This window comes from Rhodocaloribacter litoris (assembly GCF_011682235.2).
GTDB classification, from domain to species: Bacteria; Bacteroidota; Rhodothermia; order Rhodothermales; family ISCAR-4553; genus Rhodocaloribacter; species Rhodocaloribacter litoris.
In genome coordinates, this window is sequence record NZ_CP076718.1 from 3,814,435 (window position 1) to 3,872,105 (window position 57,671).

A 57,671-nucleotide genomic window follows, 5' to 3' on the forward strand; every position below is an offset into this window, starting at 1 on the left:
GGTACCATTCGTCCATGAGCGCGTCCCGGAAAGGGTAGGCCTTGAAGTTGACGACGATCCCGCGCCGGGCACCCGCCCGGAAGCTGTCGATCGAAGGCGGCACGGCGAAGATGGCCTCTTCGGGGGTCTGGGTACGGGCCCATCGTTCCACCTGGGCCAGGGCCTCTTCCTGGTGGGCCAGCGGGTGCAGCCGCGCCAGCACGAACTCTTTCTGGGTGATCAAACCTACGAACAGGAAGGTCCACCCGGCAAGGGCGAGCAGGGGCGGCCAGGGCGTGGCAAGCAGGCCGCTGATTCGTTTCCACAGTCCCGTCGGCAGGAGCAACGAGCCAGCGGCGCCGAGAATGATCAGGAAAAGCACCTTGGCCAGCACGGTGGTCTTGAAGAGCTGGAGCTTGGTGACGAGGAGCACCGGCCAGGCCTCGGTGAAGAGCAGGCCCAGGCTGCACGCGACGGCGATCAGGGCCAGCACCAGGCCGACGAACGGAAGGTGGCGGAGCATCTTGCGTACCGGGGGAAAGGCCAGGGCCAGCAGGCCGCCGGCGGCCAGCAGGCCGAACCGCTCGGCGGCATGGGCGGAGAACGAGGACGGCAGGTAGTGGTGCGGGGCGCGGAAAGCCGCCAGGATGTAGAAGCGGGAGGGTGTTCCCGGCTCCGGCGAAGCGGTTGCGGTGAGCTGGTCGTAGAGAAGCGGCAACAGGGCCGGCGCGGCGAAGAGGACGTAGAAGCCGGCGAAGCGGCGCAGGCGATGAAGGGCCTCGGCACGCTCGGAAGCCTTCAGGCAGCGCAGCAGCAGGACCGTTCCCAGGAGCAGGGCCAGGTGGAGCCCGACGAGGGCCTGCATCCAGGTCGCCAGGCCGAGGAGGGCCGCCCCCCGGCGTGTGCGCCGGGTCAGCAGGGCCACTGTGCCCCAGAGGCCCAGTCCCCAGGCCGGCATGCTCGGCACCAGCATCCGGTGGACGAGGTCGTTCCCGCCGAGCGTCCACTGGGGCGTCAGCACCAGCGCCAGAAAGACCGTCGCCGTCGCCGCCAGCCGGTCGCCGGTCAGCACGTTCGCCAGGGCATAGACCGCCGCGGCGATCATGAACCACGTCACCGCGTACACCAGCAGCACCGCCAGCCAGACGGGCATCAGGCTCGCCAGCCCCTCCAGCAGGCCGACGAAGTACGTGCGCACGTTGAACCCCGCCGTCTGGGTCTGTACGAACCAGTCGTGGGACAGCAGCCCCGGATGCAGCCGGCTGAGCAGGTATGGCAGAAACTCGTCCTGATCGCTTCGCCCGAAGTCATATCCGAAGCGAACGAAATACAGCAACGCGGCACCCAGGACGGCGAAGGCAGGCTCAGCGTAGGCGTTGCGGGTGTCGGATCGCATGGCGTCACCGGCCGGGGGAGACAGCGGGGGCTTCGGCGCTCTGGCCGATCCCGCTAGTTTTCGTACCATGGATTCCGATCTTAAATCTTTGTTAATGAATCGAGAAGGCGGAGCAGGAGCGGGCGCGTCTTCTCGATGCGGAAATAGGGCGTCAGGTGCGGGCCGAACCGGCGCTTGAACTCGGCAATCGACGGGGTGTTGGCCCCGACGAAGTCGAACGTGACCATCCCTTCCCGGTGCAGGCGGGGCCAGAGTAGCCCCAGCAGCACGGTCATGGCCGGCCCCGGGCGGCTGCCGGCGAGCCAGTAGTGGGCGGTGCGACCGTCGTGGAGCAGGGCCACGGCCGCCTCGGGGATCCCCTCTTTGCGGGAACGCAGGCTGAAAAGGCGCACCAGGCCGGCCTCGTGCAGGCGGGTGACGAGCCCGGCCAGCGCCGCCGGCGGGACGGGAAGCGGGCGTCCCTGGCGGGCCAGGCTCTTCTGTACCAGGTGCACCACGACCCCGGCCTCTTCCGCCGTTTCGAGCCGGTAGGCTTCCCGGTGGTTGCGGAAAGTGCGGCGAGCGCCGGCGGACCATCCGTCCAGGAGCGTGGGCTCGTCGGCAAGCCGGATGCAGTACGTGTACAGCGGTGTGACGGACCAGCCGCGCCACCGGCAGACGCGGACGTCGGTCGTGGTCGGGTGCAGGTGCAGGGCCACCCCGTCGAAGTGCCGTTCCAGCGTGGCCAGCGCCGTCTCGAAGGCGGACGTGCGGGCGTGCAGGGCGGCCTCCGGTGGCATGTGACGAAAGACGAGGGGGGTAAAAGCCGTAAACGGCGGCACCACGGCCGTACGGTACGGGCCGCGCCGCCGCCGGAAAAGCAATACCCCGGCCTCATCCGTGCCGTTCACCTCGACGAAGAGCGCGGCGGCCTCGAGGTTCATCGTCTCGGCCAGGGCCCGGGCATAGGGCCATGCCGCGAAGGCGCACCGCTGCGGCGAGCAGGTCCAGAGCGTGTGCCACCGTGCTGCCGTGCCGGCGTCCTCCAGTGAAAGCAGGTGCGGTTCCTGACGCATAGGGCCGTAGCACGCTTCCCCGTTCGGGCACAGGATCCCGGCCGTGAGGCGAGCGCCGGGGGCCTGCCCTGCGCCGGAACGACGCCCGCCTCATGGCCGGGGGCCGGGACGAACCTAGAGAATGTACTGACTCAGGTCCCGGTTTTCGACCACCGCCTGCAGCTTTTCCCGCACGAGGTCCCGGTCGACGACGACCTTCCCGTCGGTGTGGCGATCCGGCACGTCGAAGAGGATGTCTTCAAGCAGGGTCGTCAGGATCGTGTGCAGCCGTCGCGCCCCGATGTTTTCGACCTGCTCGTTGACTTCGGCGGCGATGCGGGCGATTTCGCGCACGGCCTCGTCCGTGAATGCGATGTCCACTCCTTCGGAGGCCAGGAGGGCCTGGTATTGTTTCAGCAGGGCGTTCTTCGGCTGGGTGAGGATTTTGTAGAAGTCTTCCTCGTTCAGGCTTTTGAGTTCGACGCGGATGGGGAAGCGGCCCTGCAGCTCCGGGATCAGGTCACTGGGCCGGGCCACGTGGAAGGCGCCGCTGGCGATGAAGAGGATGTGGTCCGTCTTCACCATGCCGTATTTGGTCATCACGCTCGATCCTTCGACGATGGGCAGCAGGTCCCGCTGGACGCCTTCCCGGGAGACGTCCGGCCCGCCGCCGCGTGTGGCGGACCGTGCGGCCACCTTGTCGATCTCGTCGATGAAGACGATACCCGACTGCTCGACCCGCTCGATGGCCTCTTTCGTCACCTTGTCCATGTCGATGAGTTTCTGGGCCTCTTCCTGGGCCAGCACCTTGCGGGCCTCTTCGATCTTCATGCGCCGCTTTTTGCGGCGTTTGCCTCCCAGGTTGCCGAAGAGCTCCTGCAGGTTGACGCCCATCTCTTCCAGGCCCATCGGGCCGAAGACCTGCAGCATCGGGGTCTGGTCCGAGGCGATTTCGACCTCGACCTCCCGGTCGTCGAGTTCGCCGCGCCGGAGCATTTCGCGGAATTTGCGGCGGGTTCGCTCGCGCATTTCGTCCTCGTCGGGAGTGCCGGTGTCGTTTTCGGAGGCGCCGGGGGGGCGCATCAGGAAGCCGGGGCCGGAGACGTACTCGGGGGCGGTTTTCTTGGCCGGGGGGATGAGCAGGTCCAGGATGCGCTCTTCGGCCAGTTCGCGGGCGCGGTCCTGAACGGCCTGCGTGTGCTCCTCCCGTACCATGTTGACGGCGATGTCGGTCAGGTCCCGGATCATGCTGTCGACGTCGCGCCCCACATAGCCGACCTCGGTGAACTTGGTGGCTTCGACCTTGATGAACGGGGCGCCGGCCAGGCGGGCCAGCCGCCGCGCGATCTCCGTCTTGCCGACGCCGGTGGGGCCGATCATGATGATATTGTTCGGCACGATCTCTTCGCGCATTTCTTCGGGCGCGTTGAGCCGTCGCCAGCGGTTGCGCAGGGCAATGGCCACGCTCTTTTTGGCCTCCTGCTGGCCGATGATGTACTTGTCCAGCTCGGCGACGATCTGGCGGGGTGTCAGTTCGTGATGCATAACCATGGCGTGGTACTCGAAGGGTGGGGCCCGGAGGGGTTGCGCGGGCCGGGAAGCGCCTCGGGGAGGGCGGCGAGACGGCCGGGAAGAGGGCAGGGAGGCCCGGCGATCCCGTCAGAAAGCAAAAAGGAGGCGGCCTGTCGCCGCCTCCTTGCTAATGCGCGGAACGCGCGGAGGTTCTGCGAACATTGGGGAAAGTTCGCGTTCCGGCCGGTTACTCCCGGTCGGCTTTTTCGGCTTCCGGCTCTTCGTAGTCGTCGTACGGCGGGTCCGGATAGTCGTCCTCGTAGTCTTCGTAGTCGTCTTCGTAGTCGTCCTCGTAGTCGTCGTACGGCTCCTGGTATTCATCCTCCGGGTATTCGTCGGCCAGGCGTTCCTGCCGTTCGTAGAACTCCTGCTGGACCTGGCGGACGTCCGGGTGTTCGGTGTCGACGAGGAGGACGGTGTAGTCGTACGGGAACCCCCGTCGTTTTTCGAGCCAGACGGCGCCGGCGTCTTCGAGGTCGTTGATGATGGATTTCGGGTCGTGCTCGTCGTCTCCGAGCAGTTCGGAGAGCTTACGCAGCAGCGGCGTCAGGTAGACCTCTTCATACTGCCCGAAGTATTCTTCGATGATTTCGAGCGTTCGCCGGGCGGCGGGGTCGGTGACGGGCAGGTATTCGATGTTTTCGCGGGGTTCGCGGGTGAGGGGGCCGTTGCGTGTTTTCTGGCCGGCCAGGTCGCCCAGGATCTGCTGGCGTGTGGGTTCGCTGAGCAGGTTGCACAGGTCCACGAACGCTTCTTCCCCCAGGTAGGAGAGGGCCTCGGAGGAAGGGACCTCCAGCATGACCAGTAGCACCGTGCGCCCGTAATGGTTCAGGTGTTGCAACAGCGGCAGGTAGGTCCGGTCGCCGGTGACGACGGCGAAGGTGGTGATGTCTTCGCGCTGGTGGAGCACCTCCAGGGCCTCGGTACAGAGATGCAACTCGGCCGCGTTCGGCTGGATGGCGCTGGCCGTGAAGCGCGGCTCGACGTCCTGCAGCACGAGGGTGCGCTGGATGAAAGAGCCGTTGCCGCTGAGGGCGCTGAAGTCGGCAAAGGCTGCCGTCAGGTTGGTCGGGGTGCGCAGCTCTTCGAGGAGGTAGCGACGGAGTTCGTCGATCGCCTCTGCGATGACCGCATCCGGGTGGGTTCGCCCGTCGAGCCGCTCGACCAGGTTGGCGTACAGGTTCTCGTAGTCGACAAAGATGGCGGCCCTGCGATTCTGGTGACGGGACTGAACATTGGCGTATTTGGCGTAACGCATCGGACTGTTGGAGCAGATGGTGAATGAATATAGGTTGTAGGGACGGGGCGGCAACCACGCGTCCGGGGCCTGTTGTGTTGCTCCGAAACCGTATCTCCTTGGAGTCGGCCCTCCTCAAAATGTTACGTGTTCCGGGGCGGGGCCAGGCTGCCGGCCGGTGGCCGGGATGCGGAGGGTGGGGGGTGGGTTCTCCGCACGCCCGTCACGTCGGGGATACTTTGGCGTCGAGTTCGAGGACGGTCGTGTGATGGTTGGTATAGATGCAGATGTCGGCGGCGATGTGGAGGGCTTCTTCCACGATGTCGCGGGCGCTGAGGGTGCCGGCGTGCTTCATCATGGCCCGGGCGGCCGCCAGGGCATAGGGGCCGCCGGAGCCGATGGCCAGGATGCTGTCGTCCGGCTCGATGACGTCACCGTTGCCGCTGATGAGCAGCAGGCGTTCCGGCGAGGCCACCGCCAGCAACGCTTCCAGGCGGCGCAGGAACCGGTCCGTTCGCCAGTCTTTGGCCAGTTCCACCGCCGAGCGGGTCACGTTTCCGCCGTATTGTTGCAGCTTTTCTTCAAAACGTTCAAAGAGGGTGAACGCGTCGGCCGTGGCCCCGGCGAAGCCGGCCAGGATCTTCCCGTCATGGAGGGCCCGCACCTTCTGGGCCCGGTGTTTCATCACCGTCTCACCCAGGGTGGCCTGTCCGTCCGAACCAAGGGCCACCTTGCCGTTCCAGCGAACGCCGACGACGGTCGTGCCATGCAGGTGGGTCGGGGAAAAAGGAGGGAATGCGCGTGCCGTCAAGGAAGCCTGGTTTATCGAACGATGACCCTGTTTCACGTGGGCAAGGCAATGGGTGTTGCAAAAATACCTGTCATTACAAATAAAACCCGCGCTCTTCGACGGAGGTTCGCTTTTTTTCGATGAAAAAAAACACGCGGGTTCCCGCCGGAGTGGCGTCACGTTACCCCCGTACGGCGAGAAAAATCATGCTGATGCGCCGGCGGATTACGTTGACGAAGTACGCTACTAAAAAAGGGCCGGGGGGATATGGGAAAAATTCCCGTTTTGGCAATTTCCCGTGTGCCGGTCCGGGGCGGGTACCGGCGTCAGCGTCCCACGACCTGCGGCCGGGGGAGGCTCCGTTCGGGATCGGGCCGGTGCAGCACCACGAAGGCATAGGCGGCGTCGTCGAGCTCGGCATAGGGGCGCACGTAGATGAGCAATTCGTTGCGGCCCGGGCGCACGGCCACCGAGTCGACCACGCCGATCGGATAACCGGCCGGGAAGATACCGCTGTAGCCGCTGGTGACCACCCGCTGCCCCTTCCGGACCGGTTCGGTCTTGACCACAAACTCCATCAACAATTGTTCTGGATGTTTGCCCTCCCATCGGATGATGCCGTCGACCTGGATGGGCTGGATACGGGCCGGAACGCGGAAGTCGGTGTCCAGATATGTCATGACCTCCGCGTAGTGGGGGGCGACCAGGTGCACCCGCCCCAGGATGCCCCGTGTGTCGATGACGGCCATGTCTTCGGCGACGCCGTCTTCGGCGCCGGCGTCGATGCGGAGGCGACGGCGCTGGCTGTCCTTCGAGACGATGCGCACGGCACGGACCGGGAACGCGAGCGTGTCCCGGAGGCCGAGCAGCCGGCGCAGCCGGTCGTTTTCGAGGATGGCCTCCCGCGAACGGGCGACCTCGCTGGAGAGGCGGATGTTCTCGGCCCGCAGCCGGTCGTTTTCCTCCAGGGCCCGGATGAAGCCGCCGGCCCAGGCGAAGAGGCGCTCCACGCGGGCCGTGATTTGCAGGGCCTGGGCCCGCAGCCCCCGCACCACCGGCTCGTTCAGCGCCAGCATCGTCAGCACGGCGGTACCGAGCAGGACGAACAGGATCACCCAGTCGCGCAGTCGTTCCCAGAGGTTGGCGTACATCGGCACGGGAGGCCCGGCCCGGGACGGCAAGCGGCCGCCGCGGGCCCTGCCGGGCGGCCCGCCGCAACCCGGCCCGACCGGTCAGGTGAGCACCTTCTCGTATTTTTCCGGGTCTTCGAGCACGGCCCCGGTACCCCGGACGACCGCGGTCAGCGGGTCCTCGGCCACGTAGACGGGCAGATCGACCCGGCCCTTGATGAGCGTGTCGAGCCCCTTGAGCAGCGCGCCGCCCCCGGTAAGCATGATGCCGCGTTCGAGGATGTCGGCACCGAGCTCCGGCGGGGTGCGCTCCAGGCACCGGATCACCGCCGCGGCAATCTGGCTGATGCCCTCGCGAAGCGCTTCGCGCACGTCTTCTGAAGAAATCTTCCGCACCTTCGGGATGCCGCTGACGAGGTCCCGTCCCTTGACGGACACCTCCAGTTCGGGATCGAGCTCGACGGCACTGCCCACCTCGCATTTGATCCGTTCGGCCGTGCGCTGCCCGATGAGCAGGTTGTGGTTGCGCTTGAAATATTGCACGATGGCGTTGTCGAGCTCGTTGCCCCCGATCCGGATCGACTCGTCGATGACGATGCCGGAGAGGGCGATGACGGCGATCTCGGTGGTGCCGCCGCCGATGTCGACGATCATGTTGCCCACCGGCTCGTGCACGTTCAGCCCGATCCCGATCGCCGCCGCCATCGGCTCGTCGATCAGGTAGACCTGCCGGGCGCCGGCATGTTCGGCCGAGTCCCGGACGGCCCGTTTCTCGACCTCGGTGATCCCGCTCGGCACGCAGACGACCATCCGCCGGATCGCCGTGATCCAGCTCGTCTGCACTTTCCGGATCAGGTGCCGGATGAGCTGTTCGGCCACCTCGAAGTCGGCGATGACCCCGTCCTTCAGGGGGCGGATCGTCTCGATCTCGCGGTGGGTGCGCTCGTGCATCTGCTGGGCCTCGTGCCCCACGGCGATCACCTTGCGCGTGCTCCGGTGCACGGCCACGATGCTCGGTTCGTTCAGGACGATGCCCCGCCCCTTGATGTAGATCAGCGTGTTCGCGGTGCCCAGGTCGATGGCAACGTCGGTTGCAAAATTGAGGAAGCCCATGAACGTCTCAGGAATACTGCGAAGCCCGGTGCGGGAACCGGGACGGGATGAGGATGGCAGGCCGGTTCGGCCGGTATTGCGCAGGACCCGGCAGCGCCCGGGCACGTGCCGCCCGGCCGGGGCAAGTATCGACCGAAAAAAGGCCGGCCATACCCCGCCTTACCGTCTTTCTGTGCGAAAAAGATCCCGCCGGACGGAATATACTACATTCCCGGGCGGATGCTAGTGCCGGAAATGGCGTTTTCCCGTAAAGACCATGGCGACGTCGTGGGCATTGGCCGCCGCGATGACCTCCTCGTCGCGGATGGAGCCCCCGGGCTGGATGACGGCCCGGACCCCCTGCCGGACCGCTTCGAGCAGGCCGTCGGCAAAGGGGAAGAAGGCGTCGGAGGCAACCACCGCGCCGGTGAAGTCGAGGCCGGACTTGCGGCCTTTCAGGACGGCGATCTCGGAGGCGTCGATCCGGCTCATCTGCCCGGCACCGATGCCGAGGGTGGCCCGGTCCCGGGCGTACACGATGGCGTTGCTCTTGACGTGCTTCACCACGCGCCAGGCGAAGTCTAGGTCGCGCCATTCGGTTTCGGTCGGTGCCCGCTCGGTGACGACGCGGCAGCGGCCCCGCAGGGCCTCCGGGGCTTCGAGCACCGGATCCCGCTCCTGCACCAGCAGGCCGCCGAGCACGGACCGCACGTCGAGGCCCGCATCGTGGCGTGCCGGCGCCCGCCGGCGGATGAGCCGGCGGTTCTTTTTCTGCCTGAGAAAGTCGAGCACGTCCGTTTCGAAGTCCGGCGCGATGATGATCTCGGTGAAGACGGCGTCGATGGCTTCGGCGGTGGCGCGGTCGAGCGGCCGGTTGACGACGACGATGCCGCCGAAGGGCGATTGCCGGTCGGTGGCGAAGGCCCGGACGTAGGCCTGTGCCAGCGTTTCGGCCGTGGCCACCCCGCACGGGTTGGTGTGCTTGAGGATGGCACACGTCGGGGGGGCGCCGGCGAACTCGTCGATGAGGAGGAGGGCCGCGTTCAGGTCCAGCAGGTTGTTGAAGGAGAGGTCTTTGCCGTGCAGTTGTTCGAAGAACGGGGTCGGGTCGCCGTAGAGGGCAGCCGCCTGGTGAGGGTTTTCGCCGTAGCGGAGCACCTGGGCACGCGGCAGGGTGAGGGAGAGCGTTGCGGGAAGGGGGGCGGGGTCCGCCGCCGTGCGGGCAAAGTAGGCGGCCACGGCGCGGTCGTAGGCCGCCGTGTGGGCGAAGGCCCGGTGGGCCAGGCGTCGCCGCGTCGCCAGCGAGAGCCGGCCGCCGTGGGCCTCCAGCTCGCCGGCGACGGCGGCATAGTCCTCCGGCGAGGTGACCACGCCCACGAAGAAGAAGTTCTTCGCCGCCGCCCGCACCATCGCCGGGCCCCCGATGTCGATGTGCTCGACGGCCACGGCGTCGGACACGTCGTCGCCGGCGGTGGCGGCCTCGAACGGGTACAGGTTGACCACGACGAGGTCGATGGGCTGGATGCCGTGCCCGGCAAGCTCGGCCTGGTCGTCCGGGTCGTTGCGGCGGGCCAGCAGGCCGCCGTGCACGGCCGGATGGAGCGACTTCACCCGGCCGTCCAGGATTTCGGGGTAGCCGGTCAACTCGGACACGTCGCGCACCGGCAACCCGGCCTCGCGGAGCACCCGGGCCGTGCCGCCGGTCGAGAGGAGCTCGATCCCGTGCCCGTGCAACCGCCGGGCGAAGTCGACGAGCCCGGTCTTGTCGTAGACGGACAGCAGGGCACGGCGGATGGGCTGGAGGTCGTCGGGCGGGGGCAGGTCCTTGATGCGGATCATCGATGCGGCAGGTGGTGAGAGAAAAAGGGGCAAGGCGTTCGAAAACGGCGCCCCAACATAAGCGCACCGCTCCGGGAGGTCCACCCAAATTTGTGAGAAATCAGGCGGCCGGTGCACGCCCGGGTGGGGCGGTCGGCTGCCGGGGACTGCCGGCGGGCCCGCGGTGCGCGATGTCAGTCCGCCAGCACGAAATCGATCTCGCGGGTTTCGAGGTTGGCTGCCGCCACGCGGACCCGCACCGCATCGCCCAGGCGGAAGGTGGTGCCGGTCGAGAGGCCGACCAGGGTGTAGGTGCGCTCGTCGTATTCGTAGTAGTCGTCGTCCAGGTCGCGCACGTGCACCATGCCCTCGACCAGCAGGTCGGTCAGTTCGACGAAGATGCCGAAGCCGGTCACGCCGCTGACGACCCCGTCGAACGTCTCGCCCACATGGTCGGAGATGTACTCGACCTGCTTGAGCTTGACCGATTCGCGTTCGGCCTCGACGGCGGCGCGTTCGCGCTCGGAAGCGTGTTCGCACCGGGCCTGCAGTTCCGCCACGTCCGGTTTTTTCTCCCCGGCCGCATAGGCTTTCAGGAGCCGGTGCACCATCAGGTCCGGGTAGCGCCGGATCGGGCTCGTGAAGTGGGTGTAGTAGGGGAAGCCCAGGCCGAAATGCCCGATGTTTTCCGTGCTGTATTTGGCCTTGGCCATGGCCCGGAGGGCCGCTTCTTCGATCACGGGTTCCTGGGGCGTGTCTTTGACGTCCTGGAGCAGCGCGTTGAGCTGTTTCGGGTTCACCCGCCCGTCTTTCACGTCGAGCCGCAGCCCGAAGGCCCGGATGTAGGCGGCCAGCTGGCTGATCTTCTCGGCGTCCGGCTGGTCGTGGACGCGGTAGACGAAGGGGGGTGCCTGTTTGCGTTTGCCGATGTGTTCGGCCACGGTGCGGTTGGCCAGGAGCATGAACTCTTCGATGAGGCGGTTGGCGGCCATGCGTTCTTTTCGGACGATGCGTACCGGATGCCCGGCCTCGTCGAGGATCACCCGCACCTCGGGCAGGTCGAAGTCGATGGAGCCGGCGGCCAGGCGCTTTCGGGTGAGGGTTTGCGCGAGGCGGTTGGCCAGGCGCACGTCGCCGGCCAGCGGATGGTTGCGGTTACGGCCTTCGATGATGGCCTGGGCCTCCTCGTAGGTGAACCGTTGCCGGGAATGGATGAGGCTCTCGCGGATGCGGTAGCGAACCACCTTGCCGCGCGGCGTGACCTCCATGATGCAGGAGAAGGTGAGCTTGTCCTCCTCGGGACGGAGCGAGCAGACGCCGTTGGAGAGCTTCTCCGGCAGCATGGGGACGACGCGGTCCACCAGGTAGACGCTCGTGCTGCGCCGGAAGGCTTCCTCGTCGAGGGCCGAGCCGGGGCGCACGTAGTGGCTCACGTCGGCGATGTGGACGCCCACCTCGTAGTTGCCGTTTTCGAGCTTTTCGATGTGGATGGCGTCGTCGAAGTCCTTGGCGTCTTCCGGGTCGATGGTGAAGATGCGCTTCTTGCGCAGGTCCAGCCGCCGCGCGACTTCGGCGCGGGGGATGCGGTCGGAGAGGGCAGCGGCCTCGTCGAGCACGGCCTTCGGGAAGTCGGTGCGCACGTCCATGCTGAGGGCCAGGGCCAGCACGCGCACGTTCGGGTCGTCGGCCCGGCCGATGATCTGGAGGACGCGGCCCTCGGGGCGGGCGTGCGGGTCATCGAACAGGTCGATGGAGACGAGGACCTTGTCGCCGTCGCGGGCGCCGTGGAAGGCTTCGCGCGGCACGTAGATGTCGTGCACGAGGCGGATGTCGTCGGGCCGGACGAGGGCGAAGTGGCCCTGCCGGAAAAAGGTGCCGACGGTCTGGGTGCGCCGGCGTTCGAGCACCTCGAGCACCTCCGCCTCGCGCTTGAGGTCTCCCCGCCGCCGGGCGGCCAGGCCGATGCGCACCCGGTCGCCGTCCAGCGCCGTGCCCATGCGGTGGGCGGGGATGAAGTAGTCTTCCGCATGACCTTCCACGGTGACGAAGCCGAAGCCCCGGGGATGCACGCTCAGCGTGCCTTCCAGCTGCTTCGGCCGGGGACGGAACGTGTACCGGTTGCCCTTCTCGCGGCCGACGAGGTGCTGTGTGGCCAGGTCGGAGAGGGTTTCCCGGAACAGGTTGTACGTGTCGTTGTCCGTGTAGCCGAGGTGACGGGCGATCTCTTTCGGCCGGTAGGCCTTGTCGCCGTTGTTCCGCAGCAGGCGCAGGATCGCCCGGCGCATCTCCTGGCGGGTGGGAGGCGCCTTGACGGTTTGCACGGCTTGCCGGGAGGCCTTCCGGGTCTTCTTACCGGATCGGGTGTTTTTCTTGTTCTTTCTGTTTTGTGCCACGTTGGAAAAGGGTTGGTGGAAAGGATTCTCGTTGCTGTCGAGGCCTTGCTTCGGCCTGCCCCGCATCACCTGTTAGACACGACGCCGGTACGCCCTGCGTTTCCGGGAAGGTACGCGGAGCGGGGTCATTCGCCGGTGGCGACCCGGTCGCCGGGCGGGGGCGCTTCGTCTTTTTCGGGCAGGAGCCAGCTGAAAAGTTTTCGAAACAGGCTGCGCCACGTCGAGAACTCGGTCTGGTACGAGAGGCCGGCGCCGGTGGTGTTCGTCAGGGCCGCGTTTTCGGCCAGCACGTCCCCCTCGCGCCGGTAGAAGATCTCGACGGAGACGTTCGGGTTCAGGCGGACTTCGACGACGAATTCCCCCTGCAGGCTTTCGTTGCGGAGCTCGTCGGTGCCGGAACCCTGGTAGACCCCTTCGCCCCGGATGATCAGGCGTTCGTCGAGCAGGCGGAGGGCCACGCCGTAGGTGACGTCGAGGTCCTGGGCGTTCTCGCCCTGAAGGCCGAAGCTGAAGTCGACGTTCGGGAGGGCCTGGTTCAGGAAACGGTTGAGCTGGTTGGAGACGAGTTGGGAGACGCTGTTGAAGGCGAGCTGGCTGCCGGCGGCGTTGTCGAGGCTGGTGGTGGTGAGGCGGAACGAGTTCGTCAGCAGCACGCTGGTGGCGTATTCGGTGGCGCGTTCGGGCTGGTTCAGCAGGGCCTCCAGCCCCTCGTAGGCGCCCAGGCGGCTCTGGGCGCTCCGGTCGATGGCCAGGCTCAGCTGGACCTGCGGGGCGGTGACCCGCCCGGAGATCTGGAGGCGGACGATGAGGGGAATCAGCGAGGTGTCGCTGGCATCGCCCAGGACGGGCAGGCCGGCCCGTGAGGCCCGCGTGCGGTAGGAGGCCGGGATGTCCATCAGGGCGTTGATCGGATCGCCGTCCCAGGTGAGGGTGCCGCCGTTTTCGATGAGAAAGCGCCGCACGAAGACCTCCCCGGCGGTGAAGAGGTAGTCGCCGCCGTCGACGCGGAACGTGCCGAAGGTGAAGAATTCGCCTTCGCGCCGTTGCAACTGGATGCGCCCGCTGCCGACGGCATTGATGACGTCGCCCAGGAGCGGGTCGATGACCAGGTGCACCGTCGAACCGGGGGGAGCGTAGAGGTCGATGTCGAGGTCGATGCCTTCGAGGAAGGGGCGTTCGCCTTCCGGCCGTCCCGCCAGGATGTTGGCCCGGCGGGTGCGGGCGCGCAGGTCGGGGAGCCGGCCGGTCGAGTCGGCAAAGAGGATGAAGCCCTCGTCGCTTGCGTCGGCGGTTTCGTTGACCGGGATGAACAGCTCGCTGTCGGGCGTCGTGACGGCGTTGGTCGAACGCAGGTGGGCATTGTAGAGGGGGCCGGTGAGGGTGGCGGTGCCGCTGGCCCGGATGTGCCCGTAGAAGGGGAGTTCGTCGGAGGCGGCCACGTCGATCACCTCGACGCGGTCCAGGTGGCCGGTCAGGTCGAAGGAGAAGAAAGCGTAGTCGTTGAAGTGCACGTCGCCGGTGAGGTCCAGGCTCCCGCCGGTCTTGTCGGTGAAGGTGGCCTGCCGGATGCGGATGGCGTCGGCATCCACGGCGACCTCGGCGCCGCCGCGCAGGTGCAGGTTCAGCGCGGGTACGTCGAAGGCGGCATCCCGGACGGCGAGGCCGGCCTGAAAGACGGGGCGGGCAAAGGTGCCACGGATGGCGCCCTGCCCGGTGGCGTAGCCCTCGACGTTGGCGAGCGCTCCGATGATCAGTTCGAAGAAGAACAGGTCGGCGCGTGTTACGTCGAGGGTGAGGTCGAGGGCGCCGGGGTCCTCGACGGTGCCGGCGGCGTCGCGGCGGGGTAGGCGCAGCAGGCCGTCGAGGTGGAGGCGGTTCCGGGTGACGACGGCCGGGAGCGTGGTGCCGTGGACGAAGGTGGTGTCGGGCGAGCGGGTGGGGTGCAGGGTCAGGGCGAGCGCCACGTCCGGGCGACCCGGTACGTAGCGGCTGCTCACGGTCAGGTCGCCCAGGATGTGCCGGTTCAGCGCAAACGCCTCGACGTTCAGCGTGCCGGTCAGCTCGGGGCGTTGCAGGCCGCCGGTGAGGGCAAGGCGCCCGTCGAGCCGGCCACCGAAGCGGGGCTTGAAGGCCAGCACGTCGGTGAGCCGGCGCAGGGCGACGGCCTCGGCCTCGACGAAGACCGTGTCCTCGGGGGAGGCGGAGAGGGTACCCCGCACCCGCAGGCGCTGTGTCTCGGTGCGTACCTGCTGCGCGGTGGTCCGGCTTTCGATGAGGAGCCCGGGCACGACTACCGCGTCGGCGTAGAGGTCGACCGCCGCCGGTTCGGGGTTGACGAAGACGTAGTCGCTGGTGGCGAGGTGAAGCGTGTCCAGGGTGAGGCGGTTGCGGTCGTCGAGCAGGTCGAGGGAAGCGGCCAGGTGCAGGGCGCTGCCGTCCGGCCGGGTGGCGGTGGCCAGTTCGAGCGTGGCCCGTTGCCTGTCGAAGCGCAGGCGGAGGGTGGGGGCGGGGAAACCCTGCACGCCGCCGGTGCCCGTGGCAAAAGCGACGGAGTCCGCCCGGGCGTCGAACCGGGTGGTAAAGACGGGGCGGTGGGGGGCCGGGCCGCGGGGATCCGGGGCGGCGAGGGTGTCCGGGACGAGGACGGCGGCAGCGTGCAGGCCGGCCCGGAGCGTGTCGAGGCGCACCGCCGGGTCGGACCGGGTTCCGTCCGGTTCCTGCGCCGTGCCGAAGTGGAGCGAGTCGGCGCGGAACGTGCCATCGAGGCGGAAGTGGTCGGCGTCGGCGATCAGCGTGAGGTCGGCGTCGAGGTCGGTGGCCAGGGGCGGCAGGGTCGGGAGGAAGGCCGCGAGGATGCCGGAGCGATGCAGGCGGAGTGTGACGCTGACGGCCAGCGAATCCAGCCCGGCGGCGGTGAGGGCGGCCCGTGCCTGTGCCCGTCTGGTTTCGTCTACGGGAGCGGGCGGTTCGGGCGCTGTGTTTGAGCGATAGGGTTTGTCGAGGTGGTGGCGCAGGGTTCCGGCCAGCGTTTCACCCCAGAGGCGGCCCAGCCCGGCGGTGACGTCGAGCGGCACGTCCCCTTCGAGGCGGAGCGTGGCGAGGTCGCCGGAGAGGGTGAGGCGGGGGCCGGCTTCATGGCGTGCCGCCAGGTGCAGCCGGTTCCGGTGGGGGGGGAGGGTTCGTTCGACGGCGCCGAGGCGGATGGTGGAGGTGTCGAAGGCGAGGGTGAGGGTGCCCCGGAGGTCCGGGTCGGCGCGTCCGGTTCCGTCGAGGGCCAGGCGGGCGTTCAGGCGTGTCGCGAGCGAGTCATGCCCGAGCAGGCGTCCCAGGTCGAACGCACGGGCGACGGCGTCGAGCCGGTAGGTGGGGAGGCCGGGGCGGGCGTCGAGGGTGAAGCCGGCGGTCAGGCGGCCGCGACGGGCATCCGCCGTACCCTGTTCCACGAGGACCCGTCCGGTGAAGTGCCGCCGGTCCGCGGTGACGTCCAGGTAGAGCGAATCCACGCGGAGCCCGGCGAGGTCGGTCTGCTGGAGGCTCATGGTAAGGTGCCCGGCCAGGCTGTCGAGGGTGTTGCCCGTTCCCTCGGCGATGATGTGCCCGTAGAGGGCGGTACGGAGCGCCGGGCGTCTCAGGAGCCGGCCCAGGTTCAGGGCTTCGGCGTACAGGTTGGCCGCGAAGCCGGGGGGGCGGCCGGGGTCTTGCCGCAGGCCGAGGGTGCCCACCACCTTGCCGGTGCGGCTCTGGAGGTCTACGGTGGCGTTGACCCGGACCGGCGTCCGGTGGTCCGTCTTCCGGAGTGGCACCACCCCCACGGTATAGAGCTCGGCCACCAGGCTGTCGAGCCGGATCTGTCGCCAGAGGGACATGCCGGGCAGCACGGCCTGCAGGTCGCGGGTACGCAGCACGTTCCGCCGGAAAGCCAGTTCGAAGTCGAGCGAATCCGGCAGGCCGAAGAGGGTGCCCCCGCCGGCGATGCGGGTCCGTCCGCGTTCGAGGGTGAACCGCTCGACGACGAGTGCCGGCACCGGCCCTTGCAGCCGGGCTTCCATGCGGACCGCGTCGGCCAGGGGCAGGGACGGAAAGAGGCGACGGAGGGCATCGAAGTCGAGGCGGCCGGGTGCCAGGTTCAGGTCCAGCGAGGCCTGCCGGAACGCCCCGCCGAGGAGGGCGGCCGGATCGTGCACGGCCCCGTCCAGGGACAGCTCGGTGCCCCCCGCCTTCAGCTCGAACTGGGGGATCGCCAGCACGCTGTCCTGCCAGACGAACTGGCCGTCCATCGCGTCGATCGCGAAGCGCGGGGTGTCCAGCCGGGCGTGCAGGTGAAGCAGGTCGATCTGCCGGAGGCCAGGTCGCCAGTCGATGGTGGCCTGCAGCGCCAGCGTGTCGATGACGGCGCGGGTGTAGTCGAAGACGTCGCCCCGGCGGACGGCGGGCGGGGGCGGGCCGTCGCGCGTGGTGAAGACCCGCCCGTCGACCACGCGCAGGTCGGCCGAAGAGAAGTCCCAGGGAGGGGCGGCCGTCGTGTCGGGTCGGCGCGGGCGCAGGGCGGCGGCCACGTTCCACGTGCCGTCTTCGGCGCGGTGCAGCCGGGCCACCGGCCGGAAGAGTTCGAGCATGCCCAGGCCCACCGCGCGACGAAACAACTGGCGCAGGCGCGGGCGTGCCACCACCGAGTCGACCGCGAGCACGAGCCGGCCCTCGGGGTCGTAGAGCCGCACGTCGCGGGCCCACAGGGTGTTGACCAGGTTGCCGGTGAGCTTGCCGATGTAGAGCCGCCCCTCGAACGTGGCGGCAAAGCGCATCTCGATGGCCCGGCGTACCGCATCCCGCCCGACTTCGGTTCGGGTCAGAGCGAAGAAGAGGACGATGAGGCCCAGCACCGCATACAGCGCGAGGGCGAGCACCTTGCGCGGGATATGTATCAGCAGGCGGAAGGGCAAGGCGTATGGGCGTGTGGTGGCGAAGGCGGGGCCTTCCGGGAAGCAGGCGGGTTGCCCGGAGCGGCGGGACGCGGGGCCGCATCACGCCGTGGTTCTCCCGGCACCGCGGGCGGGGGGCTTCAGGGACGCGTCCCTCCCCCGGTCGTAGACCGCTCACCCGGAGGGCGGTGGAGGCCGGTAACTGAAATCCGGATGACCCGCTGCCGGATTTCTTGCGAGAAGCGATCAGGAGACGGCACCGGTGGGTGAACGTTCCCTTGAACGAGGAAAACGGACCGGGGTGCCGCAAAGGCGGGGGATAAAACGGGATTTCTCCGGATCTTCCTGCCCCGGCCCGGCCTCAGGACGGCATGGTGCGGGCAAAGGTCCAGGCGGCCTCCACGGCCGCCGGGGGAACGGTGCCGGTCACGTAGGCCGCCCCGATGCGGCGGAGCACGACGAAGTGCACCGTGCCGGCCTCGACCTTTTTGTCCACCCGCATCGCAGCCAGGAGTTTCTCGATCGGATAGGTTGCCAGCCCCTCCGGCACCGGGATGCGGCGGACGAGTGCGTCCGCTACGTCCAGGGGAAAGTCGGGATGGAGGGTATGGGACAGGTGGAGGGCGGCCCGCATGCCCAGGGCCACGGCCTCGCCGTGGGTGAAGTGCCCGTAGCCGGTCACCTTTTCGATGGCGTGGCCGAACGTGTGGCCGAAGTTGAGCAGGGCGCGCCGGCCGTGCTCCCGCTCGTCCTCGCTGACGATGGCCGCCTTGATGGCCGCTGCACGGTGCACGGTCCGGGCGACCACGTCGGGCCGGCGTTCAAGCAGGGGGTGCCAGTGATCCTGGAGGAAGGTGAAGAAGGCGGCGTCGGCGATGAGGGCGTGCTTGACGACTTCGGCCAGGCCGCTCGTCCACTCGCGTTCGGGGAGGGTGTCGAGCGTCCGGAGGTCGGCACAGACGAACACCGGCTGGTGAAAGGCCCCGATGAGGTTTTTGCCGAGTGGGTGGTTGATGCCGGTCTTACCGCCCAGGGCGCTGTCCACCTGGGCGATGAGGGTGGTCGGGAGCTGGACGAAGGGGAGGCCCCGGAGCAGGGTGGCGGCCACATACCCGGCCAGGTCGCCCACGACGCCGCCGCCCAGGGCCAGCACGGGGGTCTTGCGGTCGATGCCGTGGGCGAGCGCCAGGTCGTAGAGCCGGTGCAGGTGTTCGGCGGACTTGGTCGTCTCGCCGGGGGGGAGCACCGCCGTCAGCGGGCTCCAGCCGGCCGCGACCAGGGCTGCTTCGAGCGGGGCGCGGTAGTGGGCCGCCACGTGCTCGTCCGTGACCACGAGGCAGCGCCCCGGTCGCAGCCCGGCCGCCGCCATCCGTTCCGGCACCTCCTCGAGCGGTTGGAAGACGACGTCGTATCCTCGCTGCGGGCCCAGGTCGATACGGATCGGCGAGAGGTCGGGGTGCGTCATGGGAACGAGAGACCGGCTGGGGAGGGTCGTGCCGGCGGCACAGGGGTAAGATACGGCCTCCGGTGCCGCATCGCCGGAGGCCGGCGCAAAGGATCGACGAAAAAGCTCAGGGTTCCACGATGAGATAGGCCCGGTATTCCTCCTGCGTGATCGGCGGCCGGTTGTGCTCCGGATAGGGATCGAGCTGGACGAGTTGAAAGCGCAGCGCACGGTGCTGCACGACGGTGTTCTGCAGGTACGGTACCGGCACAAGCCCGGGAATGGACAGGATGAACTGCACCGGCCGTTCCTCCTCGTCGAGGGTGCGCAACAGGATGCTGGCCGAGCCGGCCGTCGGGCAGTTCACGTTCCGGGGGCAGCGGCTGTCTTCCGTGACGAGAAGGAAACGGAGTCGCAGGCCGGTGCCTTCGATGCCGGTTTCTTCGCCCTGGGCGAGCACGAACGTTTCTCCGATACGGACCACGTCGAGGAGAGGGTCCTCTTGCAATGCGGTGAACTGGCGCCCGCATCCCCCCAGGACAAGCGGCAAGAGAAACCAGAGCACGGCCGGGCGACAGGACATGGTACCTCCAAAAGGATTCCTTTCCGGCCCAAATAAGGGGGCGCGAGAAGACCACGCAAGGCAAAAAATGCGTGCCCGGCCGGATCAGTTCCCCGGCGAGCTTCGGAGGTAGTCGTCGGTTTTGTCAAGCCAGTCCTGGCGGGGCGGGCTGAAAATGTCCACGTCCAGCGTGTCTTCGAGCGCCTCGGCTTTGTGGGGCACGTTCGACGGGATGTGCAGTACCTCCCCCGCGTGCACGATCACCTCCTCGCGTTCGTCTTCCCCGATCCAGAAGCGCAGCGCCCCCTCCAGGACGTAGGTGATCTGCTCGTTCACGTGCCGGTGTTTCGGGACGATGCAGCCTTTCTTGAGGTAGACGTGGGCCAGCATGACGCGTTCACCGGTGATCAGGCGCCGGTCGAGCAGGTCGTTGACCCGTTCCCGTTCCAGGTCGTCCCAGCGATAGAAGGATACAAGGCTCATGGGGGAGAGGGCTGAATGAAGGGGCGAGGGGAAAACAAGGTACACCGGGAGGCGGATGCATGCAACGCACTCGTGCTCAGCAAAATCCCAAAGGGGACCGGGAACTGATAGGAAACTCGTCCACACACCGCGGGTCTTCGTCGCTCTTCAGGCATGCGGGGTTCAGGCGTGACGGCAGTCGCTGGCTGCTGGAGATCATCTCATCGTGATTTTTCAGGGCGGGATGATCACACACCTCTTCTGCTTCCCGGGTACCGGTTGACAAGGGTAGGTATTCACAGAAAGTGGCTTTTGAGACCCATAGAGCCCTTTCGATCTGTCATCCCCAACTTGATTGGGGATCTGGAAAACGGAGCCTACGGACGGGCGTCCCGCCTTCGCGGAAACCGGAGGCTTCCGCAGGAACTGACGATGTCTTTTTCCTGAACGTGGTCTACAGCGGAGGTCGTGGTTATGGAGGGCATGGCTGCCTTTGCGAACGGCCCACATGTAGCCGCGGATCTGGACGCGTTGCGCGTCCCGTTAGCCCGGGCTGCCCACGTGTAGCCGCGGATCTGGACGCGTTGCGCGTCCCGTCGGCCCGGGCTCTCCAGTGGGCTGGGGGGCGCACCCATAAAGGGTGCGGCTACATTGCGCTGCACAACGACGCCTTCAGCAGCATGGACCAACGCTATATGAATACCTACCCCTGTCAAGGGTACCGGGGAAGACAACCGGCGAGAAAGAAGCGATCAGGTGGAGAAAGTTGTACCTGAAGACGTAGAAAACCGTCCGACGTGCTGGATGTGGGTGGAGGTCCCCGCCGGGGCGACATCACTCAGATCCACCCCCGTATACCATCCACCGAACCCTCGGGCTGGCAGGAATGACCGAACGAGAGCACGAGCCGGTATGGCTCCATGTACTCGATGGCCTGCGAAACTTCGTCGCTCGGCGCGTTCCGGCCGGGGAGGTTGACGACGTGCTCCAGGACATCCTCCTCCGCCTCCACCGTGCCGCTGCCTCGCTTCGCGACGACCGGCGGGTCGAGGCGTGGATCTACGGTATCGCCCGTCATGCCATCGCTGACTTCTATCGAAAGCGCGAACCGGTCTCCGGGAAGGCAACGGGTGTGGTTGAGGAGGCAGATCCGGACGCGCAGCCGCCGGAGAACCTTGCGGCCTACGACGGCGATCATGTCGTTCACGAGGAAGTGCTCTCATGGCTCCGTCCCATGGCGGAGGAGTTGCCCGAGGCATACGGCCGTGCACTTATCATGGCCGACTTCGAAGGGCGCACCCTGCAGGAGGTCGCCGATGCTCTCGGCCTTTCGCTGAGCGGAGCGAAGTCGCGGGTCCGGCGTGCCCGTGCCCTGCTTGGGAAGGCGCTTCGGTCGTGTTGCGCGATCGAGTTCGGTCCCGATGCCCGCGTGACGGCGTTCCGGCGTCTCAGGCGCGATCCGCGCTGAGGTCAACTCCCTTCAAATGAGCGCAGCGAACGCAGGCTCGCTTCGGACAACCCTCGTTTGAAAGATGCGTGTGAAGATTTTGTGAGGGTTGCGTCCTTTTTTCCGCCCCTGCGACTACAGGGGCGAGCAGTGCACGGTGCCTGTTCGACGACAACACCAACTAGCCGCAGGTTCAGCCTGGCAGACTCATGAAACGGATGCACGTCATGCTGCGCGTCAAGAACATCGACGAGGCTGTTGCCTTCTACTCCGCCCTGTTCGGAACCGAACCAACGAAGCGAAAACCGGACTATGCGAAGTGGATGCTTGATGATCCCCGGGTGAACTTCTCCGTGGCTGAGAAAGAAGACGCCTTCGGAATCGAACACCTCGGCATTCAGGCCGAAACGCCGGAAGAGCTGGAGGAACTCCGGGAGCGGGTCGGCCGGGCCGGGGGCACGGTCAACAATGAGGGGGAGACGACGTGCTGCTATGCGAACTCGGACAAGACGTGGGTGGTGGACCAGCAGGGCGTCGCGTGGGAGGTGTTCTACACGCGTGGTGAGGCGAAGACGTACTTCGCCGTGAAGGCTCCTGCCGTGGAGGGTACACAAGAGGCGGTGTGCTGTTAGGGCGGTAGCTCCCGTCGCTGCAGGTCGGTACGGGGCGCCGGCGTTCCGGCTCGTCCGAACGCCGGTGCTCCCGTAGCCCCGTCCGGCGGGCGACTTTCCGTCATTTCGTTCGACCTGCTTGGAGGGGCGGAGATTGCGGATGTTGCCTGCCGAAACGTCAGGCTTGTTCGTCATGCTACCAGCCTCGGAGCGTCAACAATTGAACGGAGAGCTAGCGATGCCGGGACAGGAACACTTGCCACCTTCACTCCTGCGACTGACTCGGCGTTGGTATTGAAGACCCGGAAGACCTGTGGGCTGACCTCGACTCGGCAATGCGCGCTGCTGTACGTTGATTCCGTGGACAGTTAAAGACTGTTTCGGAATGAGGCGAGACGTCTGATCATCGACGCTCCTTACCGGGAGGTCGAGTCTCCGTTCTGGCTGCGCTGGTGCTTCGGCGTGGTGCTGCTCGAAGTGCTGGCATAGGCTGTCGATACCGGTCGATGGGTCATGAGGGCAGGCAGAGCACTGCTCGTCACAAAGTCTCTTCGGGCATGAGCCATCAAGGGCTTCGGTGCCGGTGTCCGGGGTCAGCGTGCGTCCACTTGGAGCGCCAGCTCCCAGTACTCGCCCACGAGATCCTGGCCAAAGCTGTGGTGGGATTCTTCTTTAAGCAATCGGTAGCCTTCTCGTTCGTAGATGTGCCGCGCCGCCGTGAGCACGTTGTTGGTCCACAGCACAATCTTGCTGTAGCCGGCCTGTCGTGCGAATCGTGTGCATTCCTGTACCAGACGCCTGCCGATGCCCAGCCCGCGCGCTTTGGGCTCCACCAGCAGTAGCCGCAACTGGGCCGTCGTATCGGTCTTTTTCACGAGAAAGACCGAGCCTACGTTTTCGCCGTTCATCTCGGCGATCCAGCAGCGTTCGCGCACCGGATCGAAGTTTTGAACGAATCGGGCGACGATCTCGGCGACCAGTGCTTCGAATTCTTCATTCCACCCGTATTCCTCGCGATAGAGCACGCCGTGGCGATGGACCACCCAACCCAGATCGCCGGAATAAGGAGGGCGCAAAATGTAGGACGCCCGATGCTCAGGAGGAGCACCGAGCAGGGTCTCGACGGTCTTCATGGCCTGCACCAGGCGTCGTTGCTCTTCGTCCGACAGCTTGCTCAACAACCGCTCGATGTCGCTCCGGGAAGCTGCATTCAGCCCGGCGAAGGCCTTTTGCCCTTTCTCGGTCAGGGAAACCAGGTATTGCCGGGCGTCGTGCTCGGAGGGTCGTTTTTCGACGAAGCCCTGTCGCTTCAGCCTGCGCAAGATCCGGCTCATGTAGCCCGGGTCCATGCCCAGTTCCTGGCAAAGACGGCTTGCTGTCGTCTCTTCGTGCTGGGCCAGTTCGTAGACCACACGAGCTTCAGGCAGAGAAAAAGGACTCTGCAGAAAACTATCCTGTAGCAGTCCGAGCTGTCGGGTATAGAAACGATTGAATCGCCGGACCGTGTTGACACGCGCTGCAAGTGCCTCTGTATTCATGGGGGCCTCCGTGGATTGGACGATCTATTTGTTGACATTGTAAACAGAATAATTGACTTCGTCAATAAAAATTCGAACACTTCCCGGTCCGGCCAGGCTCAGCCATTTCTCCGGGGTGTTCTGCTCCGGAAGGAACCGGGTGAGGTCCGATCTGGTCTGTCTCCCTGTATCCGAAGGAGCGCCTCATGCAGAAAACCATCGTTCACGGTCTTCATCATGTGACGGCCATCGCCGGCGACGCCCGGGAGAACCTGGCCTTCTACACCGGGGTGCTGGGGATGCGGCTGGTCAAGAAGAGCGTCAACCAGGACGCACCGGACACCTACCACCTCTTCTATGCCGACGGCGCGGGGACCCCCGGAACGGACCTGACGTTCTTCCCGTGGCCGGACCTGCCGCGCGCCCGTCCGGGGACCGGCCAGATCGTCGAAGTGATGCTGGCCGTGCCGCCCGGCAGCCTGGCCTACTGGCAGGCACGCCTCAGAGCAAGCGGGAGGGCATTCTCCGAGCCGGAGACCCGCTTCGGCGAGACGGCCCTGCCCTTCGAGGACCCGCACGGCCTGCGCCTGGCCCTCGTCGAGACGGGCGACCCGCGCGACTTCACGCCCTGGGCTCAGGGGCCGGTGCCGCCGGAGCGACAGGTGCGGGGGTTGCATGCCGTGCGGATGTGGGAACGGGACCTGGCGCCGACCGAAGCGCTGTTGACGGGACTGATGGGTTTCGAGAAGCGCGGCACCGAGGCGGGGTGGCATCGCTATGGCGTCGAGGGCGGCGGGTCCGGGGCACTCGTCGACGTGAGGGTCGTGCCGGAGGGACCCCGGGGGCGCGGCGGGGCCGGGGGCGTCCACCACGCCGCCTGGCGGGTCCGGGACGACGAGGAAGAACAGGCACTCCGGCGCCGGATCGAGGCGGCCGGGCTGCAACCCACCCCGCCGATCGACCGGTTCTGGTTTCGGTCGGTCTATTTCCGCGAGCCCGGCGGGGTGCTCTTCGAACTGGCCACGGACGGGCCGGGCTTCGCCGTGGATGAGGCCCCGGAGCATCTGGGCACGTCGCTGGTCCTGCCACCCTGGCTGGAGGCACGCCGCCGCGAGATCGAGGCCACCCTGCCGTCCCTGCCGGCTCCGTAACGAAGGCTGCCATCGCTCGACGCACGTGCGACGCATCCGCTACCATCCCCAACGATCATGCCGCTCAACGAAAAGCAACAGGCCCTCTGCGACGAAAGCCACTGGGACTTCTCGGACCTTCGCGCGCTCTTCCTGAACTGTACACTCAAGCCGTCGCCGCAGCGGTCGCACACCGAACTCTTGCTCGACGTGTCGCGGGCCATCATGGAGGCCAACGGCGTCGCGACGGAGATGCTGCGACCCGTCGACTACGACATCGCCTTCGGGGTCTATCCCGACATGACCGGGCACGGATGGGAACAGGACGACTGGCCGTCTCTCTTCAGAAAGGTAATGGCGGCGGACATCCTTGTGATCGGATCACCGATCTGGCTGGGCGAGCGCTCGTCCGTGTGCTCGATGGTGATCGAACGGCTCTATGGGATGTCCGGCCGGCTCAATGAGAAGGGGCAATACCTGTACTACGGCAAGGTGGGCGGCTGCATCATCACGGGCAACGAGGACGGTATCAAGCACTGCTCGATGAGCATCCTCTATGCCCTGCAACACCTCGGCTATACGATTCCCCCGCAGGCCGATGCCGGATGGATCGGCGAGGCCGGACCCGGTCCCAGCTACGGCGACGAACTCCCGGACGGCTCCCGGGCCGGCTTCGACAATGATTTCACCCGGCGCAACACCACGTTCATGACGTGGAACCTGATGCATCTGGCCCGGATGCTCAAAGACGCCGGTGGCATTCCCGCCCATGGCAACCAGCGCTCGGTGTGGGATGCCGGCTGCCGGTTCGATCACCCCAACCCCGAGCACCGGTGAAGGGTCGGCGCTTCCGGTTTTTGGAAGGGGCTCGTTAAGTTCTCTTGAAATGCGGGGTGCCTTGTCGTAGTTTTCGGGTGGGAGTGCTCTGCAACCCTGCATCGTAAGACCCCACCACGCTTCCTGCCCCTTAGCTGCCGGAGGACCTCTGTGTGCGCGCCACGTCAGCTTGCTCGCCGTTCTTTTCGACCTTCAGGGTCGTTCTCGGTCCGCCTGCCGTTCGAGGGGGCCAGGCTATATCCGGGTGATGGTGTGTGGTTCGAGCGATGTGCCTGCACGGAGCACACTGCTTAGGCCGATTCGCTTTTACCACCTGGACAAGCTTTGGAGGTGTCAGATGAAAGGACGGATACTACCTTTGTGTGCCCTGCTGTGGTTGTACCTGCCGGTGGCCGGATGGGCACAGGGGACGCTGGAAGGGACCGTGCGGGAAGGCGGCACCGGAGAGGTACTTCCCGGGGCACAGGTCCTGCTCGTGAACCTGAATATGGGCGCCGTCACAAACCTCGACGGCGCGTTTCTCATCGAGAACGTTCCGGCCGGGACGCATGCCCTGGAGGTGCGCTTCGTGGGCTACCGTACCCACCGCGCCCAGGTGACCGTCCTGGACGGGCAGGCCACGACGCTCGACATCACGCTCGATGAGGCGGCGATCAACCTGGACGAGGTCGTCGTGACGGGGGCCGGCGGCCCGGTCGAGAAACGCAAGCTGGGCAACTCGATTGCCACGATCGACGCCGCGGCGCTGCAGGCCGCACCCATCCAGACCTTCTCGGATATCTTGCAGGGGCGTGAGCCCGGTCTCGTCGGCCTGCCCTCGGGCGGGCAGACGGGGGAGGGCGCCCGCATCCGCATCCGGGGGTCGGCCAGCCTCTCGCAGAGCAACGAACCCATCATCTACATCGACGGCGTGCGGGCCAACAACGGCGGCGGCCTCACGTTCAACGAGGGCGGTTCGCCCTCCCGCCTGGACGACATCAACCCCGAGGCCATCGAGCGCGTCGAGGTCCTGAAAGGCGCCGCCGCCGCCACGCTCTACGGCTCGGAGGCCTCCAACGGCGTCATCCAGATCTTCACCAAGCGCGGCAACGTGGGACCGCCGCGCTTCAACTTCACCATCCAGCAGGTCGCCAGCGCCTATCCGAAGGTCTATGACCCGAACACCGGCTTCGCCCGGACCCAGGCCCAGGCGGACACCATGGCCAAGTGGCTGGACATCCCCGGCCTGCGTCCCTACCAGCTCGTCGAACGCGAGTTCATGGAAGAGCTCTACGAGACCGGCTACGGGCAAACCTACGCGGCCTCGGTCAGCGGCGGATCGCCGGGCATCACCTACTTCGCCAGCGTGCGCTGGTTCGGGGAGGACGGGCCGTTCGGCGGCAAGGACGGGCGGCGCTATCCGCCGGGCGCCTTCACGCGCGTCGAGGACGTCGTCAAGCGGGCCCAGGCCTCCGCCAGCCTGAACATCTTCCCCACAGATCGTCTCCAGTTCCGGATCACCTCGAACTACACGGACTTCTTCATGGAGACGATGGACTCGAACAACAACATCTACGGCGTGCCCTCGCTGGCCCAGTTCAGCAAGCCGGAGCTGGTCCGCTACAACAACCAGACCGGCACGGTGGCCTTCGCCACGGTCAACGAGGCCATGCAGCAGGAACTGCAGCAGCACGTCAAACGGTTCGTCGGGACGCTGGGCGCCAACTACCGGCCCCTCGACTTCCTGACGCTCGACGGCACCTTCGGCGTCGACTTCACCACGCAGAAGGACACCGACGTGCGCCCCTTCGGGTGGAACATCGACGGCTTCTCGGGCAGCGAGCCCGACGGCAGCCGCGACAACCGGACCACCAACACGCTGCAACTGACCTTCGACGTCAAGGGGACGATGCAGCACCAGCTCACCGAGAAGATCGAGTCCACGTTCCTGTTCGGGTCGCAGGGCTTCATCACCAACCAGGACATCCTCCAGGGCAGCGGGGTCAACTTCCCCGGTCCCGGCTTTAACGTGGCCGGGGCGGCCGCCGTCGAGGACGTCTTCGAGTTCTTCTCCGAGATCGTCAACGTGGGCGTCTTCTTCCAGGAGCAGATCGGCCTGAACAACTACATCTACCTCACGGCCGGCGGGCGCCTCGATGCCAACTCGGCCTTCGGCTCCGACTTCAGCACGATCTTCTATCCGAAGCTCTCGGCCTCGTTCATCCCGTCGGACGCCGCATTCTGGCGCCCGATCGGGCCGATCTCGTCCCTCCGGTTCCGGACGGCCATCGGGCAGTCGGGCCTGCAGCCCGGTGCCTTCGACGCCCTGACGACCTACGGCGCGATCTCCTCGCAGAACGGCGCCGGCATCGTGCCGAGCAACCTGGGCAACCCCGAGCTGAAGCCGGAGATCGCCACCGAGTGGGAGCTCGGCATGGAGGCGGGCCTGTTCAACGATCGCCTCGGCCTGGAAACCACCTACTGGGACCGCACCGTCAAGGATGCCCTCATCGACCGGCAGTTTCCCGTCTCGGGCGGCTTCCGGGCACGCCAGCTCGACAACATCGGCGAGTTGAAGGCCAAGGGCCTGGAGCTGGAGGTCAACGCCCTGGTCTACAATACCCCCCAGACGTCGGTCAACGTGTTCGCCAACGCGGCCTACCTGTGGGAGCAGGTCACCGACATGGGCGGGGCGCCCCCGATCAAAGTGGGTGGGAGCTACCCCCGCTACCGGAACTACATCGTCGAGGGCTACGCGCCCGGCACCAACTTCGGCGCGAAACTGCTGGAGGTACCGGCCGGCTCTCTCCCCGTCGACTTCAACGGCGATGGCAGCCCGGACACCGAGGCCCAGGTGCTCGACTACCTGGCCGGCCTGACCCCGAGCAGTGCCCGCCTGCCCAACACGACGACCGTCGTCCTCCTGGCTGACGACCCCAACCCGGATGACGCCCTCACGGGGAACCTGACCCACTTCCTGGGCAAGCCGACGCCGGACTGGTCCGGCTCCTTCGGGGCCTCGGTCAAGTTCCTGGGCAACTTCACCTTCTACACCCTCTTCGAGTACAAGACGGGCAACTACTACGTCAACAACCTGACCGGGGCCTTCCGAAACGCCAACCCGGTCATCGGCCGCAACACGCCGAAGTCCGCCAAAGTGGAACTGGACTATATCACCGGCGGGGTGGACGCCAACGGCAACCCGCAGAACGATCCGAACGTGCGGCTCGAGGCGCTCAAGGTGTGGCTCAACGAGCTGCTGGCTCTCTCGCCCTTCAGCGGGCTCAACACCATCAAGCCGGCCGACTTTGTTCGCTGGCGCGAGGCGAGCCTGACGTACAACTTCCCGCGTTCGATTACGGACCGGCTGCGGGTGCGGAACCTCTCGCTCTCGATCGCCGCCCGTAACCTGGCCCTGTGGACGAAGTACGACGGCGTCGATCCCGAGTTGAACGCCGTCGGGCGGGGTGCCGGCAGCCAGCTCGACCAGAACTTCCTGGACGGTGTCGAGGCCTTCGGCTTTGCCATCCCGCGCACCTTCGTCTTCACCCTCCGCATGGGCCTGTAGTGAGGCGTTGCACGTTAACCCCTGGACGTGATGGTACGTGACCTTACGGATCCGAATGTCATCCCTGCGAACGGACCGGGGGCGTGTACCATGAACCGAACGAAAAACACGGTTTTGTCATGAATAGATGGATCAAAGGCGCGGCACCGGTGCTGAGCACGCTGCTGCTGGCCGCTTTCCTGTGGACCGGGTGCGACATCCTCGATGTCGAGAACCCGAACAACCTGATCGAGGACGACCTCAACAACCCGGCGGCGGCGGGTCCGATGGCCAACGGGGCCGAGGCGGCCGTGGCCCGGGCCCTCTCTTTCGTCTACGCACCCTACTCGGTGGCCACCGACGAGATGACGTGGGTCGGCTCCCGCGACGCCTGGGGCCAGCTCGACAACGGCGTCATCGACTTCCCCGGCAACGAGTTCTCGGACCAGGCCTATCCCTATGTGGGAGAGGCCCGCTGGATGACGGACGAGTTCGCGAAGCGGCTCGAAGCCTTCCGCGAGCAGGGCGCCGGAAATTCACCGGCCCAGATGCGGGTCTACCTCTACAAGGCAATCATCTATACGACGATTGCCGACATGTTCGATGACTTCACCATCTCGGACCGGACGGAGCCGGGGCCGCCCGTCGGGCCGCAGAACATGGGCACGCTCTACGACGAGGCCCTCAGTGCCGTCAACAAGGCGCTGGCGCTGGGGCCGACGGGTGAACTCGAAGCGGCCCTGCTGGGCATGAAGGCCCGCATCGTGCATGGCAAGGCCGTCTGGCAGAAGGTCAACCCGGTCGACACCGCCAACCCGCTCGTCAGTGCCGGGGCCGCTGAGGCGGCTGCCGCCCTGGCCAAGATGGACCCCGACTTCCGCTACCAGATGGTCTTCGACGGGGGCTTCCAGCTTGCGAACTACATGGCCAGCGAGGTCAACAACCGCCTCGAGTTCACCTTCACCGACACGTGGGTGCGGCGTAACGCGGCCGGCAACAAGGTGGAGGAGGTCACCTATCCGGACATGATCGACGGCGTGGTGCATCCTTACCTCCAGGAAGTCATCGAAACGTACGTGGCCGAGCGGGAATACTCGGACATCACGGTCGTCTCGGCCCGTGAAATGCACCTGATCCTGGCCGAAGCCGCCCTGGCCGGGGGCGACATGAACGGCTTCACCACCCACATCAACAACCTGCGGGCGCTCGACGGCCTCTCGCCCTACAGCGGTCAGGTCGATGCCCGCCAGTTGCTGATCGAGTCGCGGGCGGTGAACCTGTTCCTGCAGGGCCGTCGCCTGGCCGACCTCTACCGCTTCGGCCTGCGCTCGCCCGAGTGGGTCGATACGGCGCCGGCCGTCACCCGGCCCGGCACGTTCCTCCCGATCACCAGGATCGAGATCGAAGCCAACCCGCTCGTGCAGTAGACCCGGTCTGCGCAGCGTACAGACCCCGCGTGAATCACCTGCCTGCGGCGTGATACGGCCTCCGGCGTTTTTCCCGTCCGGGAACGCCCAGCGCCGGAGGCCAGCACGTCGCAGGGCCGGACAAGGCGGATGGGCATGCAACGGCATACCGGGACCCGGGCGCTGGCCGGCTTCGTGCTGGCCGGCCTGCTGGCAGGGTGCGGCCTCTTCGGCACGGACCCGCCTACCGAGGCACGCCTGCGCCTCGACGGAACGACGGGCACCGGCACCGTGCTCGTCGTCTCCACCAACTTTCTCTCGCAACGCCAGGCCCTCTTCGACGCCGACGGCCTCTACCGGGGCGACACCCTGCTCGTCCAGCTTTTCGAGGCCGACACGTTCAACGTCGTCCTCCCGTTTGAGCAAACCTACGACATCCGCACGTTCAGCCAGTTTTTCGCCCATATTCGCCGGCTCGATCCGCAGGGCGACAGCCTGCGGGCCCGCCTCTGGATCGACGGCCGGCTCCGGAGCGATCAGCAACCCGGAACCCATCAGGATTCCGTCCTCATCGTCTACAACTTCCGGAGCCGGATCATCGAGCCGGATGACGACAACTTTTAACCAGATGGAGCGTCAGGCATGCGTCGGTTGTGGATCGTGCTGCTGATGGTGGCCGTGCTGGCCGGTGCCGGCTGTGACTTCTTCGGGTCGGACCGGGAAGGCGGTTCGGGTGATCCCGAGGGCGGGGACGGCGGCAGCGACCAGACGCTCGTGGAACAACGTCCCGGAGCGGGAACCTGAGCCTGCACCCCGGATCGCGCGATCGCTTCGGACATACAAACCGCAAGCGGTACCGGCCGGTAAAGCGGCAGGAAGGTCATGAACGGATGGCGCATCGTATGGATCGGAGCCTGGCTGCTCGGAGCCGGGGTGCTCGCGGCACAGGCCCAGCCGCAGCTCCGCGCCTACGGTACGCTCACGGGGCAGGTCTATGACGCCGAGACGGGCGAGCCCCTCTCCGGCGCCAGCGTGTTTCTCGCCGGCACGCTGGCCGGTGCGGCTACCGACGCCCGGGGCGGCTTCATCCTCGAGAACGTTCCGGCGGGGACCTACGAGCTGGTCGCCTCGTTCGTGGGCTACGCGGCCGAAGCGCAGCCGGTACGGCTGGCCGGCGCCGACACGCTCGCCTTCACCTTTCGCCTGGAGCCCCGCCCCGTCGAGGCCGGTGCCGTGGAGGTCGTCGCCCTCTCCGACCGCACGCGCCGGCGCTGGTTCGAGCGGTTCCGCCGGTTCTTCCTGGGCGTCTCGGAGAACGCGTCGAAGTGCGAGATCCTCAACCCCGAGGTGCTGGCGTACGAGGTCGCCGAGGATGAGCGGGAACGCTTCATCGTGCGGGCACAGGCCCCGCTGCTGATCGAAAACCGGGCCCTCGGCTACCGGCTCCATTTCGTCCTGGACGAGTTCGAACTGCGCGAGCGGCAGCGCTTCGTGAAGTACCGCGGGCGGGTGGGCTTCACCGAGCTGACGCCGGCCGACGAGGAGGAGCGGAAAGCCTGGGCGCGCCGCCGGCGAGCGGCCTATGAAGGCTCCTTTCGCCATTTTCTGACGGCCCTCGTGCGGGATCGCCTCTGGGATGAGGGCTTCATGTTGCTCTCGGAAGAGAAAGCCCGGCAGTCGCTCTATGCCGGGGTGCCCGGCGGCCGGCCCGCCCCCCGCGTCAGCGGCGTCGAACCGCACGAGATCCTCTTTCCCGGCGACCTGCCCTTCGAACGACGGCTCGACTTTCCGGGCTACCTGAAGGTCGTCTATTTCAGGGAACGGCCTGCAGCCCCGTACCTGAAGTTCCGGGAGTTCGCCGCCCGGCGTATGCCCACCAGCGACGACGAGCAGATCTCCTACATTGCCCTCAACCGGCCCGGCGTTCTCGTGACGACCGACGGGATCGTGGAGGATACGTACGCCGTGACGAAGTTCGGTTACTGGTACTTCGAGCGGGTGGCGGAGATGCTGCCGCGGGAGTATCATCCGGAAGGCGCGGAGGTGCCGGTGGCCGGGGCGGATCTGACGGAGGCCGCGCTCCAGGCGGCCGTCGCCGCGGGGGTGCGGGCGGTGGCGCAGGAGGCCTATGAGGAGGCCGTGGGGCATCTGGCCCCCGTGCTGGCCACGGCCCCCGGCTTTTTCACCGGGGAGGCCGGGGCCGCGGCCTACTGGCTCGGGGTCGCCTACGAAGCCCTGGACCGCCCCGCCGCGGCCCGCCGGGCCTGGCAACAGGGCCTCGACGGCCTGGCCGGGCGGCAACGCTTCGAGATCCGCATGGCCGATGCGTTCATCCGCAACGTCTTCACCCGGCAGGACCGCGACGCCTATGAACAGGCGGCCGGGGCCTACCTGACCCTGCTCGAACGCGCCGGACAGGACCTGCCCCCTGCCGAGGCCGGGATCGTCCGCCGGCACGTGGCCCAGATGCTGCCCGTCCTCTCCGACGAGGAGCGCCGCCGGGTGGTCGAGGGGACGCCGGGGCCACTCGGGCAGGGCCTGCGGCTGCATCCGGACGCCGGCGCGTTCCTGGCCACCTGGTGGCGGCGGCAGGATCCGCTGCCGGCCACAGCGCTCAACGAACGCGTGGCCGAACACCTGGCCCGCGTGGCCTATGCCCTCCGGCATTTTGCCTTCGACGGGGCCCTCGCGGGCTTCGACGACCGGGGGACGGCCTACGTGCGCTACGGGCCCCCCTACTCGAAGAACGCGATCGTCGTGGACGTGGCCCGGGCCACCCAGGTGCTGCGCATGAACGGCTATGCCCTGCCCGGCCCGCTCATCCCTCCGGTGAACGAACTCTGGACCTATCGCCACGTCGACGACCGGATCTACTATCTCTTCGTCCAGAAGGAGGGGCGTTACCAGGAGGCTTCGTCCGAAGACCTCATCCCGGAGACGTTGCGGGATGCGCACAAGCGCCGGGGGGTCGGGCACACGAATCCCATCACGATCAGTAACCCTTCGGGCGATCAGCTGCCGGCCAACCAGGTGATGGCCGAGGCCCTGTTTGCGCTCTGGAAGGAAGTGTATGCCCAGCTGGCCCTTTATCACCCCGACTTCGAGCGGCCGTATGAGGAACTGGAGCGGCAGGAGGCGGACATCCGGGCCACGCGGGCCGGCAGTGCCCGGACGATCTCGGCTTCGGCCCTCTCGTTCGTGAACAGCACCGAAGCCCGTTTCGAGGCACAGGCCCGGGAGGCCCGGCGCCGGCGTGAAGCGGAAGCGCCCCGCTTCCACTCCCGGATCGGCGGCATGCTGGAGCCACTCTCCGTCGCGTACCGCACGGCCCGCTTCCTCGATCCCGACGGCACCACCCGCACCGAACTGTACTGGAGCCACGTGCCCGGGACCCTGCCGATGAGCCGTCGCCTGCGCCAGGAGCACTGGCCCGGGGAAGCCGCCCCCCCCGGCCGCTTCTACCTCACGATGACGATGACCCTCTTCTCCGAGGACTATCGCCGCCGGGTACCTACCGAAGCCCGCTACCTCGCCGCCGACCTCCCGGCCGGCGCCCCGGCACCCGTCCAGATCGCCACCGTCACCGGCGTGACCGCGCCCTATCACCTGGCCGTACAGTGGGATCAGTACCTGCCGGGGAACGTCGCCGAAGGCGGCCAGCCCGGCGCCTATCTCCGGACCGCCACCGCCCGGTTCGACGGGCTCCAGCCCCTGCAGGCCGATCCCGCCGTGCTCGAGATGAGTGACCTCAAACCCGTCTACCTGGAAGCCCCGGACCGGCCCGTGGCGCTGGAAAACGCCGGCGACGCCACGGCACCGGTGCCGTTCCCGTTCCGCACGCTCCACCCCGGCATGGACCTGGCGCTGGCCTTCGAGGTGTACCACCTGGCCTATGGCGACGACGAGCAGGTGCACTATGACATCGAAGTCGAAGTCGTGACCGACCCCGGGGGGCGTGCCGTGCGTCGCACCTCGGCCCGGACCCGGAACACCGGCTCCGACACGACGGCCCGTGAACTCATCGGGATCGACCTGCGCCGCGTCGATACGGGGCCCGTGCGCCTCGTCGTGCGGGTGACGGACACGGTGACCGGCCGCACGGTGGAGCGGTCCATCGACTTCGACCTGGCACGCTGAGGCCACCCGGACGCCACCTTCCCCTTCCCGCTCACCGGCCTACTTCCACACCGCCCTACGGCTCACCTTCTCTCGGAGAGCCGGTTCAGGAAAGCCCGGGCGTGGGTGTTACCGGGGTCGAGTTCGAGCACTTTCTCGAACATCTGACGGGCTTCGCGGGGCCGGCCGGCCTGCAGGTAGACGAGGCCCAGGCTGCCGTAGCCGGCCGGATGGTCCGGTGCCGCCACGATGGCCCGGTAGAACTGGGCCGCCGCCTCGTCCAGCTCGTTCCGGGCCAGATGGAAGGACCCCAGCTGGATGAACGCGTCGGCCAGGTCCGGGTCGAGCCGGGCGGCTTCGGCGAAGGCCTGTGCGGCGTCGTCGGGGCGGCGGGCTTCGAGGTAGAGCAACCCCAGGTTGTACCAGGCCTTCGGGCGATGCACCGGGTCGAGTCGGACGACGGTTTCCAGCCGGGAGCGGGCCTGTTCCTTGAACCCGGCTTTCAGGAGGGCGTCGGCGAGCTTGACCTGTGCCTCGATGAGTTTCGGCTGGAGGGCGACGGCCCGTTCGTAGGCGGCGATGGCGGCGTCTTCCCGGCCGCGTGCCTCCAGGACGGCGCCGTGCCAGAAGTGGACCCAGGCGTGCTCCGGGTAGGCCCGGGCGGCGTCGTCCAGGACGCGGGCGGCAGCTTCGAGAGAGTCGATCTCGGCCAGTGCACGCCCCAGGGCGATGCGTGCCTCGACGTGGTCGGCACCCGCCCGGAAGCCGCGCCGGGCATAGAGCCGCACGGAGTCCAGGTAGGCCGGAACCCGGTGCATCGTTTCGTAGAAGTCGAAGTAGGCGATGGCCGTCTCCAGGTCAGTCGCCGGTGTGCGGCGGGTGCGCGGGATGAGGAGATGCTCGCTCCGGTCGGCTTCGAGCAGGGCCGTCAGGCGCAGGGGCGCGGGGCTGTCGAAGGCGGGGCGGGCGGTCGCGGGATCCCGGGGCGGTCCGGGTCGCCGGCGGATCCAGTGGTCGGTGAAGACCACGTGGGGCACGTTGGTGGTGCCGCCCTGCTGCATGTGGCACCCGACGCAGTTGCCCGAAGCGGCCCGGGCGGGCGCGTCGGCCTCCGGCCGGGTGCAGATGGCCTCGTGACCGGCATCGTGGCACTGGAGGCAGGCGCGGTTGTAGTGGTCGGGGGGGAGCAGGGCTTTCGGCCGGTGCGGGTCGTGACAGGTCGTGCAGGTCATCGCGCTCTGCCGGTAGCAGGCGCTCTTCGCCAGCCGCACCGGATGGGAGTCGATCCCGACGGCTTCCGGGTCGGTCAGCTCCGTTTCCGGGACGAAAACGGTGCGGTGTGCGGCCAGCGGCGTCCCGGGGCGGTAGGTGGTCGGGTCCTCGCCGGGCTTGAAGACGAGCACACCGGCCAGATGGCACTGCAGGCAGGTTGAGAGCTGCCCGCCCCGGTCGAGGTGGGCGGGGTTGACGATGGTGGGATCGGGCGTGCCGGGCTCCGCCGGGGCTGCCTCGCGCCACCGGGCGACGTGGCGCGAGGCCGGGCCGTGGCACCGCTCGCACGTGATGCCCGTCGGCACCTCGGTGTAGTGGTTCTGGGTGAAGGGGGTGTGGGTCACCGGCCCGTTATGGCAGGTGATGCAGGCCACGTTGATCTGGCGTTCGAACCGGTCGTTGGCTTCGGCATAGCCCGGGCTCATGTCCCATCGCCCGGCATGGACGTACCACGTCAGCGGCATCTCGGTCAGGTAGCCGTTCACCTCCATGAGGTAGGAGCGGGTCGCGTTGCCCGAGCCGATGACGTAGGCAGCGGCGTGTGCGCGCTCGTGCAGGACGTTGCCGTCCGCGTCGGTGCGAAGCTCGCGCTGGTAGAGGGTGTCCTGCCGGACGAAGGCCTCGTAGGCCAGGCGGGAGGCGGGATGTGGCACGCGGGTGCCGTCGAAGCGCTCGGGTGCCGCGGCCGGGTCGAAGCGTGCGACGGAACGGGCCTTGTTCGTCCGGGCATAGGCCGCCGCGATGTCCGGATGGCAGGACGCACAGGCGGCATCGCCCACGTAGGCGCCGCCGGCAGGCAGGGACGCCGGCGTCGTCGGAGCCGGGGGGGGCACCGGATCGCCGGGGGTGCAGCCCGGGGGCCACAGCAGGGCCAGAAGGAGGACGAAACCGGATAAACGACCCATGGCGGTGAGAGAAAGGCACAACGACCCCGCCAATCTAACCTTTGCAGGGTGTCTTCCACAAACGAAACCGGAGGCATCACCGGGTCGGGGCAGGGTGCGCCGGAAGCCCGCGTTCCGTATTTTCTGATCCCCACCGGTCGTCATCGTTCAGAACCCGCCATGCTCGACTTTCATCGCCTGCAATCCCAGCTTGCCGACTTCAGCGCGTACCAGACCCGGGAGGCGGCGCTGACGGCCTCGCGGTTGCGACGGGCGCTGGCGGCGCTGGAAGCGTGCCGCCCGGCGTGGGAGGGGCTGCGGGAGAAGGTGGCCGCCGCCCGTCCGAAGTGGCTCGTGGCCGGCCTGCGGGCCGATCCGGGCGGGGTGCACCACTGCGGTCCCCGCCCCACCCCGGTGACCGTCGTCGCCACCGACGGCTCCCAGATCTTCCCCGATCGTCACGTGGAGCCGACGTGTTACCTGCTCAACGTCAGCCGGATCGCCTTTCAGTACGGCACCCGCGAGCGCCCGCTGATGGAAGCCGTGCCCGTGTTCCGCTACCGCCGCACCGAGCTCGACGCGCTCGAAGACCCGCTCCTGGACGGCGCCACGGCCGAGGTCGTCTCTGCCCTCCGCGACGAGATCGAGCTGCGCGAGCTGCTGGATACCGCGAAGGCCGCGCGCCTGCCAGGCCGGCCGCTGGTCGCCCTGGCCGACGGGACGCTCATCCGCTGGATGATCCGGCGCATGCAGAACCGCGCGCTCGAGGCGCAACTCATCGAACGCTACACCGAAATTCTGAGCGGTTTCCGGGACGAGGGCCTGCCCCTGTGCTCCTACATCAGCATGCCCGCCAACACCGAGGTGGTCAATCTGCTGCGCCTCTTTCTCGACGAACCCGAGGAGACAGGCGATGGGACAACGCCGCCGGACCCCGAACAGACCCTCGCCGGGCTGACCGACCGGCGCCTCTTCGAGGCCGTGCTGCCGCCCGGAGCCCGCTCGGCCACGTTCGAGTCGGCCTCGCACATCCAGCGCGAATACGGGGAGGACCGCATCTGCTATTTCTACCTCCACGTGCCCCTGCCCGGCGGCGGAGAGATCGGCCGGGTGGAGATCCCCTGCTGGGTGGCCGACGACGAGCGCCTCGTGGACCTCGTTCACGCCGTCGTGCTCAGCGAGTGCGAGAAGGGGAACGGCTACCCCATGATCCTTTCGGAAGCCCACGAACGCGCCGTCATCCGGGCCCAGGAGAAGGCGCTGTTCTATGAGCTGATCGAGCGCGAGATGCGGGGGAAAGGGCTCTCGTACGCCGGTTCGCGCAAGCAGGCCTCGAAGCGGCGGCCGGTCGTGTGAGGGAACGGCGCTTTTCCGCCCCGTCTTCATGGTCCGCCCCCGGTTCGTGCGTGTATATTTCGGGCGCTGGTGGGATCAAGGCAGCAGATCGACGTGGAAAACAGGCTCGGCGAAGTGATCGCTTCGAACACCCGGTCGTGGGAGGCCGAGGTCTACCGGGAGGCGGAAGCTCCGGCGTTCGGGGCCTGGGTGAAGGTGGCCCATCCGGGCGGGACGGTGCTCTACGGGGTCGTGAGCCACGTCGAGATCGGCAGCTACGAGCCGCACCGGCGCGCCGTGGCCTTCGGGATGACGCCGGAGGAACTCGAGCGGGAGATGCCGCAGGTGCTGGCGCTGTTGCGCACCACGTTCCGGACCCAGGTGCTCGCCCACCGCGATGCACGGGGCCGGCTCCGCCAGACCTTCCCGCCGCATCCGGCACCCATCCACGGCTTCGTCCAGGCCTGCACGGCCGACGAGGTGCGGGCGCTCGGCCCGCCGTTCGATTACCTCCGCACCCTCATCCAGAGCCCCGACCCCGCCGTGCCGGTGGACGACCTCGTCGTGGCCGTCCTGCGCGGTCGCTACGACGCCTTCGGCGAGGGCCCCGACGGCGAAGCCGACCTCATCGCCGCCGGACGGGTGCTCAGCCGCCTCCTGGACGACGACCACGAACGCCTCCAGTCCATCCTCCGCCGCATCGTGGACTGACCACGCTGCCACATGCGGGTTGAAAAGGGAAGGGTTGAGGACGGCCCCGTCACGGCTCGGACCCGACCTGTTCAAACCGCCGGCTGCAACCCGTCAAAAGATCAGCCCGATGCGGAAGGGCAGGGCAAATTCGACGTTTTCCTCCCCGATGATGAGGGCCGGGTTCAACTCGTAGAAGAGGGAGGTTTCGTGCAGGGCGCGCACCCACCCGATGCCCAGGTGGAGAGTCGGGCCGGAGACGGTGCGGCGCCGGTCGTTGAGGGGGATGTAGCCGCCGACGCCGCCCAGAACGTAGGGGGCGCTCCGCACCCCCGGCAGCGTGACGATGGCCGACACCTGCGGGTTGAAGATGTACGTGGCCTCGTCCCGTCCTTCCAGGATGAAGCCGGCGAAGCCCAGGTCGAGGGCAAACGACAGGTCGGCGTTCACCGGTGCCGAGGCGCGGCCGATGAACCCGAGCCCGAGCCCGTCCTCGGTGCTGAGCATGGTGTTGAAGCCGAGGCCGAGGCGTGGGGTCATGGGTTGTGCCATCGACGCGGCGGGGCGGCTCGCACACGCGAGCAGCACGACCGTCGTCAGCAGGAGGCCCCGGATCACGTGCCGGTCTATCATCGAAGCGTGCATGGCGTCGAAGGATGCGTCAAGAATGCAGCGTGCGGGTACGACCCGTACCTGTCGTTTCACCCACGGCCGGGCGTAAGGCCCCGTGTCACCGCGCCGTGAGCCTGCGCGAAAATCGGAAAACACGGGGCGTAAAAAAAGGGCTTTGCAGATTTTATACCGGCGCGCCCGGGAGGGGTGGGGCCGGGCGGGGGCGCTTTACGCAAATTTCGAATCTTGCCAGACGCACGTTTTGTAAGTTGGCCGCACGAACCGGCCTGAAAAGCGCTTGCGTGGTCCGAAAACAGGGATTTTCCCGGGAGGCTCGATGATCAAGTTTTGCGTCTGTATCAAGCAGGTGCCCGATGTGAGCGCGCCGGTCCACACCGGGCGGATGGTGCTCAACGCGTACGATGCTTCCGCCGTCGAAGAAGCATTGGTCCTCACGGAGCGATACGGGGGAGAGATCGACCTGGTGCTCATCGGGCCGGCGTCGGCGGCCGAGACGATCCGCAAGGCGCTGGCCATGGGTGCGGACCGGGCCACCCACCTCGTCATCGGCGATGACGAGCGCCCCGACTCGATGGCCGTGGCGAAGATGCTGGCCGACTACCTGGCGAACAAGGACTACGACGTCATCGCCACGGGCAAGCAGGCACAGGACACCGACGCCGGCCTGACGGGCAGCATGCTCGCCGAGCGGCTGGGGCTGCCCTATGCCTCGAACGCTGTCGGCCTGGCCTACGAGGCGGAGACGCGGCAGCTTGTCGTCACCCGCCAGGGTGACGCCGGCCAGGAGATCATCGCGCTGCCGATGCCGTGCCTGGTCACGTGTTCGAACGACATGAACGATCCGCGCATTCCCACCCTCAAGGGCATCATGGGGGCCAAGCGGAAGCCCATCGACACCCGGGAGGTGGCCGTACCCGCCGAAGGCCTGCCGGTGACGAAGGTGCTGGCTTTTGAGCCGGTGCCCGAGCGCGAGCCGGGGCAACGCCTGGAAGGAGAACCGGAAGAGGTGGCCCGGCTGCTCTGCAAGAAACTCGCCGAAGAAGCCCGGGTCCTCTGACGGTGCCGCCCGGCATCCCGGCACGTGGACGCCGAATGTCCGTGCCGTCTCGAACCTTCGACGCTCTATGGCAAAGATCCTCACGTGTATCTCCATCCAGGATGGAAAGGTCCGGCGGTCGTCGCTGGAGGTGCTGACGCGGTGCCGGCAGCTGGCTGCCGCCGGCGGGCACACGCTCGAAGCGGCCATCGTCGACGCCGATGCGGCGGCTCACCTGGATACGGTGAAGGCCTATGGCCCGCAGACGATCTATACGGTCAGCCATCCGGTCTTCCGCCGGCACCTGAACACCCCGGTGCTGGCGGCGCTCACGGCCGTCATCGAGCACGCCCGGCCCGACGTGGTGGCCTTCGCCTCGACGGAGGCCGTGAAAGACGTGCTCGGGGCGCTGGCCGTGCGGGTCGGCGCCGCCGCCCTGCCCGACGTGTCCTCGTTCGAGCTGGTCGACGGCGGGGTGGAGGCCCTGCGCCCGGTGATGGCCGCGAAGATGCTGGCCCGGACGGAGGCCCGGGCGCCCCGGGTGCTCGTCTCGGTGCGGTCCGGCTCCTACACCGCCGAGGAGGCACCCGCCGGCGCTGCCGTGGAGGCGATCCCGTTCACCTTCGACGAGGCTTCGCTCCGGCAGACGCTCCGTGAGGTCGTCACGGCGGCGGGCGGGGCGGTGGACCTGTCCGAGGCCCGGGTGGTGGTGGCCGCCGGGCGCGGGGTGAAGGATGAGGCCGGCAAGCAACTCGTCGAGCGCCTGGCCGGGGTGCTCGGCGCGGCCATCGGGGCCTCGCGGGCCGTCGTCGAGAGCGGCCTCTTTCCCGCCACCGCCCAGATCGGACAGACGGGCAAGGTGGTCTCGCCCGACCTCTACGTCGCCGTCGGCATCTCGGGGGCCATCCAGCACGTGGCCGGCATGCAGAACAGCCGCGTCATCGTGGCCATCAACAAGGATCCGGACGCCCCCATCTTCAAGTACGCCACGTACGGGATCGTGGGCGACCTCTACAAGATCCTGCCGGTGCTTGCCGAGGAACTCGAACGGGTCAAGGCCTGAGACCGCTCGCCGGGGGCGAACACCTGATGGACGAAAAGTTCGACTGCATCATCGTCGGCGGCGGGATCGCCGGGCTGAGCGCCGCCATGATCCTGGCGCGGGCCAACGTGCGCTTCCTGCTCATCGAGCGGGGCGAGTTCTGCGGGGCGAAGAACGTCTCCGGCGGCGTCCTCTGGGGGCGCGACCTGGCCCGCCTCGTGCCCGAATACCACGAGGAGGACGGCTTTGAGCGGTTCGTCAACCACCGGCGGCTGACGTTCATGGACGCGCAGTCCGCCTTTACGATCGACTTCAAGTCCAGCCATTTCGACGCGCCGCCCTACAGCGGCGTCACCGTCCTCCGCGCCCGCTTCGACGCCTGGCTGGCCGAGAAGGTGCAGGCCGCCATCGACGCCAGCGACGTGGCCGACGAATCGTTCCTGGCCACAAACATCCTCGTCGAGGAGGTGCTCATGGAAGACGGCCGGGCCGTGGGCATCCGCGCGGGCGAGGAGAAGTTCTACGCCGACGTGGTCTTGCTGGCCGAGGGCGTCAACAACCTGCTGACCCGCCAGGTGGGCCTGCAGGCGGACTACGTCCCGGCCGACTACGTGGCCGTCGGGGTCAAGGAGGTCATCGGCTTCGACCGCAACGTGCTGGAGGACCGCTTCCAGCTCCGCGGGCGCAGCGGCCTGACGAACGAGTTCGTCGGCTATGCCAGCGGCGGCGTCGAGGGCGGGGGCTTCCTGTACACGAACACCGAATCGGTCTCCCTCGGCCTCGTGCTCGGGATGAAAGACCTGCGCGAGAAGGGGAGAAAACCCTACGATCTCCTCAACGAGTTCAAGGCACACCCTGTGGTGGCGGACATGATCCGGGGCGGGGAGGTGCTCGAGTATTCGGCGCACGTCGTCTCGGTGGGCGACCTGCGGGGCATGCCGCGGGAGGTCTACGCGGACGGCGTGCTCATCGCGGGCGAGGCCGCCGGGCTGCTGCTCAACGCGGGCAGGGCCATCCAGGGGATGGACTACGCCATGCGCTCGGGCATCCTGGCCGCCGAGACGGTCATCGCCGCCCGGGAGCGGGGCGACTTCTCGGCGGCGACGCTGAAAAACTACCGCACGGCGCTGGAGAACAGCTACGTGATGAAGGACCTGCGCACGTTCCAGGACGCCGTCCACCTGCTGCACAGCCCGATGATGTTCGGCCCGGTGCCGGAGCTGATCTGCGACTTCGGGCGGCAGTTCTTCACCGTGGACAGCGCCCCGACGCCCAGGGCCGGCCAGATGCTGCGGGCCGCCATCAAACGCCACGCCTCCTACTGGGACCTCATCAAACTCGGGATCAAGGCGGCCCGGGCGCTGTAGACTGACGCGGTACACGGCCGGAAACGCTTGGCGCCGAACGTGAAACGTTCAGCGCGCAACGCACCAACAGGATCCTCATGCAGAAGCTCTCGATCTCGGAACGGCTCGGGCTGGTCAACTACCGCAACCAGGGGCGGAGCCAGGCGACCCCGCACATTCTCGTCGACACGTCGATCTGCAACAGCGTTTGCCCGCACAAGTGCACCACGTATGTGTGCCCGGCCAACTGCTACACGCTCGACGATGAAGGCCACGTGCATTTCCAGTTCGAGGACTGCATCGAGTGCGGCACGTGCCTGTATGCCTGCGATCAGGGGGCGGTCACCTGGCGCTTCCCCGATCCGGAAACCGGGCGCGGGGTGAACTGGAGCCTGGGTTGAAGACGGCCCTCGGTGCCTGCACAGGCAGATCGGGATATCGACGCACCGTTATGCTGCACGAGAAGATACCGGTGCCGGCTCCCGGGGAATACGCCCCGTTCTATGCCGGCTACGTCGAGGCGGTCGCCGGGGAGGACGTGGCGGAGGTCCTGCGGAGCCAGCCTGTGGAACTGCGGGCGCTGCTGGGGAGCCTCTCGGATGAGGCCGCCCGGTACCGGTATGCGCCCGGCAAGTGGAGCGTGAAGGAGGTGGTCGGCCACCTGACCGACGCCGAGCGGATTCTGGCCTGCCGCCTCCTGCGCATCGCCCGGGGCGACGCAACGCCCCTGCCCGGCTTCGATGAGCAGGCCTATGTGGCCGCCGCCGGGTTCGACCGCCTCCCGCTGGCGTCGTTGCTCGACGGTTTCGAGACGGCGCGCGCCGCCACGCTGGCGCTCGTGGAGACGCTGGCGCCGGAGGACGGGACGCGGCAGGGCACGGCGAACGGAACACCGGTGAGCGTACGTGCGCTGCTCTACATCCTGGCCGGGCACGTCCGGCATCACCAGCGCATCCTGCGCGAACGCTACGCGGCCGTCGTGGCGGGCTGAGCCGGGCCTACTTCTTCTTGCGTCGGCTCACGTATTCGTCGTACATCGCCCGGATCTCGTCGAGGTCGCTGCTGTTGATGAGCCGGAGGTAGCTCGATTTGACGTGGGAGATCTTGTTCCGGTCGAGCATCCGCTGGAGCCAGTCCATCGGGACGCCGGTTTGGCGGCATACTTCCACCGGGGTGAGCGGTTCGACCGGGTCCAGAACGGTCACCTTCATGGTATGCGCCCCCTGCGTGCGTTTGAAGAATTCCAGGCGTATCGGATAAAATCTGGTACGAGGGGCGGGGGGATAAGTTCTGAAAAGAGGGGATTTGAGGGAAGCTGGCCGTATGGTGTGTTTCGTGGTGCGTGGTCCGGGGTATGTGGGATCGTCCCCCCGCGAACGGCCACAACCGGCGCGGTCAGGCGTGGTACTTGAAGCCGAGCAGGCGCAGGCCGTTGAGCGAGACGAGCACGGTGCTGCCCTCATGCCCGACGACGGCCAGCGGTAGTGGCAGGCCGGTCCACAGGATGCCGGCGACCATCGACACGATCACAGCCAGGGCGAAGGTGAGGTTGACCACCAGGGTGCGGCGGGTGGCACGGCTGAGGGCGAAAACGTAGGGGATCTTGTCGAGGGCATCGGCCATGAGCACGATGTCGGCCGTTTCGAGGGCCACGTCGGTGCCGGCGGCCCCCATGGCGATGCCGAGGGTGGCGGTGGCCAGCGCCGGTGCGTCGTTGACCCCGTCCCCGACCATGGCGACGGGGCCGTGCCGGGCTTCGAGGTCGCGGAGCAGGCGCTGCTTGTCCTCGGGGAGCAGGCCGGCATGGAAGGCGTCTAGGCCGGCCTCGGCGGCGATGCGGGCGGCCACGCGCTCGTTGTCGCCGGTGAGCATGACGAGGTGCCGGATACCCAGCCGCCGGAGTTCGCGGATGACGCCGGGGACGCCGGGCCGGAGCACATCGGCGTAGGCGAGCAGCCCCAGCAGGCGCGCCGTGCCGTTTGGCTCGTCTACCTCGGCCACGACCACACACGTCTTGCCCCCGGCCTCCAGACGTTCGACCTCCGCCGCGACGGCCGCGCGGTCCGGCACCGCCAGGTCGTCGAAGAAGCGCACGTTGCCGATGCGATAGGTGCGGCCGTCGACCTCGCCCCGCACGCCGCGTCCGGTGACGGCCTGAAACGCCGCCGCCTCGCCGTGGGCCAGCCCGCGTCCGGCCGCCGCCTCACAGGTGGCGCGGGCCAGCGGGTGCTCGGAGCGAGCCTGGAGGGTGGCCGCCACGCGCAGGAGTTCGTCCTCGGCGACTCCATACGGCTGCACGTCGGTCAGGCGGGGGCGGCCGGCCGTCAGCGTTCCGGTCTTGTCGAAGGCGATCACCCTGACCTCGGCCGCCTTCTCCACGTAGACGCCACCCTTGAACAGCACGCCCCGCCGGGCCGCGTTGCCGATGGCCGAGAGGATGGTGGCCGGGGTACTGATGACGAGCGCGCACGGCGAGGCCGCCACCAGCAGCGTCATGGCGCGGTAGAAGGCCGTTCCGAACGCCTCGCCCAGGAAGACCAGGGGGATCACCACGGCCAGGGCCGTCATCACGACCACCCCGGTGGCATAATACCGCTCGGCGGTGTCGATGAAACGCTGCGTTTCGGCCTTCTCCGCCTGGGCTTCCTCGACGAGTGCGATGAGACGGGCCAGGGTCGATTCCCCGGCCCGGCGGGTGACCCGGACCTCCAGCGCGCCGTCCACGGCGAGGGTGCCGGCGAAGACGGGGTCTCCCGGGGCTTTCTGTACGGGCATCGACTCGCCCGTGACGGAAGCCTGGTCGACGGCGCTCGTGCCGGCCACCACCGTGCCGTCGAGCGGGATACGGTCGCCCGGGCGCAGCACGACGATCTCGCCCACCTCCACCGCCTCGACGGGAAGCGTCTCGGTGGCCGGGCCGCGTCGCACGACTGCCGTGTCCGGGCGGAGCTGCATGAGGGCTTCGATGGCCCGGCGCGTGCGCCGCATCGCGGCATGTTGCAGCACGTTCGAGAGCGAGAAGAGAAACAGGAGGAGGGCGCCCTCGAACGGTGCCCCCACGACGACGGCTCCCAGGGCGGCCAGCACCATCAGCAGGTCGATGTCGATCGTGCCGTGCCGCAGCGAGGCCAGCCCGGCCCGCACGCCAAAGTACCCGCCGGCCGCGTAGGCGGCGGCAAAGAGCAGGGCCGCGAGCACCGGGGCACCGCGCTTCTCGGCGAGGAGCCCGCCCACCATCGCCACGAACGTAACGGCCGTCAGCAGGACCTCCAGCCGGATCGGGGTGAGCCAGGCCCACAGGCCACGTGAAGGACCGGCTTCGCCGGGTCGCCGGTCCGTGATCACCTGCACGCCCAGCGCCTCCACCTGTTCGCGCAGGTGCTCCGGCGTGACCTGCGCCGCGTCGAAGGTCACCTTGAGGACGCCGCTCCGGAAGCTCGCCGAAACCTCGCGGACGCCCGGATGCCGGCCCAGGTTGCGCTCGAAGGTGCGGGCACACGACTCACACGCCCGCCCGCGCGGGGGGACGATCCGCACCAGGCGGGTGCGCAGGTTCCCGGTCGCCATGTCCGTTGCATGCCGGCCGGTCTTGCCGGGACCGTCTTCGGTGCCGCCCGGCTCCTGTGTGCAGGTTGGCGCGGGGGCTTCGATGCACGGGCCGTCCTCGCACGCGCAGGCATCGGCGGCAAGGCCGGCGTCGGTAGGCTGCTGGTCGGGACGGGGGCGATGCATGGCAGGCTACGTCGTTCGGATGCGAAGGTGATACAGGCGCCGGGCGTGCAGGTTCGGCCCGCCATGGAATTCGTACCTGGATCAAGTCAAGGCAAAACATGCCCGGTGCAGCGGCATAAAATGAACGGAAGTTCACAGTCCGGTGCGGCCCGGCCGGTGTGCGGCGCGGCCCGGATGCGTATCTTCTCCGGAAGCGCTACGCCGTATGGGGTCATGCGCGGCGATGAGGCGAGACACTCCGCAAGCTCAATCGATCATTCGAAAAGACGAGATGCCCGGATTTGCCTTCAATGCAGATGATGCTTTCCTCTTCGAAGAGCTGCTCGGCGAAGAGGACCGGCTGGTGATGGAGTCCGCGCGCGAGTATGCGCAGGCGAAGCTCGAACCGCGTGCCCTGGAGGGCAACCAGAACGAGGTCTTTCACCCGGAGATCCCGCGTGAGATGGGGGAACTCGGGTTGCTGGGGCCAACGATCCCGCCCGAGTACGGCGGGGCCGGCGTGAGCTACACGGCCTACGGCCTCGTTGCCCGCGAACTGGAGCGCGTCGATTCGGCCTACCGGTCGTTCTGCTCGGTGCAGTCGTCGCTGGTGATGCACCCGATCCACAAGTTCGGCACCGAGGAGCAGCGCCGCCGCTTCCTGCCGCGCCTGGCCACGGGCGAGCTCATCGGGTGTTTCGGCCTCACCGAGCCCGACCACGGCTCCGACCCCGGGTCCATGAAGACGACGGCCCTCCGGGTCGAGGGCGGCTGGGTGCTCAACGGCGCCAAGATGTGGATCACCAACTCGCCCATCGCCGACGTGGCCGTCGTCTGGGCCAAGGCGAAGGAGCGCAAGGAGGAGGAAGGCGTCATCCGGGGCTTTCTCGTCGAGCGGGGTATGGAGGGCTTCTCCACGCCGAAGACGCACAACAAGATGTCGCTCCGCGCCTCGATCACCGGCGAGATCGTGCTGGAGGACTGCTTCGTGCCGGATGCGAACGTCTTTCCCGACATCCGGGGGCTGAGGGGGCCCTTCGACTGCCTGAACAATGCCCGGTACGGGATCGTCTGGGGCGCACTCGGTGCGGCGGAGGACTGCTACCGCCGGGCGCGGCAGTACGTCCTCGAACGCGAGCAGTTCGGCTACCCGCTCGCCGCCATGCAGCTGATCCAGACGAAGCTGGCCAACATGCTGACCGACATCACCCAGATGCAGCTGCTGGCCTGGCGCCTGGGTGTGCTCAAGGACCAGGGGCGGGCCACGCCGGCCATGGTGTCGCTGGCCAAACGGAACAACTGCGGCAAGGCCCTCGAGATCGCCCGCATCGCGCGCGACATGCACGGCGGCAACGGCATCACCGGCGAGTACCGCGTCATCCACCACATGGTCAACCTCGAAAGCGTCAACACCTACGAGGGCACCTACGACATTCACGGCCTCATCCTGGGCCGCGAGCTGACCGGCATCCAGGCCTTCATCCCGCGCGGCAATGACCTGCCGGAGAAAGCCCCGCAGGCCGAAAAGAAGGCAGTCGAGGCGGAGTGATCCCCCTGCGCCCGGCGCGAGCCAAACGAAAAAGCCGGCTCCGAGCCGGCTTTTCTGTCGTCTTCCCCGGTAGCGGCGCCGGGGGTCAGGTAGAGGCCGTTTCGCTCTTTTTCGACGCCGCCGGTTCGCCGCCGGTGCTCGGCCGGGTATCCCCTTTTGCGTTACCGTTTGCGGCGCCGTTGCCCTTGCGGGCATAGTCGGTCAGGTAGAAGCCGTTGCCCTTGAAGATGAGCCCGGCGCCGCCGGTGATCAGGCGTGTGACCGGCTGGCCCGTGGTCGGGCAGGTCGTCAGGGCCGGTTCGCTGATGCGCTGTTCGATCTCGAAGGTGGTTCCGTCTGCGCGTTTGTAGACGTAGGTCGGCATCGCTGCTTCCGGGTTGGTTGATCCATATGACATTCTGGCGCATGCCGCAGCTCGGATGCAGCCGGTTTAGCCTGCCGGACAAATAATGTTCCATTCCAGTCGAGACTTTCGGTGCAAGTTCACTCGGTGGCGTACGTGCCCGGCGGGGTTGGCAGGAGGGGGCGCGGCGGCGTTTCGCGGATGGCCTGGGCGGCAAGGTCGGCCAGTGCAGCGCGTACGGTCCGGTGCCGCTGGTTCTCGCGGGTCGGATAGACCCGGTTCGAGAGCAGGATGACGAAGAGTTGCTGGTCGGGGTCGATCCAGAGCGAGGTGCCGGTGAAGCCGGTATGGCCGAAGCTGCGGGGGCCGAAGTACTGGCCGGCGGAGGAGTAGCCTTCCGGGCTTTTCGTGTCCCAGCCGAGGGCACGGGTGCTCTCGCCGGTGGCGTCGGCGCGGGTGGTGAAGAGGCGGATCGTCTCGGGCTGGAGGAACGCCCGCCCGTGGATGCGTCCTTCGTGGAGGAGCATGTAGGCGAACGTTGCCAGGTCCTCCACCGTGGAAAAGAGGCCCGCATGCCCGGCGACGCCGTCCAGCAGGTAGGCCGTCTCGTCATGGACCTCGCCCTGCACGAGCCGCTTGCGGAAGTCGCGGTCGTACTCGGTGGGAACGGCGGTCGTGTCCGGGCCGTGCCCGGCCGCGATGAAGCCGGTGTTGTGCATGCCGAGGGGTTCGAAGATGGCTTCCCGGGTGAAGGTGGCGAAGTCCTGTCCGGTGATCTGCTCGATGACGAGGGCCAGCACGATCATGTTGAAGTCGCTGTAGCGCGTCTCGGTGCCGGGGGGGTAGACGAGGCTGTCCGCCAGAATGGCTTTCAGGACCTGCTCCCGCGTGGTGAAGCCCATCCGGTGGAAGGGGCGGAAGGGGATCAGGCCGCTCGTGTGCGTGAGGAGCTGCCGGATGGTGACGTGCCCCTTCCCGTTCTGGCCGAATTCGGGCAGGTAGGTGGCCACCGGCGCGTCGAGGTCGAGCCGCCCGTCTTCATAGAGCAGCATCGCCGCTGTGGTGGTGGCGACGACCTTGGTGAGCGAGGCGAGATCGAAGCGGGATTGCGGGGTGACGCGCTGCCCGGCGGCATAGGTGTGGTAGCCATAGCCCTCGCTTTTGACCAGGACGCCGTCCCGCCCGATGGCGACGGCGGCGCCGGGAAACGCGCGGGTCTCGATGGCGGCATGCAGGAGCGAGTCCACGCGGTCGAGCGCGTCGCCGTCCATGCCGGCCTCTTCCGGGAAGCCGGGCCGCAGGGCGACCTGCTCCAGGGAGAGGCCTTCGCCATAGGCATAATGGCCGGGGATCGTGACGGGCAGGCGCCCGCCGACGGGGCTCATGCCGAAGAGCGCCTGCGCGGCGGCCTTCTGCGACGCCTCGGCGCCCCCGTAGGCCGCCAGGTAGACCTCCGGCTGCCGGGCCAGGCCCATCACGATGTAGGGGTTGCCGAAGGAGAGCAGCACCACGGGCGGGTCGAGGGCCAGCAGGCGGTCGAGGAAGGCGCGCTGATCGTCCGGCAGGTTGATGCGCCCGCTCCAGGAACGCACGCGCACGAAGGCCGGGACGAGGACGGCGTCGTACCCGGCGGCTTCGCGGAGGAAACGCTCCCGCTCGGCGTCCGAGGTGCGGCGGTCGACGAGGCGGTGGGTGACGACGGCGCCCCGGGCGAGCTCGCGTATCGTCCGGGCGAAGGCGGCGCCCGTGTCGGGGTCGTCGTCGTCGCTGAGGGTGAGGATGAACAGGCGTCCGGGAGGCGGCAGAAGGGGTAACAGGTCGTGCTCGTTGCGGAGGAGCGTCAGCGAGGCGCGGGCGATGGTTTCGCTGAGCACCCGGTGCGGGCGTGTGGCGACGTGGTGGCGCACGGCCTCCAGGTCCACGGTCCGGTTCAGGTGAAGGCCCAGGCGGGCCTTGGCCCGGAGGATGCGGTACACCGAGCGGTCGATCCGTGCCTCGCTCAGGCGTCCCTCGGTCACGGCGCGGAGGACGGCGGCCCGGGCGGCATAAACGTCTTCGGACATGAGCACCATATCCGCCCCGGCGGCGATGGCCCGGACGGCCGCTTCGCCGGGTTCGAAGTGCTTCGTCACCCCGGCCATGTTCATCGCGTCGGTGACGACGAGCCCGTCGAAGCCGAGTGCTTCCCGCAGCAGCCCCGTCGTGATGGCCGGCGAGAGGGTGCCGGGGACGCGGGGGTCGGTTTCGAGCCGGGGGAAGGCGATATGGGCCGTCATGATGCTGCCGATGCCGGCCTGCACCGCGGCCCGGAACGGGATCAGCTCGACGTGATCGAGGCGATCCCGGTCGTGAAGGATGACGGGCAGATCGGCGTGCGAGTCGGTGGCCGTGTCGCCGTGGCCGGGGAAATGCTTGGCCGTGGCGATGACGCCGCCGTCCTGGGCGCCGCGGACGAACGCGGCCACCATCTCGGCCACCAGTGCCGGGTCTTCCCCAAAGGAGCGGACGTTGATGATCGGGTTGTTCGGGTTGTTGTTGACGTCCGCGACGGGGGCAAAGATCTGGTGGACGCCCAGCGCGCGGGCTTCCCGGGCCGTCATGTAGCCGGCTGTGTAGGCCAGCGCCGGGTCTCGTGTGGCCCCGAGCGCCATCGTGCGCGGCAGGGTGGTCGTGTGCTCGAGCCGCATCCCCGGTCCCCATTCCATGTCCTGCGAAACCAGCAGCGGCAGCCGGGCCCGGGATTGCAGGTCGTTGGCCAGCATCGCCTGCGCCAGGGGCTCACCCTGGAAAAAGATGACGCCGCCGACCCCGACCTGCTCGACCAGTTCGACCAGTTCTGCATAGGCCGGATCATCCGTACTCCGGAAATAGCCATAGGCGGGTACGGCAAACAGCTGGGCGACTTTCTGTTCCAGCGTCAACGCTTCCAGGGTCTGGCCGACCCACGGCACCGTGCCGTCTTCGCCGGTCTCGACGGTGCGTGGTGCCGCACAGGCCAGGCTGAGAAAGGCGGGAAGGCACAGGAGAAGCCAGGTGCGGAACATGATCGGCAAGCGGGTGCAGGGGATGCGAAGCGTTCGGGGCCGGCGGGGATGCCGGTGTTTTCCCAAACTAAGAATCCAACGGGGGTCTTGCACGTTGCGTGCCGAACGTTGCGCGTTGAACCTGCCCGCCTGCACATTTTTTTCACGATAAAAGGGTCGGGGTTGAGAGCGGCGGAAGCCCACGCGTTTTAAAGGCCGCGTAACGCGGCCCAACGTGGGAGGAAGCCGCCTCCGGGAATAAGCGAATCCGCTCCGGCCAGGAGCTTTCGCAACGACACATAATACGTTGTGAAGCCTGTTGCCTACATGCCCACCGTTCGTTACCGATACCGCTTCTACCCCAACGCCGAGCAGCGACAGATGCTCGCCCGGCAGTTCGGGTGCGTTCGCTACGTCTACAACTGGGCACTGGCAATGAAGCAGGATGCGTTCCGCGAGCGAGGCGAGAAGATCGGCTACGCCGAGACGGATCGCCGTCTGACGCAGTTGAAGCGGGAGCCTGATCATGCGTGGCTTCGTGAAGTCTCCAGCGTTCCGCTCCAGCAGGCCCTTCGGCATCTCGACAAAGCGTACACGGCGTTCTTCAAGGGCGCTTCCCGGTTTCCTCGCTTCAAGGCGAAGAAGCACCGGCAGAGCGCCACGTACACCCGGCGCGGCTTCTCGCTCAAGGATAGCGGAGTGCCGGGGCAGCCCATCGTGACGCTCGCCAGGATGAGCACCCCGCTCAAAATCCGGTGGAGCCGCCCGCTCCCGAGCGATCCGTCGAGCTTGACGGTGGTTCAGGAGCCCGACGGGACGTACTACATCAGCTTCGTCGTCGAGGTGGAGCACAAACCTCTCCCGAGAACCAAGAGAGAGGGGGGTATCGATCTCGGCGTGAAGGACGTAGTGGTAACCTCCGACGGTTGGCGTAGCGGTAATAAGGGCCGTGTAACACGGCCAAAGCATCTCAAACGCGCTCCGTCGCCTTGCCCGCGAGCAGCGAAAGCTCGCTCGCAAACAGAAGGGATCCGCCAACTGGCACAAGCAGCGCCGGAAGGTGGCAAAGCTGCACGCGAAGGTCAGCAACCAGCGGCAGGATTTCCTGCACCAGCTTTCGACGCGGCTCGTGCGGCGGTACGACGTGATCTACACTGAGTCGCTCTGCGTCAGGGGCATGGTCAAGAACCACAGCCTCGCCCGGGCGATCAGCGATGCCGGTTGGAGCGCGTTCGTCGGGATGCTCTCGTACAAGACGAACCTGTACTGCAAGCAGCTGGTGCAGATCGATCGATGGTACCCAAGCAGCAAGACGTGTTCGAGGTGTAGTTATACGATGGAGACGCTCCCGCTGGGTGTGCGGGCATGGGTATGCCCTCGCTGCGGGGAGGAACACGACCGCGATATCAACGCGGCACAGAATATTCTGGCGGTAGGACATACCGTGTCAGCTTGTGGAGACGGTGTAAGACCTGCGCTAGCTCTGGTTAGCGGCGGCGACTGTCGATGAAGCAAGAATCTCACGTGCCCAGAGCCGTGGGAGTGTCAAGAAGGTATCGGGCTGGAGGGACAGGTGCTTCGGGAGAGGTGCGCGGCGATAATTGGCCGGAATCTCATCGTTTATCCGGAAACGAGGCTTGCCGGGCCGGGTACCGGCGCCTAAACTCCGAAGCTTTGGTTTTTGAAAAGCCAGACCATGCCGGTTTTGACGGATCGTACTTCACCCGGACGGCTGCTGGCCGTACTGTTTCTCGGCGTGTTGATGGCAGCGCTGGACATTGCCCTGGTCGGGCCGGCACTGCCGGCTATCGGCGAGCATTTCGGTGTCAGCGAGCGCACGCTGGCCTGGGTGTTCAACACGTTTGTGCTGTTCAACCTGGTGGGGGTGCCGCTGATGGCGAAGCTTTCCGACGTGTTCGGACGCCGGGCGGTGTATGCAGCCGATGTGGCCCTGTTTGCCGCCGGGTCGCTGGTGGTGGCGCTGGCACCGACGTTCGCCGTCCTGCTGGCCGGGCGGGCGGTGCAGGGGCTGGCAGCCTCCGGCATCTTTCCCGTAGCGAGTGCCGTCGTCGGCGACGCGTTCCCGCCGGAGCGGCGGGGACGTGCGCTCGGGGTGCTGGGCGCCGTCTTCGGGCTGGCCTTCATCATCGGGCCGGTCATCGGCGGCGTCCTGTTGCTCTTCGGCTGGCCGTGGCTCTTTGTGGCCAACTTGCCGCTGGCGGCCGTCGTTTTCGTGGCGACGCTGCGGACCCTGCCCGGCCCGGCACCGGGGGCCGCCCGGCGGATCGACTGGGGCGGGCTGCTCACGCTCGGAGCGATGCTGCTGGCGCTGGCCTATGGCATCAACCAGATCGATACCGGCCGGTTCGTGGAAAGCCTGCGGGCACCGCGTCTCTGGCTGGCGCTGGGCCTGGTGGGGGGGCTCTTTCCGCTTTTTCTGCGCCTCGAACGCCGGGCGCCGGAGCCGCTGGTCCGGCTCGGGCTTTTCGAAAGCCGGCAGGTGATCCTGGCCGGCCTGCTCGCCGCCGGGGCCGGGATGACCGAGGCGGCGTTCATCTTCTTTCCGGCCCTGGCCGTTGCCGCCTTCGGCGTGACGAAGTCGGCGGCCTCGTTCATGCTGCTGCCGCTGGTGCTGGCCGTCGCGCTGGCTTCCCCGGTGGCCGGGCGGGTGCTCGACCGCGTCGGCTCGAAGGCCGTCGTGCTGGCCGGCACCACCCTGCTCACCCTGGGGATGACGACGGTGGGACTGGCGGGGGATCTGCGGCTCTTTTTCTACACCGGGTCGGTGCTCATCGGGCTGGGGCTTGCCGGGTTGCTCGGTTCGGCCCTGGCCTACATCCTGTTGCACGAGTCGAAGGCGTCCGAGCGGGCCGTGGCCCAGGGTATCATCACCCTCTTTATCAGTATCGGCCAGATGACCGGCAGCGCCTTCATCGGTGCCGTCGCGGCGTCGGGCGGGGGGACGGCGGCTGGCTACCAGCGTGCCCTTCTCGTGATCGCGGCCGTCGCCTGTGTCCTGACGCTGCTCGCTACCGGGCTGAAAAGCCGGGCCGCCGAACGGGCCGCCCTGCACGAGCATTGAAACCCACCCGTTCGAGCCCGAAATTGGAGCCGCCCCGCGGTGGGTGCCGCGTTGCCCGTTCGACGCCTGAACAACCCTGAAAACCAACCGAAACGACGATCATGCCTGTTGTGACGATTGAAGGATACGGACCGTGTACGGTGGAGGCCGGCGTACGTCTCGTGCGGGCCATCGAAAGCTGTGGGGTGGATATCGGGCATCGCTGCGGCGGCTTCGCCCGCTGCACCACGTGCCGCGTCCGGTTTCACGACGGCGAGCCCGAAAAGATGACACGGGCGGAGTACGAGAAGCTCAAAAGCGCCGGGCTGCTCGGCGAGGTGCGCCTGGCCTGCCAGATCGTGGTGGACCGGGACATGCACGTGGAGCCGCTCATGCGGGTATCGGAGATGGGCTGGAGCGATCCCGGGCCGGAGCCGGCCCCCGGGGTCGAGCCGGAAGCGGTCTGGTTCGACCGGGACACCCTGGAAACCTGAACGTATCGTTCCTGCATCGTCCAAAGACAAACGGCGTGTCCAACAGATCCTCTGGCTCATGGAAACGATCCAACTGGATAAGACCGGCCTGCGGGTGGGGGTGATCGGCTTCGGAGCGATGCAGCTCTCCATCCAGGGACGCCCGGAGCGGGCGCAGGCGCTCGCCGTGCTCCATCGCGCCCTCGACCTCGGCGTCACGTTCATCGACACGGCCGACGCTTACTGCCTCGACGAAACCGACAAACACCACAACGAGGAGCTCATCCGGGAAGCCCTGGCAACGTATCCGGGTCCTGCGGAGGCCGTCGTGGTTGCCACGAAAGGCGGGTTCATGCGGCCCTCCGGCCAGTGGATCCGCGACAGCCACCCGGACCACCTGCGGCAGGCCATCCGGCGGAGCCACGAAGCCCTGGGCGGTGAGCGGCCGATCCCGCTGTGGCAGCACCACGCGCCGGATCCGCGCCTCCCCGTCGAGGTGTCGCTCGCCGTGGTCAAGTCTGCCGTGGAGGAGGGGCTGATCCGGTACGTCGGCGTCTCGAACTACAGCGTCGACGAGATCCGGCGGGCCCGGCGCGTGATCGACATCGTCTCGGTACAGAACCAGTACAACCCCTGGCACCGCCAGCCCGAGCGCGACGGCGTGCTCGCCTACTGCGAGCGGGAAGGGCTCACGTTCCTGCCGTGGAGCCCCTTCGGCGGGCGCGGCCGGGCCGGTCGGCTCGGCGAGATCCCCGCTCTGGCGGCGATGGCCCGGGAGAAAGGGCGCTCGCCCCAGCAACTCGTGCTGGCCTGGATGCGGGCCAAGAGCCCGTGCATCCTGCCCATCCCCGGCGCCTCCCGCCTCGAGACGCTCGAAGATTGCCTGGCCGCCGCCGACCTGACGCTCACCCCCGACGAGGTCGCCCGCCTCGACGCGGCCTTCGACGCGCTCTGAACCGGGCCGCGTTTCGCGTTGCACGTTTCGCGTTCAACATTCAACGCACCAACGTTCAACGCATCAGAACAGGTCGCTGATTTCCGAACGGGCCTCTTTGAAGGAGCGGGGGGCATCGTCGCCGCGCAGAGCCCGGTAGAAGGCCTCGTCGTAGGAGCGGGTGCGGATGACCACCGGCATCGGCACGGCGTGGCCGAGGACGAGCGCCTGCTGCCGCGAGTCGAGCGAGGCCAGCACCTGCCGGAGCGAGGACGCTCCGCTGACGCCCACGAGGGCGGCGCCGATGTCCTTCTCGTCGTTGAGCTGGGCGATGATCTTCGTGCCGATCTGGCTGAGCACCTCCTCGTCGATGGCGCTCGGCCGCTGGTCCACCACCAGGAGCGAGACGAAGAACTTGCGCATCTCGCGGGCGATCTTGCCGAAGGGCGTCTCGTGCGCGATGCCCGGCGCCAGGAATTTGTGCGCTTCTTCGATGGTGATGATGAGCGGCCGGGGGGCGTCGGCTTCGTTGCGCGTCTGCAGGTAGTGCAGGGTCTTCTCCTCGTAGCGGTCGCGCAGGCGCCGCGTGATGACGTTGGCCACGAGCAGGTAGACGCGCAGGTCGTCGAACTTGCCGAACTCGAAGACGACCGACTTGCCGGCGTCGAGCGTTTCCATCAGGTCCTCGATCACGTCCTGCCTGCCGGCCGAGGGCTCGGTGCGGAAGAAGTCGTAGCCCTCGAAGACGCGGAGCTTGCGTTGCAGCGCGGCGACGGCGTTCTCGTGCGCCCCGCACGCTTCGGCGATGTCGGCCGGGTCGCCGTCGAGAAGGGTCGTCAGCCATTGCCGGCCGAAGCGGTTCTGGAGGGCGTAGGTGCTCTCGGCGGCGGTGGCCGTCAGGTTGAGCGTGTCGCGCAGCGGGAGGATGTCGCCGGGTTCGATCTGGTCGGCGTAGAGGTAGACCTCGCAGTCGGGCGAGACGCCGGTACGCTTGCGGGTGCCGGCCGGGTCGAGGGAGAAGATCTGCACCCGGGCGGGGAACAGGTCGCGCAGGCCGCGCACGAAGCCGCCTCCCTCTTTACGGGCGCTGAGGCCGTACTCCGAGTGCATGTCGAAGATGAGGTTGACGGCGCGGCCCGTCTGGATGGTGCCGGCCAGGAGCAGGCGCGTGATGAACGTCTTGCCGGTGCCGGTCTTGCCGAAGACGGCGTTCGAGCGCTCGACGAAGCGCTGCAGGTCCAGGCACACCGGGATGCCGTCCATCCCCAGCGGCTCGCCGATGTGGAAGTAGACCTGCCGGCCCTCGTCGTCCCGGTTGGCTTCGTGCCCGAAGACACGGGCCACGTCTTCCTCAGTCGCCCGGGCCACCACGGAAAAGTGGGCCGGGACGGTTTTGACGGGCCGCACCTCGGCGAACTCTGCGTTCACCCGGTTCTCCATCATGAGCATCGGCCGGAGGGTGACCGTGGCGTAGGTCCCCGTACCCTGCAGGATGCGCCGGAGCAGGTGCGCGCGCACCGGGGGGGGATGGAGCAGGATGTCCTCGTTGGCGGCGTCGATGGTCACGTCCGTGATCATCGAGAAGAAGTCGTACCGCTGGCCCTGGATGACCACGAACGTGCCGGCGACCACGCTTTCGATGGACTCGGCCGGGTCCAGCTTCATCTCCACGCCCTTGTTCAGGGAGCCGTGCGTGATGATGCCGATCTTGTCGGGCCGGTCGTTGGGCTGGAGGGCTTGCATGGGTGCCCGGAGGGCGTCAGTTACCGAGGCTGAAGAGCAATCCGACGGCGAGCGTAAACAGGTCGACGTCGCCGAGGCTGATTTGGGCCTGTGCAAAGGGTTTGAGTGCGCCGGCGTTGAAGGTGGTTCCGCCGATGAGGTTTACCCCCACGCTGGTGTCGCTGGCGCTGGAGTTCCT

At 67.5% G+C, this 57,671-nt stretch carries 42 protein-coding genes and 1 pseudogene (2 of these 43 only partly in view); 21 read left to right on the plus strand and 22 right to left on the minus strand.

The window, feature by feature from the left end:
- From GQ464_RS15795 to GQ464_RS15855, 13 genes are all read right to left on the minus strand, one after another.
- Window positions 1–1,375, minus strand: the 5' portion of a protein-coding gene (locus tag GQ464_RS15795; RefSeq protein ID WP_166977097.1) for a DUF6798 domain-containing protein. Its footprint begins 239 nt before the window's first position; only the first 1,375 of its 1,614 coding nucleotides appear in the window; the start codon lies at window positions 1,373–1,375; the stop codon falls past the left edge of the window.
- Window positions 1,376–1,455: 80 nt separating this feature from the next.
- Window positions 1,456–2,430 (minus strand): GNAT family N-acetyltransferase, encoded by a 975-nt coding sequence (locus GQ464_RS15800; RefSeq protein ID WP_166977099.1) that lies wholly within the window; start codon window positions 2,428–2,430, stop codon window positions 1,456–1,458.
- A gap of 114 nt (window positions 2,431–2,544) precedes the next feature.
- The gene (hslU, locus tag GQ464_RS15805; protein WP_279308424.1) at window positions 2,545–3,960 is read right to left on the minus strand and encodes an ATP-dependent protease ATPase subunit HslU; all 1,416 of its coding nucleotides are present in this window, start codon (window positions 3,958–3,960) and stop codon (window positions 2,545–2,547) included.
- A 208-nt stretch (window positions 3,961–4,168) separates the two neighbouring features.
- Entirely contained in the window at window positions 4,169–5,239 is a 1,071-nt protein-coding gene (locus GQ464_RS15810; RefSeq protein ID WP_166977101.1) for an NYN domain-containing protein, read from the minus strand.
- Window positions 5,240–5,441: 202 nt separating this feature from the next.
- Complete coding sequence (hslV, locus tag GQ464_RS15815; protein ID WP_228350357.1) at window positions 5,442–6,029, minus strand: ATP-dependent protease subunit HslV; 588 nt, start codon at window positions 6,027–6,029, stop codon at window positions 5,442–5,444.
- Between the two features lie 305 nt (window positions 6,030–6,334).
- Window positions 6,335–7,159 carry a rod shape-determining protein MreC gene (gene mreC / locus GQ464_RS15820; RefSeq protein WP_228350358.1) on the minus strand — a complete coding sequence of 275 codons (825 nt, stop codon included), beginning with the start codon at window positions 7,157–7,159 and terminating at the stop codon, window positions 6,335–6,337.
- An 81-nt stretch (window positions 7,160–7,240) separates the two neighbouring features.
- On the minus strand, window positions 7,241–8,251 hold the full coding sequence (locus GQ464_RS15825; protein WP_166977103.1) for a rod shape-determining protein: 1,011 nt from the start codon (window positions 8,249–8,251) through the stop codon (window positions 7,241–7,243).
- Between the two features lie 222 nt (window positions 8,252–8,473).
- Complete coding sequence (gene purH, locus GQ464_RS15830; RefSeq protein WP_166977105.1) at window positions 8,474–10,069, minus strand: bifunctional phosphoribosylaminoimidazolecarboxamide formyltransferase/IMP cyclohydrolase; 1,596 nt, start codon at window positions 10,067–10,069, stop codon at window positions 8,474–8,476.
- Between the two features lie 173 nt (window positions 10,070–10,242).
- Window positions 10,243–12,369 carry a ribonuclease R gene (gene rnr / locus GQ464_RS15835; protein WP_228350359.1) on the minus strand — a complete coding sequence of 709 codons (2,127 nt, stop codon included), beginning with the start codon at window positions 12,367–12,369 and terminating at the stop codon, window positions 10,243–10,245.
- Between the two features lie 197 nt (window positions 12,370–12,566).
- Window positions 12,567–17,381: a translocation/assembly module TamB domain-containing protein gene (locus GQ464_RS15840; RefSeq protein WP_166977110.1), complete on the minus strand. Its 4,815-nt coding sequence runs from the start codon at window positions 17,379–17,381 to the stop codon at window positions 12,567–12,569.
- A 340-nt stretch (window positions 17,382–17,721) separates the two neighbouring features.
- Window positions 17,722–18,825, minus strand: a complete 1,104-nt coding sequence (aroB, locus tag GQ464_RS15845) for a 3-dehydroquinate synthase (protein WP_166977112.1) — start codon at window positions 18,823–18,825, stop codon at window positions 17,722–17,724.
- Window positions 18,826–18,931: 106 nt separating this feature from the next.
- Window positions 18,932–19,387 carry a hypothetical protein gene (locus GQ464_RS15850; protein ID WP_166977114.1) on the minus strand — a complete coding sequence of 152 codons (456 nt, stop codon included), beginning with the start codon at window positions 19,385–19,387 and terminating at the stop codon, window positions 18,932–18,934.
- An 84-nt stretch (window positions 19,388–19,471) separates the two neighbouring features.
- Window positions 19,472–19,849 (minus strand): cupin domain-containing protein, encoded by a 378-nt coding sequence (locus GQ464_RS15855; RefSeq protein WP_166977116.1) that lies wholly within the window; start codon window positions 19,847–19,849, stop codon window positions 19,472–19,474.
- Window positions 19,850–20,714: 865 nt separating this feature from the next.
- Here GQ464_RS15855 and GQ464_RS15860 point away from each other — a divergent pair.
- Together GQ464_RS15860 and GQ464_RS15865 are read left to right on the plus strand one after the other, a co-directional pair.
- Window positions 20,715–21,296, plus strand: coding sequence for a sigma-70 family RNA polymerase sigma factor (locus GQ464_RS15860; protein WP_166977118.1), 582 nt, complete (start codon window positions 20,715–20,717; stop codon window positions 21,294–21,296).
- A 188-nt stretch (window positions 21,297–21,484) separates the two neighbouring features.
- Window positions 21,485–21,907, plus strand: coding sequence for an ArsI/CadI family heavy metal resistance metalloenzyme (locus GQ464_RS15865; RefSeq protein ID WP_166977120.1), 423 nt, complete (start codon window positions 21,485–21,487; stop codon window positions 21,905–21,907).
- 572 nt (window positions 21,908–22,479) lie between these two features.
- Here GQ464_RS15865 and GQ464_RS15870 read toward each other — a convergent pair.
- Window positions 22,480–23,424, minus strand: a complete 945-nt coding sequence (locus GQ464_RS15870; RefSeq protein ID WP_228350360.1) for a bifunctional helix-turn-helix transcriptional regulator/GNAT family N-acetyltransferase — start codon at window positions 23,422–23,424, stop codon at window positions 22,480–22,482.
- A 185-nt stretch (window positions 23,425–23,609) separates the two neighbouring features.
- On the opposite strand from GQ464_RS15870, the gene GQ464_RS15875 reads away from it, so the two are divergent.
- The 7 genes from GQ464_RS15875 to GQ464_RS15905 all read left to right on the plus strand — a co-directional run bounded on the left by GQ464_RS15875 (window position 23,610) and on the right by GQ464_RS15905 (window position 34,439).
- Window positions 23,610–24,554, plus strand: a complete 945-nt coding sequence (locus GQ464_RS15875; protein WP_166973457.1) for a ring-cleaving dioxygenase — start codon at window positions 23,610–23,612, stop codon at window positions 24,552–24,554.
- Window positions 24,555–24,611: 57 nt separating this feature from the next.
- Entirely contained in the window at window positions 24,612–25,370 is a 759-nt protein-coding gene (locus GQ464_RS15880; RefSeq protein WP_166973460.1) for a flavodoxin family protein, read from the plus strand.
- 337 nt (window positions 25,371–25,707) lie between these two features.
- The gene (locus GQ464_RS15885; RefSeq protein ID WP_166973463.1) at window positions 25,708–28,917 is read left to right on the plus strand and encodes a SusC/RagA family TonB-linked outer membrane protein; all 3,210 of its coding nucleotides are present in this window, start codon (window positions 25,708–25,710) and stop codon (window positions 28,915–28,917) included.
- 119 nt (window positions 28,918–29,036) lie between these two features.
- Window positions 29,037–30,323: a RagB/SusD family nutrient uptake outer membrane protein gene (locus tag GQ464_RS15890; protein ID WP_166973466.1), complete on the plus strand. Its 1,287-nt coding sequence runs from the start codon at window positions 29,037–29,039 to the stop codon at window positions 30,321–30,323.
- A 135-nt stretch (window positions 30,324–30,458) separates the two neighbouring features.
- Complete coding sequence (locus GQ464_RS15895; protein WP_166973468.1) at window positions 30,459–30,926, plus strand: hypothetical protein; 468 nt, start codon at window positions 30,459–30,461, stop codon at window positions 30,924–30,926.
- An 18-nt stretch (window positions 30,927–30,944) separates the two neighbouring features.
- Entirely contained in the window at window positions 30,945–31,106 is a 162-nt protein-coding gene (locus GQ464_RS15900) for a hypothetical protein (protein WP_166973470.1), read from the plus strand.
- A 78-nt stretch (window positions 31,107–31,184) separates the two neighbouring features.
- The gene (locus tag GQ464_RS15905; RefSeq protein WP_166973472.1) at window positions 31,185–34,439 is read left to right on the plus strand and encodes a carboxypeptidase-like regulatory domain-containing protein; all 3,255 of its coding nucleotides are present in this window, start codon (window positions 31,185–31,187) and stop codon (window positions 34,437–34,439) included.
- Window positions 34,440–34,501: 62 nt separating this feature from the next.
- Here GQ464_RS15905 and GQ464_RS15910 read toward each other — a convergent pair whose 3' ends face one another.
- Complete coding sequence (locus GQ464_RS15910) at window positions 34,502–36,595, minus strand: tetratricopeptide repeat protein (RefSeq protein ID WP_166973473.1); 2,094 nt, start codon at window positions 36,593–36,595, stop codon at window positions 34,502–34,504.
- A 159-nt stretch (window positions 36,596–36,754) separates the two neighbouring features.
- Between GQ464_RS15910 and GQ464_RS15915 the strand changes: the two genes are divergently transcribed.
- A complete protein-coding gene (locus GQ464_RS15915; protein WP_166973476.1) occupies window positions 36,755–37,930 on the plus strand; it encodes a DNA double-strand break repair nuclease NurA in 1,176 nt (391 codons plus the stop codon).
- A gap of 93 nt (window positions 37,931–38,023) precedes the next feature.
- Window positions 38,024–38,620 carry a hypothetical protein gene (locus GQ464_RS15920; RefSeq protein ID WP_166973478.1) on the plus strand — a complete coding sequence of 199 codons (597 nt, stop codon included), beginning with the start codon at window positions 38,024–38,026 and terminating at the stop codon, window positions 38,618–38,620.
- Window positions 38,621–38,713: 93 nt separating this feature from the next.
- On the opposite strand, the gene GQ464_RS15925 is transcribed toward GQ464_RS15920, so the two are convergent.
- A complete protein-coding gene (locus tag GQ464_RS15925; protein WP_166973480.1) occupies window positions 38,714–39,244 on the minus strand; it encodes a hypothetical protein in 531 nt (176 codons plus the stop codon).
- Window positions 39,245–39,548: 304 nt separating this feature from the next.
- On the opposite strand from GQ464_RS15925, the gene GQ464_RS15930 reads away from it, so the two are divergent.
- The 5 genes from GQ464_RS15930 (at window position 39,549) to GQ464_RS15950 (ending at window position 43,647) form a co-directional block, all read left to right on the plus strand.
- Window positions 39,549–40,289, plus strand: coding sequence for an electron transfer flavoprotein subunit beta/FixA family protein (locus tag GQ464_RS15930; RefSeq protein WP_228350361.1), 741 nt, complete (start codon window positions 39,549–39,551; stop codon window positions 40,287–40,289).
- Between the two features lie 67 nt (window positions 40,290–40,356).
- On the plus strand, window positions 40,357–41,331 hold the full coding sequence (locus GQ464_RS15935) for an electron transfer flavoprotein subunit alpha/FixB family protein (RefSeq protein ID WP_166973482.1): 975 nt from the start codon (window positions 40,357–40,359) through the stop codon (window positions 41,329–41,331).
- A 26-nt stretch (window positions 41,332–41,357) separates the two neighbouring features.
- A complete protein-coding gene (locus GQ464_RS15940) occupies window positions 41,358–42,677 on the plus strand; it encodes an FAD-dependent oxidoreductase (protein ID WP_228350362.1) in 1,320 nt (439 codons plus the stop codon).
- 77 nt (window positions 42,678–42,754) lie between these two features.
- The gene (locus tag GQ464_RS15945; protein ID WP_166973485.1) at window positions 42,755–43,057 is read left to right on the plus strand and encodes a ferredoxin family protein; all 303 of its coding nucleotides are present in this window, start codon (window positions 42,755–42,757) and stop codon (window positions 43,055–43,057) included.
- Window positions 43,058–43,107: 50 nt separating this feature from the next.
- On the plus strand, window positions 43,108–43,647 hold the full coding sequence (locus GQ464_RS15950) for a DinB family protein (protein WP_166973488.1): 540 nt from the start codon (window positions 43,108–43,110) through the stop codon (window positions 43,645–43,647).
- A gap of 7 nt (window positions 43,648–43,654) precedes the next feature.
- On the opposite strand, the gene GQ464_RS15955 is transcribed toward GQ464_RS15950, so the two are convergent.
- Both GQ464_RS15955 and GQ464_RS15960 read right to left on the minus strand, forming a co-directional pair.
- Complete coding sequence (locus GQ464_RS15955) at window positions 43,655–43,867, minus strand: excisionase family DNA-binding protein (RefSeq protein WP_166973491.1); 213 nt, start codon at window positions 43,865–43,867, stop codon at window positions 43,655–43,657.
- A gap of 184 nt (window positions 43,868–44,051) precedes the next feature.
- Window positions 44,052–46,388 carry a heavy metal translocating P-type ATPase gene (locus tag GQ464_RS15960; protein WP_228350363.1) on the minus strand — a complete coding sequence of 779 codons (2,337 nt, stop codon included), beginning with the start codon at window positions 46,386–46,388 and terminating at the stop codon, window positions 44,052–44,054.
- 271 nt (window positions 46,389–46,659) lie between these two features.
- Between GQ464_RS15960 and GQ464_RS15965 the strand changes: the two genes are divergently transcribed.
- A complete protein-coding gene (locus GQ464_RS15965) occupies window positions 46,660–47,916 on the plus strand; it encodes an acyl-CoA dehydrogenase (RefSeq protein ID WP_166973494.1) in 1,257 nt (418 codons plus the stop codon).
- Window positions 47,917–48,001: 85 nt separating this feature from the next.
- Here the strand turns inward: GQ464_RS15965 and GQ464_RS15970 are convergent, their stop codons facing one another.
- Together GQ464_RS15970 and GQ464_RS15975 are read right to left on the minus strand one after the other, a co-directional pair.
- Window positions 48,002–48,280, minus strand: coding sequence for an FmdB family zinc ribbon protein (locus GQ464_RS15970; protein WP_166973498.1), 279 nt, complete (start codon window positions 48,278–48,280; stop codon window positions 48,002–48,004).
- Between the two features lie 119 nt (window positions 48,281–48,399).
- Entirely contained in the window at window positions 48,400–51,303 is a 2,904-nt protein-coding gene (locus GQ464_RS15975; protein WP_166973501.1) for a serine hydrolase domain-containing protein, read from the minus strand.
- Window positions 51,304–51,609: 306 nt separating this feature from the next.
- On the opposite strand from GQ464_RS15975, the pseudogene GQ464_RS15980 reads away from it, so the two are divergent.
- The 4 genes and pseudogenes from GQ464_RS15980 (at window position 51,610) to GQ464_RS15995 (ending at window position 55,771) form a co-directional block, all read left to right on the plus strand.
- A pseudogene (locus GQ464_RS15980) lies at window positions 51,610–52,792 on the plus strand (RNA-guided endonuclease InsQ/TnpB family protein).
- 186 nt (window positions 52,793–52,978) lie between these two features.
- The gene (locus GQ464_RS15985) at window positions 52,979–54,364 is read left to right on the plus strand and encodes an MFS transporter (RefSeq protein WP_166973504.1); all 1,386 of its coding nucleotides are present in this window, start codon (window positions 52,979–52,981) and stop codon (window positions 54,362–54,364) included.
- A 101-nt stretch (window positions 54,365–54,465) separates the two neighbouring features.
- A complete protein-coding gene (locus GQ464_RS15990; RefSeq protein ID WP_166973507.1) occupies window positions 54,466–54,837 on the plus strand; it encodes a 2Fe-2S iron-sulfur cluster-binding protein in 372 nt (123 codons plus the stop codon).
- A gap of 58 nt (window positions 54,838–54,895) precedes the next feature.
- Complete coding sequence (locus tag GQ464_RS15995) at window positions 54,896–55,771, plus strand: aldo/keto reductase (protein WP_166973510.1); 876 nt, start codon at window positions 54,896–54,898, stop codon at window positions 55,769–55,771.
- 63 nt (window positions 55,772–55,834) lie between these two features.
- Here GQ464_RS15995 and GQ464_RS16000 read toward each other — a convergent pair whose 3' ends face one another.
- On the minus strand, window positions 55,835–57,493 hold the full coding sequence (locus GQ464_RS16000) for an ATP-binding protein (protein ID WP_166973513.1): 1,659 nt from the start codon (window positions 57,491–57,493) through the stop codon (window positions 55,835–55,837).
- A gap of 16 nt (window positions 57,494–57,509) precedes the next feature.
- On the minus strand, window positions 57,510–57,671 hold the 3' portion of the coding sequence (locus GQ464_RS16005; RefSeq protein ID WP_228350364.1) for an outer membrane protein. It continues 306 nt past the right edge of the window; only the last 162 of its 468 coding nucleotides appear in the window; the start codon falls outside the window, past its right edge — the gene reads right to left on this strand; its stop codon occupies window positions 57,510–57,512.

What these genes read in the sequence shown, in the direction of transcription:
- GQ464_RS15870 (WP_228350360.1), bottom strand. Translation starts at nt 23,424, where the DNA reads ATGAATACAGAGGCACTTGCAGCGCGTGTCAACACGGTCCGGCGATTC.
- GQ464_RS15945 (WP_166973485.1), top strand. Translation starts at nt 42,755, where the DNA reads ATGCAGAAGCTCTCGATCTCGGAACGGCTCGGGCTGGTCAACTACCGC.
- GQ464_RS15885 (WP_166973463.1), top strand. Translation starts at nt 25,708, where the DNA reads ATGAAAGGACGGATACTACCTTTGTGTGCCCTGCTGTGGTTGTACCTG.
- GQ464_RS15965 (WP_166973494.1), top strand. Translation starts at nt 46,660, where the DNA reads ATGCCCGGATTTGCCTTCAATGCAGATGATGCTTTCCTCTTCGAAGAG.
- GQ464_RS15950 (WP_166973488.1), top strand. Translation starts at nt 43,108, where the DNA reads ATGCTGCACGAGAAGATACCGGTGCCGGCTCCCGGGGAATACGCCCCG.
- GQ464_RS15985 (WP_166973504.1), top strand. Translation starts at nt 52,979, where the DNA reads ATGCCGGTTTTGACGGATCGTACTTCACCCGGACGGCTGCTGGCCGTA.
- hslU (WP_279308424.1), bottom strand. Translation starts at nt 3,960, where the DNA reads ATGGTTATGCATCACGAACTGACACCCCGCCAGATCGTCGCCGAGCTG.
- GQ464_RS15865 (WP_166977120.1), top strand. Translation starts at nt 21,485, where the DNA reads ATGAAACGGATGCACGTCATGCTGCGCGTCAAGAACATCGACGAGGCT.
- GQ464_RS15925 (WP_166973480.1), bottom strand. Translation starts at nt 39,244, where the DNA reads ATGCACGCTTCGATGATAGACCGGCACGTGATCCGGGGCCTCCTGCTG.
- GQ464_RS15930 (WP_228350361.1), top strand. Translation starts at nt 39,549, where the DNA reads ATGATCAAGTTTTGCGTCTGTATCAAGCAGGTGCCCGATGTGAGCGCG.
- GQ464_RS15890 (WP_166973466.1), top strand. Translation starts at nt 29,037, where the DNA reads ATGAATAGATGGATCAAAGGCGCGGCACCGGTGCTGAGCACGCTGCTG.
- purH (WP_166977105.1), bottom strand. Translation starts at nt 10,069, where the DNA reads ATGATCCGCATCAAGGACCTGCCCCCGCCCGACGACCTCCAGCCCATC.
- GQ464_RS15880 (WP_166973460.1), top strand. Translation starts at nt 24,612, where the DNA reads ATGCCGCTCAACGAAAAGCAACAGGCCCTCTGCGACGAAAGCCACTGG.
- GQ464_RS15975 (WP_166973501.1), bottom strand. Translation starts at nt 51,303, where the DNA reads ATGTTCCGCACCTGGCTTCTCCTGTGCCTTCCCGCCTTTCTCAGCCTG.
- GQ464_RS15960 (WP_228350363.1), bottom strand. Translation starts at nt 46,388, where the DNA reads ATGCATCGCCCCCGTCCCGACCAGCAGCCTACCGACGCCGGCCTTGCC.
- GQ464_RS15940 (WP_228350362.1), top strand. Translation starts at nt 41,358, where the DNA reads ATGGACGAAAAGTTCGACTGCATCATCGTCGGCGGCGGGATCGCCGGG.
- GQ464_RS15955 (WP_166973491.1), bottom strand. Translation starts at nt 43,867, where the DNA reads ATGAAGGTGACCGTTCTGGACCCGGTCGAACCGCTCACCCCGGTGGAA.
- GQ464_RS15825 (WP_166977103.1), bottom strand. Translation starts at nt 8,251, where the DNA reads ATGGGCTTCCTCAATTTTGCAACCGACGTTGCCATCGACCTGGGCACC.
- GQ464_RS15915 (WP_166973476.1), top strand. Translation starts at nt 36,755, where the DNA reads ATGCTCGACTTTCATCGCCTGCAATCCCAGCTTGCCGACTTCAGCGCG.
- GQ464_RS15995 (WP_166973510.1), top strand. Translation starts at nt 54,896, where the DNA reads ATGGAAACGATCCAACTGGATAAGACCGGCCTGCGGGTGGGGGTGATC.
- GQ464_RS15855 (WP_166977116.1), bottom strand. Translation starts at nt 19,849, where the DNA reads ATGAGCCTTGTATCCTTCTATCGCTGGGACGACCTGGAACGGGAACGG.
- GQ464_RS15905 (WP_166973472.1), top strand. Translation starts at nt 31,185, where the DNA reads ATGAACGGATGGCGCATCGTATGGATCGGAGCCTGGCTGCTCGGAGCC.
- GQ464_RS15970 (WP_166973498.1), bottom strand. Translation starts at nt 48,280, where the DNA reads ATGCCGACCTACGTCTACAAACGCGCAGACGGAACCACCTTCGAGATC.
- GQ464_RS15935 (WP_166973482.1), top strand. Translation starts at nt 40,357, where the DNA reads ATGGCAAAGATCCTCACGTGTATCTCCATCCAGGATGGAAAGGTCCGG.
- aroB (WP_166977112.1), bottom strand. Translation starts at nt 18,825, where the DNA reads ATGACGCACCCCGACCTCTCGCCGATCCGTATCGACCTGGGCCCGCAG.
- mreC (WP_228350358.1), bottom strand. Translation starts at nt 7,159, where the DNA reads ATGTACGCCAACCTCTGGGAACGACTGCGCGACTGGGTGATCCTGTTC.
- GQ464_RS15910 (WP_166973473.1), bottom strand. Translation starts at nt 36,595, where the DNA reads ATGGGTCGTTTATCCGGTTTCGTCCTCCTTCTGGCCCTGCTGTGGCCC.
- GQ464_RS15860 (WP_166977118.1), top strand. Translation starts at nt 20,715, where the DNA reads ATGACCGAACGAGAGCACGAGCCGGTATGGCTCCATGTACTCGATGGC.
- GQ464_RS15875 (WP_166973457.1), top strand. Translation starts at nt 23,610, where the DNA reads ATGCAGAAAACCATCGTTCACGGTCTTCATCATGTGACGGCCATCGCC.
- GQ464_RS15990 (WP_166973507.1), top strand. Translation starts at nt 54,466, where the DNA reads ATGCCTGTTGTGACGATTGAAGGATACGGACCGTGTACGGTGGAGGCC.
- GQ464_RS15895 (WP_166973468.1), top strand. Translation starts at nt 30,459, where the DNA reads ATGCAACGGCATACCGGGACCCGGGCGCTGGCCGGCTTCGTGCTGGCC.
- GQ464_RS15850 (WP_166977114.1), bottom strand. Translation starts at nt 19,387, where the DNA reads ATGTCCTGTCGCCCGGCCGTGCTCTGGTTTCTCTTGCCGCTTGTCCTG.
- GQ464_RS15810 (WP_166977101.1), bottom strand. Translation starts at nt 5,239, where the DNA reads ATGCGTTACGCCAAATACGCCAATGTTCAGTCCCGTCACCAGAATCGC.
- GQ464_RS15800 (WP_166977099.1), bottom strand. Translation starts at nt 2,430, where the DNA reads ATGCGTCAGGAACCGCACCTGCTTTCACTGGAGGACGCCGGCACGGCA.
- GQ464_RS16000 (WP_166973513.1), bottom strand. Translation starts at nt 57,493, where the DNA reads ATGCAAGCCCTCCAGCCCAACGACCGGCCCGACAAGATCGGCATCATC.
- GQ464_RS15900 (WP_166973470.1), top strand. Translation starts at nt 30,945, where the DNA reads ATGCGTCGGTTGTGGATCGTGCTGCTGATGGTGGCCGTGCTGGCCGGT.